The sequence below is a fragment of the Parabacteroides caecihominis genome, from assembly GCF_023656785.1.
In the GTDB taxonomy this organism is placed as follows: Bacteria; Bacteroidota; Bacteroidia; order Bacteroidales; family Tannerellaceae; genus Parabacteroides; species Parabacteroides segnis.
Map to the genome: position 1 here is coordinate 1 of NZ_JAMOKS010000018.1, position 57,671 is coordinate 57,671.

General features: G+C 42.9%; 51 protein-coding genes and 1 pseudogene. 11 read left to right on the plus strand and 41 right to left on the minus strand.

What is annotated here, in order from left to right; all coding sequences use genetic code 11:
- Positions 1-316 precede the first annotated feature (316 nt).
- The 24 genes and pseudogenes from secG to NBH14_RS15955 all read right to left on the minus strand — a co-directional run bounded on the left by secG (position 317) and on the right by NBH14_RS15955 (position 23,496).
- Positions 317-697: a preprotein translocase subunit SecG gene (secG, locus tag NBH14_RS15840; protein WP_186960061.1), complete on the minus strand. Its 381-nt coding sequence runs from the start codon at positions 695-697 to the stop codon at positions 317-319.
- A 7-nt stretch (positions 698-704) separates the two neighbouring features.
- Positions 705-1,472 (minus strand): DUF8458 domain-containing protein, encoded by a 768-nt coding sequence (locus NBH14_RS15845; protein WP_186960060.1) that lies wholly within the window; start codon positions 1,470-1,472, stop codon positions 705-707.
- A gap of 3 nt (positions 1,473-1,475) precedes the next feature.
- Positions 1,476-1,988 carry an LptE family protein gene (locus NBH14_RS15850; RefSeq protein ID WP_007658893.1) on the minus strand — a complete coding sequence of 171 codons (513 nt, stop codon included), beginning with the start codon at positions 1,986-1,988 and terminating at the stop codon, positions 1,476-1,478.
- 1 nt (position 1,989) lies between these two features.
- Positions 1,990-3,174: a sigma-54 interaction domain-containing protein gene (locus NBH14_RS15855; RefSeq protein WP_007658895.1), complete on the minus strand. Its 1,185-nt coding sequence runs from the start codon at positions 3,172-3,174 to the stop codon at positions 1,990-1,992.
- 103 nt (positions 3,175-3,277) lie between these two features.
- Positions 3,278-4,105, minus strand: a complete 828-nt coding sequence (locus NBH14_RS15860) for a lysophospholipid acyltransferase family protein (protein ID WP_186960059.1) — start codon at positions 4,103-4,105, stop codon at positions 3,278-3,280.
- A 9-nt stretch (positions 4,106-4,114) separates the two neighbouring features.
- Positions 4,115-5,002, minus strand: coding sequence for a CDP-alcohol phosphatidyltransferase family protein (locus NBH14_RS15865; protein ID WP_128134209.1), 888 nt, complete (start codon positions 5,000-5,002; stop codon positions 4,115-4,117).
- Between the two features lie 6 nt (positions 5,003-5,008).
- Positions 5,009-5,737 (minus strand): SDR family NAD(P)-dependent oxidoreductase, encoded by a 729-nt coding sequence (locus tag NBH14_RS15870; RefSeq protein WP_186960058.1) that lies wholly within the window; start codon positions 5,735-5,737, stop codon positions 5,009-5,011.
- Positions 5,738-5,746: 9 nt separating this feature from the next.
- Entirely contained in the window at positions 5,747-6,214 is a 468-nt protein-coding gene (locus tag NBH14_RS15875; RefSeq protein WP_007658908.1) for an FAD synthase family protein, read from the minus strand.
- 179 nt (positions 6,215-6,393) lie between these two features.
- On the minus strand, positions 6,394-7,509 hold the full coding sequence (pdxA, locus tag NBH14_RS15880; protein ID WP_007658914.1) for a 4-hydroxythreonine-4-phosphate dehydrogenase PdxA: 1,116 nt from the start codon (positions 7,507-7,509) through the stop codon (positions 6,394-6,396).
- Between the two features lie 13 nt (positions 7,510-7,522).
- The gene (locus tag NBH14_RS15885) at positions 7,523-8,560 is read right to left on the minus strand and encodes a DUF4837 family protein (protein WP_186960057.1); all 1,038 of its coding nucleotides are present in this window, start codon (positions 8,558-8,560) and stop codon (positions 7,523-7,525) included.
- 55 nt (positions 8,561-8,615) lie between these two features.
- A complete protein-coding gene (gene rlmN, locus NBH14_RS15890; RefSeq protein WP_046144999.1) occupies positions 8,616-9,647 on the minus strand; it encodes a dual-specificity RNA methyltransferase RlmN in 1,032 nt (343 codons plus the stop codon).
- Positions 9,648-9,768: 121 nt separating this feature from the next.
- The gene (locus NBH14_RS15895; RefSeq protein WP_128134207.1) at positions 9,769-11,904 is read right to left on the minus strand and encodes a peptidylprolyl isomerase; all 2,136 of its coding nucleotides are present in this window, start codon (positions 11,902-11,904) and stop codon (positions 9,769-9,771) included.
- Between the two features lie 97 nt (positions 11,905-12,001).
- On the minus strand, positions 12,002-13,258 hold the full coding sequence (locus tag NBH14_RS15900) for a hemolysin family protein (protein ID WP_186960056.1): 1,257 nt from the start codon (positions 13,256-13,258) through the stop codon (positions 12,002-12,004).
- A 7-nt stretch (positions 13,259-13,265) separates the two neighbouring features.
- A complete protein-coding gene (gene lptC, locus NBH14_RS15905) occupies positions 13,266-13,931 on the minus strand; it encodes an LPS export ABC transporter periplasmic protein LptC (protein WP_186960055.1) in 666 nt (221 codons plus the stop codon).
- Between the two features lie 2 nt (positions 13,932-13,933).
- A complete protein-coding gene (locus NBH14_RS15910) occupies positions 13,934-15,298 on the minus strand; it encodes a tetratricopeptide repeat protein (protein WP_186960054.1) in 1,365 nt (454 codons plus the stop codon).
- 30 nt (positions 15,299-15,328) lie between these two features.
- Positions 15,329-16,612 (minus strand): BamG family beta-barrel-assembly machinery protein, encoded by a 1,284-nt coding sequence (bamG, locus tag NBH14_RS15915; RefSeq protein ID WP_186960053.1) that lies wholly within the window; start codon positions 16,610-16,612, stop codon positions 15,329-15,331.
- Complete coding sequence (locus NBH14_RS15920; protein ID WP_233567238.1) at positions 16,599-17,318, minus strand: type III pantothenate kinase; 720 nt, start codon at positions 17,316-17,318, stop codon at positions 16,599-16,601. The genes bamG and NBH14_RS15920 overlap by 14 nt, the downstream gene beginning before the upstream one ends.
- Before the next feature lie 205 nt (positions 17,319-17,523).
- Positions 17,524-17,952 (minus strand): annotated as a pseudogene (gene lepB, locus NBH14_RS15925) (signal peptidase I); the annotation flags it as partial.
- Between the two features lie 4 nt (positions 17,953-17,956).
- Positions 17,957-19,456: a transglutaminase-like domain-containing protein gene (locus tag NBH14_RS15930; RefSeq protein ID WP_250817648.1), complete on the minus strand. Its 1,500-nt coding sequence runs from the start codon at positions 19,454-19,456 to the stop codon at positions 17,957-17,959.
- Positions 19,457-19,480: 24 nt separating this feature from the next.
- Positions 19,481-20,659 carry a 6-bladed beta-propeller gene (locus NBH14_RS15935; RefSeq protein ID WP_048315047.1) on the minus strand — a complete coding sequence of 393 codons (1,179 nt, stop codon included), beginning with the start codon at positions 20,657-20,659 and terminating at the stop codon, positions 19,481-19,483.
- A gap of 162 nt (positions 20,660-20,821) precedes the next feature.
- A complete protein-coding gene (locus NBH14_RS15940; RefSeq protein ID WP_048315046.1) occupies positions 20,822-21,097 on the minus strand; it encodes an NVEALA domain-containing protein in 276 nt (91 codons plus the stop codon).
- Positions 21,098-21,304: 207 nt separating this feature from the next.
- Positions 21,305-22,186 (minus strand): DUF1573 domain-containing protein, encoded by an 882-nt coding sequence (locus NBH14_RS15945; RefSeq protein ID WP_186960050.1) that lies wholly within the window; start codon positions 22,184-22,186, stop codon positions 21,305-21,307.
- Positions 22,187-22,194: 8 nt separating this feature from the next.
- The gene (locus tag NBH14_RS15950) at positions 22,195-23,253 is read right to left on the minus strand and encodes a BF3164 family lipoprotein (protein ID WP_186960049.1); all 1,059 of its coding nucleotides are present in this window, start codon (positions 23,251-23,253) and stop codon (positions 22,195-22,197) included.
- 3 nt (positions 23,254-23,256) lie between these two features.
- A complete protein-coding gene (locus tag NBH14_RS15955) occupies positions 23,257-23,496 on the minus strand; it encodes an NVEALA domain-containing protein (RefSeq protein WP_048315042.1) in 240 nt (79 codons plus the stop codon).
- 306 nt (positions 23,497-23,802) lie between these two features.
- Here NBH14_RS15955 and NBH14_RS15960 point away from each other — a divergent pair, with 306 nt between their 5' ends.
- From NBH14_RS15960 to NBH14_RS15995, 8 genes are all read left to right on the plus strand, one after another.
- Positions 23,803-24,897, plus strand: coding sequence for a DNA-binding response regulator (locus tag NBH14_RS15960; protein WP_186960048.1), 1,095 nt, complete (start codon positions 23,803-23,805; stop codon positions 24,895-24,897).
- A gap of 242 nt (positions 24,898-25,139) precedes the next feature.
- Positions 25,140-25,382, plus strand: coding sequence for a GlsB/YeaQ/YmgE family stress response membrane protein (locus tag NBH14_RS15965; protein ID WP_007658943.1), 243 nt, complete (start codon positions 25,140-25,142; stop codon positions 25,380-25,382).
- Between the two features lie 138 nt (positions 25,383-25,520).
- On the plus strand, positions 25,521-26,711 hold the full coding sequence (locus NBH14_RS15970) for a lipoprotein N-acyltransferase Lnb domain-containing protein (RefSeq protein ID WP_186960047.1): 1,191 nt from the start codon (positions 25,521-25,523) through the stop codon (positions 26,709-26,711).
- Between the two features lie 33 nt (positions 26,712-26,744).
- A complete protein-coding gene (locus NBH14_RS15975; protein ID WP_186960046.1) occupies positions 26,745-28,334 on the plus strand; it encodes an alkaline phosphatase family protein in 1,590 nt (529 codons plus the stop codon).
- 172 nt (positions 28,335-28,506) lie between these two features.
- Positions 28,507-31,884 carry a preprotein translocase subunit SecA gene (secA, locus tag NBH14_RS15980; protein ID WP_186960045.1) on the plus strand — a complete coding sequence of 1,126 codons (3,378 nt, stop codon included), beginning with the start codon at positions 28,507-28,509 and terminating at the stop codon, positions 31,882-31,884.
- Positions 31,885-31,969: 85 nt separating this feature from the next.
- Positions 31,970-33,121, plus strand: coding sequence for a glycerate kinase family protein (locus tag NBH14_RS15985; RefSeq protein ID WP_186960044.1), 1,152 nt, complete (start codon positions 31,970-31,972; stop codon positions 33,119-33,121).
- A gap of 532 nt (positions 33,122-33,653) precedes the next feature.
- On the plus strand, positions 33,654-34,760 hold the full coding sequence (ald, locus tag NBH14_RS15990) for an alanine dehydrogenase (protein ID WP_186960042.1): 1,107 nt from the start codon (positions 33,654-33,656) through the stop codon (positions 34,758-34,760).
- Between the two features lie 282 nt (positions 34,761-35,042).
- Complete coding sequence (locus NBH14_RS15995) at positions 35,043-35,762, plus strand: tetratricopeptide repeat protein (protein ID WP_186960041.1); 720 nt, start codon at positions 35,043-35,045, stop codon at positions 35,760-35,762.
- Between the two features lie 76 nt (positions 35,763-35,838).
- Here the strand turns inward: NBH14_RS15995 and NBH14_RS16000 are convergent, their stop codons facing one another.
- From NBH14_RS16000 to NBH14_RS16035, 8 genes are all read right to left on the minus strand, one after another.
- Positions 35,839-36,264 (minus strand): HU family DNA-binding protein, encoded by a 426-nt coding sequence (locus NBH14_RS16000; protein WP_186960040.1) that lies wholly within the window; start codon positions 36,262-36,264, stop codon positions 35,839-35,841.
- A 242-nt stretch (positions 36,265-36,506) separates the two neighbouring features.
- Positions 36,507-37,838 carry an RIP metalloprotease RseP gene (gene rseP / locus NBH14_RS16005; RefSeq protein WP_186960039.1) on the minus strand — a complete coding sequence of 444 codons (1,332 nt, stop codon included), beginning with the start codon at positions 37,836-37,838 and terminating at the stop codon, positions 36,507-36,509.
- 55 nt (positions 37,839-37,893) lie between these two features.
- On the minus strand, positions 37,894-39,060 hold the full coding sequence (locus NBH14_RS16010) for a 1-deoxy-D-xylulose-5-phosphate reductoisomerase (RefSeq protein ID WP_186960038.1): 1,167 nt from the start codon (positions 39,058-39,060) through the stop codon (positions 37,894-37,896).
- 4 nt (positions 39,061-39,064) lie between these two features.
- A complete protein-coding gene (locus NBH14_RS16015; RefSeq protein WP_046145012.1) occupies positions 39,065-39,937 on the minus strand; it encodes a M23 family metallopeptidase in 873 nt (290 codons plus the stop codon).
- A 71-nt stretch (positions 39,938-40,008) separates the two neighbouring features.
- On the minus strand, positions 40,009-40,530 hold the full coding sequence (gene rimM / locus NBH14_RS16020) for a ribosome maturation factor RimM (RefSeq protein WP_128134223.1): 522 nt from the start codon (positions 40,528-40,530) through the stop codon (positions 40,009-40,011).
- An 11-nt stretch (positions 40,531-40,541) separates the two neighbouring features.
- On the minus strand, positions 40,542-41,846 hold the full coding sequence (gene murA, locus NBH14_RS16025) for a UDP-N-acetylglucosamine 1-carboxyvinyltransferase (protein ID WP_186960037.1): 1,305 nt from the start codon (positions 41,844-41,846) through the stop codon (positions 40,542-40,544).
- On the minus strand, positions 41,843-42,442 hold the full coding sequence (locus tag NBH14_RS16030) for a DUF4290 domain-containing protein (RefSeq protein WP_007658975.1): 600 nt from the start codon (positions 42,440-42,442) through the stop codon (positions 41,843-41,845). Before NBH14_RS16030 ends, murA begins: the two co-directional genes overlap by 4 nt.
- Positions 42,443-42,573: 131 nt before the next feature.
- A complete protein-coding gene (locus NBH14_RS16035; protein ID WP_186960036.1) occupies positions 42,574-44,385 on the minus strand; it encodes a glycoside hydrolase family 2 protein in 1,812 nt (603 codons plus the stop codon).
- Positions 44,386-44,563: 178 nt separating this feature from the next.
- On the opposite strand from NBH14_RS16035, the gene NBH14_RS16040 reads away from it, so the two are divergent.
- Positions 44,564-48,508, plus strand: coding sequence for a hybrid sensor histidine kinase/response regulator transcription factor (locus NBH14_RS16040; protein ID WP_186960035.1), 3,945 nt, complete (start codon positions 44,564-44,566; stop codon positions 48,506-48,508).
- Here NBH14_RS16040 and NBH14_RS16045 read toward each other — a convergent pair.
- Together NBH14_RS16045 and NBH14_RS16050 are read right to left on the minus strand one after the other, a co-directional pair.
- Positions 48,492-50,345 carry a PAS domain-containing sensor histidine kinase gene (locus NBH14_RS16045; protein ID WP_186960034.1) on the minus strand — a complete coding sequence of 618 codons (1,854 nt, stop codon included), beginning with the start codon at positions 50,343-50,345 and terminating at the stop codon, positions 48,492-48,494. The genes NBH14_RS16040 and NBH14_RS16045 overlap by 17 nt on opposite strands.
- 341 nt (positions 50,346-50,686) lie before the next feature.
- The gene (locus NBH14_RS16050) at positions 50,687-51,163 is read right to left on the minus strand and encodes a pyridoxamine 5'-phosphate oxidase family protein (protein ID WP_186960033.1); all 477 of its coding nucleotides are present in this window, start codon (positions 51,161-51,163) and stop codon (positions 50,687-50,689) included.
- A gap of 80 nt (positions 51,164-51,243) precedes the next feature.
- Here NBH14_RS16050 and NBH14_RS16055 point away from each other — a divergent pair, with 80 nt between their 5' ends.
- On the plus strand, positions 51,244-52,530 hold the full coding sequence (locus tag NBH14_RS16055) for a M64 family metallopeptidase (RefSeq protein ID WP_186960032.1): 1,287 nt from the start codon (positions 51,244-51,246) through the stop codon (positions 52,528-52,530).
- 82 nt (positions 52,531-52,612) lie between these two features.
- Here the strand turns inward: NBH14_RS16055 and NBH14_RS16060 are convergent, their stop codons facing one another.
- Complete coding sequence (locus tag NBH14_RS16060; protein WP_186960031.1) at positions 52,613-53,320, minus strand: pirin family protein; 708 nt, start codon at positions 53,318-53,320, stop codon at positions 52,613-52,615.
- Positions 53,321-53,498: 178 nt separating this feature from the next.
- On the opposite strand from NBH14_RS16060, the gene NBH14_RS16065 reads away from it, so the two are divergent.
- Positions 53,499-54,992, plus strand: coding sequence for an IMP dehydrogenase (locus NBH14_RS16065; protein ID WP_007658983.1), 1,494 nt, complete (start codon positions 53,499-53,501; stop codon positions 54,990-54,992).
- Between the two features lie 91 nt (positions 54,993-55,083).
- Here the strand turns inward: NBH14_RS16065 and NBH14_RS16070 are convergent, their stop codons facing one another.
- The 6 genes from NBH14_RS16070 to NBH14_RS16095 form a co-directional block, all read right to left on the minus strand.
- Positions 55,084-55,395 (minus strand): HigA family addiction module antitoxin, encoded by a 312-nt coding sequence (locus NBH14_RS16070; RefSeq protein ID WP_186960030.1) that lies wholly within the window; start codon positions 55,393-55,395, stop codon positions 55,084-55,086.
- Between the two features lie 9 nt (positions 55,396-55,404).
- Positions 55,405-55,722 (minus strand): type II toxin-antitoxin system RelE/ParE family toxin, encoded by a 318-nt coding sequence (locus NBH14_RS16075; protein WP_186960029.1) that lies wholly within the window; start codon positions 55,720-55,722, stop codon positions 55,405-55,407.
- A gap of 71 nt (positions 55,723-55,793) precedes the next feature.
- Positions 55,794-56,282 (minus strand): hypothetical protein, encoded by a 489-nt coding sequence (locus tag NBH14_RS16080; protein ID WP_186960028.1) that lies wholly within the window; start codon positions 56,280-56,282, stop codon positions 55,794-55,796.
- A 6-nt stretch (positions 56,283-56,288) separates the two neighbouring features.
- A complete protein-coding gene (locus NBH14_RS16085; RefSeq protein WP_186960027.1) occupies positions 56,289-56,657 on the minus strand; it encodes a D-Ala-D-Ala carboxypeptidase family metallohydrolase in 369 nt (122 codons plus the stop codon).
- Positions 56,658-56,679: 22 nt separating this feature from the next.
- Entirely contained in the window at positions 56,680-56,892 is a 213-nt protein-coding gene (locus tag NBH14_RS16090) for a hypothetical protein (RefSeq protein ID WP_186960026.1), read from the minus strand.
- Between the two features lie 43 nt (positions 56,893-56,935).
- A complete protein-coding gene (locus tag NBH14_RS16095) occupies positions 56,936-57,376 on the minus strand; it encodes an HU family DNA-binding protein (protein WP_186960025.1) in 441 nt (146 codons plus the stop codon).
- Positions 57,377-57,671: the final 295 nt, after the last annotated feature.

Genomic DNA, 57,671 nt, shown 5'->3' on the forward strand with positions numbered 1-57,671 from the left:
ACCGATAAAACAAGTCTTACGGTGAACATATTAGACAATACTTGCCCTATTTTCCGTTAGAGGAAGTCTATACTTTGCCATGCTAAAATGCGTTTTTGAGAACACTTTACTGAACACCCTACCCTTCGGGGCTCACCGATGAGACCTGCAATATTCCCCCGGCTTCACCGGGGGCTATTCACAATTGAACCCTTCGGGTCCACATCAGCACTATAAACGGATAGCTCAAATCTTTCTAAATTTAATCATGAAGCCTAATATAAAAAAAGGCATCCCGAAATGGAATGCCTTTAGTATATGCTATAAAATCTAAATCTTATTCAGCCTGAGCTGGAGCTTCTGCCGGCGTTTCTTCTTCAACCGGAGCATTTGCTGACGGCTGAGCAGTTCCAAAGTTAGGAGCTACCGTATTCGGGTCGATTGTTACAGCTTCGTTTACCTGTTTTTTGATTTCAGATTGTGTAGTAGTTGTTGCTCTTGGGATAAATGCTGTAATAACGATACTACAAAGAATAACAAAACCAGCCAGGCCCCATGTTGCTTTTTCCAAAAAGTCTGTGGTTTTACGTACACCCATAATTTGGTTAGATGAAGAGAATCCCGAAGCCAGACCTCCCCCCTTTGAGTTCTGGATCAATACTATCAAGATCAGAAGTATTGAAGCGATCAGGATTAGAATAGAAATAAATACGTACATTTTAGTTTTATTTTTTAGTGTTAATAATCAATTTTTCCAAAAATCTAATTTGGTCTGCAAAGTAAGCATTTTTTTCTGGATAATTCAAATATAAGTTTTTAATAATTTGCAATGCCTTCTCATACCGTTTCTGTTTAACATAAATATGAGCCAATGTCTCGGTAAAATAAGAATCATCGTCCAACGATCGGGGTTGTTCGTTCTCCCCTTCTTTCAATGGTCCCTGGGAAGCTGGCTCATCCGGTTGCAGGGATAAGACCAATCCGCTGCCCGGTGCCCGCTGTTCGTCATTTTTAATGAAAGAATCGATCAGGTCATGATGCTGAAGCTTAGCTTCCGGCTCCTCTTCCGCCGATATATCATCCTTTGACAACGACCAATATATATAATCAGATGAAACAGAAGGCTGAAACAATATGGTAGGATCAGCCGTCTGTTGTTCTCCTTCACTTTCACGATCAGCCAAAAAAGCATCGATCAGGGAGAAAGAGTCTGCTGCCGGTTCATTTTCTTCCGCAGATGCCGCAAACGGCATCCCGTAACGTTCTCCCTCGATCAGTGCAAATAATTTTCTTCTGTCCGGTATGTAAACTGCCATTCTTTTCAGTTCTGCGGCAAAGCGTATATCATTCAATACAGCCAGATTCTTCAAATAAAGCATCCGGGCTATATGGAAATACGGATATTCAGCCACTACCTGCTGTAACGGGGAAAGTGTTTCCTTCGTCAGCAAAGAGGGGTCTTCCATCAGTAGATATAAGTCTGCAGCTTTCATATATTACCAATTGGCTACGGTTGCATTATAAATCTGATCCGTCAACTCGTCAATGATCTCCGTACAGAGTTCGGCCTGTACGTCCTGCAACATCCGGGTAGCATCAAACTCACGATACGCAGAGAAACTCTGTTCGAAATCTTCATCCGGATTCGTACGATTGGAATAACGTACACGCACAGTAATCGTCAGCTTTGTCTGCGAAGACCAGGCATCTTCCTTTACGGCCATTGGTGTCAGTTCATATCCGGTAATCTCGCCTTCCAGTTCCAGGTCACCATTATTGTTGACCATCTGAAGGCGTGTCTGACGGATATAAATATCCTTCAATGCTTCGGTAAACTCCTGTGATAGCGGAGGATAAACCAAAGGTGCCTGATTAGGAAAATCCTTGATAGATATTGTTTTTACCTTTGTATAGTCAATCGAAGCTCCGTTGAACTTGTAGGAAATGGAACAGGCCGTCACCATGACTCCTATCAGTAAACAAAACCAGATTATATTCTTTCTCAACATATTATTCCAAATTATATTCTTTAATCTTTCTATAAAGAGTACGTTCTGATATTTTCAGATCAGCCGCCGCATTTTTCCTCCGTCCGTTATGTTTCTCCAATGCTTTACGGATCATTTCTTTCTCCACTTCTTCCAAAGAAAGAGTTTCTTCTTCCTCTACGGCTTCCGCTTCCTGAATCGGAGCAGAATGTACCGGACGGATCGGATGGGCATAGGGTGTCTCATCGGCAACCGGCATAGGCATCTTACCTCCCATTATATCATGAACCAGCTTTTTCAGATCATTGACATCTTTCTTCATATCGAAAAGAACCTGGTAAAGTATCTCGCGTTCACTATTGAAAAACTTCTGGTCGTTATCCTGCTTTTTGACCAACACCGGATATTTTTCCACATTCAGATCGGGAAGATACAAACGCAGAACGTCTGCTGTAATATCACGGTTCTCTTCGATAACCGAGATACGCTCCGTTATATTCTTCAACTCACGGACGTTGCCCGGCCAACGGTAGGAGGTCAGCAGCTGGCGTGCTTCATCATCCAAACGAACCGGCGGCATACGATATTTCTCCGCACAGTCTCCGGCAAATTTACGAAACAACAAGATGATATCATCCGGACGTTCACGCAACGGAGGGATCTGGATAGGTACGGTATTCAAACGATAATACAGATCTTCACGGAATTTTCCGTCGGCTACCGCCTGTATCAGATTAACGTTGGTTGCAGCAACAATCCTCACGTTCGTTTTCAGCACCTTTGAAGAACCGACTTTTATAAACTCACCGGTCTCAAGCACACGCAGCAAACGGGCTTGTGTCGGAATAGGCAGTTCCCCTACTTCATCCAGAAAAATAGTTCCGCCATCGGCTACTTCAAAATATCCTTTACGGTCGGCCAAAGCTCCGGTAAAGGAACCTTTTTCATGTCCGAATAACTCTGAGTCAATCGTTCCTTCCGGAATGGCACCACAGTTTACGGCTATATACTGTCCGTGTTTACGCGGACTGTTCTGATGTATAATCTGTGGAAAAGTTTCTTTACCGACACCACTCTCCCCGGTAATAAGCACAGACAAATCTGTCGGAGCCACCTGCAGAGCGACATCGATTGCCCTGTTCAGGCCAGGGCTATTTCCTATAATTCCAAAACGCTGTTTTATTTGCTGGACATCAACCTTAATCATCATATCTTCTATTGAATATCTGTAATTATTTCAGTTTGTCTGCCAAAATTACAAATCTTAATTCAAATTCCAGCTATCAGGAGTAGAATCTATCAGCGGTTTCTTATTTTTTTGCACCATAGGTACGATTAAATAAGAATTCAGCCAATGCCGTATCATCCGTAAAATCCTTCATTTCTTCCGGAGAGATAGGATTCCCCACATACACATCGACTGTTTTACCGCGTTTGTTGAAGGCTTCGGCTGGAATACGCAAGGTACGTATTTTCCAACTGATACTTCCCAACCAGTAAAAGAAACGGGAATTAAGGAAATCAAAGTAAACAGGATATACCGGCACATTCGCCTTCCGAATCAGACGGATCACGCTATGGGTCCAAGGCAAATCATGGATCTCTTTATCATCCTTATTATAAAAGGAGATCGCCCCTGCCGGAAAGAATCCCATCGGATGCCCTTCTTTCAGTCGCTGCAAAGAATAACGCACCCCGTTTATGTTGGCCGGATTCGGACCATTACCGGTTGAATCGGGCAACACCGAAACAAAATTATCCTTCATGGCACCGATCTTTACCAGAATCTCGTTCACCATCACTTTAAAGTCCGGACGACGAGCAGCCATAATGTCGATCAGTATAATACCGTCGATCGAACCGATCGGATGATTGGATATGGTTATAAATGCCCCTTCGGGCAGGTTATCCAGTATTTCCGCATGATGCAGATTATACTTGATATCGATCAGTGGATCACTCAGTAATGCTGTAGTAAACGCTGAACCGCGCAGATGGCAGTTATTGGCATGCACTTTGTTTACTTTGTCAACACTCAACCACTTAATCAATAATTTGCCAAGGAAGGTGCCTATACGGCTTTTGAAGAACGGGGCAGCTTCCTGCAAATCATTAATGTCTACTACGCTCTTTTTCATACTTTTTACTTATTCTATAAACGATGCGCACATTTTTTCGTGCTTGCGCATCGACAATAGCAGCACGATATTCAATACGATTATTTCATACAGGAAATAAACCCATACTTCTCCGATCAATACAACTATAAACATAACGATTGTACGTCCGTTAAATGTCAGGAGATCAATATAACGCATTAACTCACGACTTTGTTTACGAAAAGCAATACGCACATTTTCCGGAATATCATCTCCGTATTTGGCATGGAGGCTCTGCAACATACGCTGCAAGGCAGGAGTGGCTTTCACCTGAAGTAATGTGTACCCCCTATAAAGGAAATAAAAAGTTTTATTGATACCCAGCTTCATCTCCTTATGACGGGCAATGACCTGTTCCAGCGACTGGAACTCAGCTCCTTTGTCCTTACTGATAAAATAGAGATGCAATGTTTTATAATAATCGGTTATATTAGCCTGCACCAGATGGGATAAACCGGACACAACGGCCAAAGCAAAAAACCAATAAGTACCATACTCATGAGACAGACGAAGGGCAAAACCTACATAGATAGAGGCAAACCAGATATCACCGGCAAATCCGTCCAATATACGTCCGATAGCGGACTTGATACCTGTCAGACGAGCCAGCTGTCCGTCTACGCAATCCAGTATATTGGCAAAAACCAACAATAAAATACCACAAATATTATAAACCAGATTATCATGATAAAACATGAAGCCGACAGCAGCTCCCACAAATATAGAAATAACCGTTACCATATTCGGGGTAATCCCCGTGCCGCGCAACATACGAGCGATACGAAAACCTATCGGACGGTAAAACGCCCGGTCGACAACATTTTCTGTTTCTATTGATTTTAGTGATGCTTCGTATTCTTTATCCAAATTACTCATGATCTATTATTTATACGAATATCCGCCGTCTACAACGACCACTTCGCCATTAAAATAACTATTTTCTATTAACATCTTATACACTTCGGCCAACTCTTCCGGATCACAGAAACGGCCTAAAGAAACTTTATTTTCTATATTCCGCCGTATTTCTGCCGGTTTAGTCTTCTGCCATTCGGTGTCGACAAACCCGGGAGCAACTGCGTTCACACGCAATTCATAAGGAACCAGGAATTTAACCATATTCTTCACTAAGGCATGTACAGCACTCTTAGTCACTCCGTAAGCCAGAGATACCGAATGAGGCTGGATCCCCATCAGGGAACCGGTAAAGACCAGACTACCACCTTTATTTATCCGTCCGACAATACGTTGCAATAAGAACACCGGAAAATGAACATTGGCAAAGAATACACGTTCCCAATCAGTAAGTGACAAGTCCTCGAACGAATCGCGGCAAGTCAACCCCGCATTAAAGATCAGTGCATCTAAAAGCAAATTCTTCTCCTGCAAATAAGCATCTATTTTATCAATGGACTCTTTCTTTGTAATATCAGCCTGTAGCACAGACACATTGATTCCGAATTGCTGTTGCAAACCTTCGCGGGTTTGTTCTGCCATCCCGGGATCGGAAGCATAAGTAAGCACAAGGTTATACCCGGCTTTCCCCAAACAGAGAGCCACCGCTTTACCTATACCCTTTGTACCACCGGTAATTAAAGCACACTTTTCCATGAGTAATCTTTATTCCTCCCCTTTTCCCTTTACAGTGGCAGGTTTAGCATGTCGTTGATATTTCAGATTTTCTTCGTAAGAATCATGAATCGTTTTCTTCAGATTAGAGGAAGAAACACCGGTTCCATAAGGGAAATAAAAAACCTGTACGCCTAAATCTTTTAAATAATCATATTTACCAAACCAGTCATCCCCCACAACAAAAGCATCGATATTCAGTTTCTTTACGATCTCCGTATGATCCAATGTATGCTGCGGTATTACAATATCCGGAGTTTTCAACGCTTCAATAATTTGAAGGCGTTCATTGAACGGGATAATAGGATTCGCTTTATAAGAAGAAACCAGTTCGTCCGTGCTCACTCCTACAATCAGGATATCAGCCAGGCTACGGGCATAATTGATCATCCGGAGATGATTATAATGAAACATATCAAATGTTCCGGAGGTATATACGATCGTTTTATCTTTAAACATAATTCATGTTGCAATTTTGAACCACAAACTTACGCAAACTTTTCCTATCAAAAAAAGTTTGAAGTCAAAAAGCGCAATACAGACCATATTATTATAAAATACAACAGATATGGACTGTTAGTCTTTATAACAAATATCCCCTGAAAAAGTGTATTTCCAGGGGATCTGTTTTTTATTATTTACTGAGGACAAACCTCTGCATCGTCATCTTTGGTAAGATCCAGCTTTTCATTATCGCCTCCCTTATCAAAATATTGCTTGCGGAGAGGGTTTGCAGTAGCTTCCCGATAATTCAACCTGTTCCGGTAAATATCCAGCGCAGTATATAACGCCTGGCGGAACGACTCTTCGGAAGCCACATTCTGTCCGGCTATATCGTAAGCTGTTCCGTGAGCCGGCGAAGTACGGACAATCGACAAACCAGCCGTATAGTTAACCCCGTCATCCATGGCCAGCGTTTTAAACGGCGCCAAACCCTGATCATGGTACATCGCTAATACGCCATCAAATTTGTCGTACATCTGAGAGCCGAAAAATCCGTCTGCCGCATAAGGGCCAAAAGACATGACACCTCTTTTTTCCGCCTCTTCCATGGCCGGAATAATGATCGTTTCCTCTTCTTTTCCCAGTAAGCCATCATCACCTGCATGAGGATTCAATGAAAGCACGGCAATACGTGGTTTTACAATCCCGAAGTCCTGTTTGAGCGACTGATTGAATATGCGCAATTTCGACACGATATCCTCTACGGTTATTCTGGAAGGAACTTCTGCCAATGGGATATGTCCGGTCACCAAAGCAACACGCAGACCATCCTTCATCAAAATCATCAATGCCTTCCGGCCCACTCCGCCAAAACGCTCTTCCAGGTATTCGGTATGTCCCGGAAAATGGAACTGGTCATTCTGGATATTGTGCTTATTGATCGGTGCTGTCAGCAATACATCTACAGCACCCCGTTTCAGGTCTGTAACAGCAGCTTCCAAAGCTAAAAATGCAGCTTCTCCGGCTATCGATGTCGACTGCGATAATTCTACTTTTGTTTCATCGTCCACACAGTTGATGATATTCACCCGGTTTATACCGGCATCTTCTGCCTGGGAAATGATGTTCATATTCACAGGAGGCAATTCCAACGCTTTCCGGTGATAAGCTGCTATTTTTGATGATCCGTATATAACCGGAGTACAAAGTTCGGCAACTCTGGCATCCGAGAATGTTTTCAGTATCACCTCATATCCGATGCCATTTATATCTCCGTGGGTAATGCCCACCTTAATCAATCGTTCTTCCATGTATTATGTTTGTTTATTTCTTACTTTCCGGTATGTCCAGCTTCCCTTCCACCGATTTATCAAATTCACCCGGCAAGCGAAGTGTATATAAAGCAGCTTCGATACGACGGATAAAGTTACGTTTATCTGTTTCAGGAGCAAAAACAAAGCCTTCGGCTACAACGACCCGGTTATTCTTTTCATCCAGACGGACATGGCTGACAAACGGTCCGCCCATCATATCACCGACCATTTTCCACAAACCGCGCAGCACACCGCAATACTGCCCGTTTACAGTAATCGGCGTATAATCAACCCCAAAACGGGACTCAGTCGTCATATACGATTCAGGGAAAGCTCCCGGCAGATTTTCCTTCAACACCGAGTCGCGCTTTGCTACCAGATATTCTGCCGTGAAGGTATTCGGATCGGTATAAGGGAAAGTATATACAATCAGATCCGTACGACCAGTATTTGCATTATTAGATGCCCAGAAGAAATCTGTCGTATCACGATAATAGGTCATATTAGACGGAGCATTCAGCATCAGGTCATGATTATTTTTCAGGTTATCCATGACAACAGTACTGTAATCTTTCTCCAACTGGCCAATCGCCCGGTTCATTTCGACTTTCACAAAGAAATCAACCAGCGCTTTCGGATGAGCCTGTGAATATTCAATAATAGCTTCAGGAGAAGGAGCATTCAGTGTCACAACTACCTGCCCTTTAGCCCAACGGTCGTTCTCATAACTTACCGAAGCCTTCGTGTAAATAGACGGATCGATATTTACAATGAGAATATTGCGAACAAAAGTCAATAATCCGTCGAATTGTGAAGGATCTACATAAGTAATCTTCAATGCAGGTTCAGATTGAGGAAGACCAGGGACATCAGATGTCAGCTCTTGTTTAATAGCCTTTCCCGAAGGGCCATCCCAATCAGCTTTTTTCATTACAACTACAACCTCATAAGCAAGGCCTGTGGCGCGTTTTCCAACCGGTCCTGAGCTACATGCTCCCAGCAATACCAGAAACATGAGTAAGCTAATCTGTAAAGAAATCTTTTTCATACCCATTCGTTTTTATAACACAAATATAATTCTTTTCTATCAAATGACTTGTCTTCTATCCGTTTTGTTGTTTTTTTGCTGTCGACAGCATTCCACAGGCGGCAAATATATCCTCTCCTCTCGAAGCACGGATTGTACAAACAATCCCTGCATTGTTCAATGTATCACGAAAGACTTCCATCTTCGCCAAATCCGAACTTTCCAACGGGACGTTAGGGATAGCATGAAAACGAATCAAGTTAACCCTGCAATCTACATCATTTAATAAACAAATCAGGGCTTTAGCATGTTTCAGACTATCATTTAAATTTTTAAAAACTATATATTCAAAAGAAACACGACGTTGATGGGAGAAATCATATTGCCTGATGAGATCAATGACGCCCTGCGCCGGATAAGCTTTTTCTACAGGCATTAAAGACAAACGTTCTTCATGAAAAGGTGAATGCAGACTGACTGCCAGATGGCAGTCGCTTTCTTCTAGAAAACGCTTCAAGCCTTTTGCCACCCCGATAGTGGAAACTGTTATCCGCTTGGGACTCCACCCATATCCATAGGTAGAAGTAAGGATTTCAAGCACCTTAAACAACTCATCCACATTATCCAAAGGTTCCCCCATTCCCATAAAAACCAGATTTGTCAATGATTCTGATTCCGGAACAGACTGGATCTGGTTCAATATTTGATTTGCCGTAAGATTGGCAGTAAAACCTTGTTTACCCGTCATACAAAACAGGCAGTTCATCTTGCATCCGACCTGCGAAGACACACATAATGTAGCCCTGTCGTCGGTCGGGATATAAACAGCCTCCACAAAATTGCCGTTCCCTGCAGCAAATAAATATTTAATCGTTCCATCGACCGATTTCATACAATCAACCGGAGGGAGTGCCCCTACCTCAAAAGACTCTTCCAAAAGAGTACGTTTGGCAACAGCAATATTAGTCATTTCCGCAATAGAGGTAACTTTCTTCTTATACAGCCAATCGGCCATCTGTTTTGCAGCGTATCCCGGTAAACCGACCTGTGCCGCCACTTCCTTCAGTTCGTCCAGCGTCATGCCTAACAATTGTCTCTTTTCTTGCATTGTATATTGTTATATAACGATTAATCCGGCACAAAGATAAAAAAAGCTGCCGGACTTTTCTGAATAAGTCCGGCAGCTTTCCTTAAAAAGGATTATGTAATACCTTCTGAGCTTTATTTGTTTAGAAGAAACGTATACGGTTGTCTTCTACATCTGCTTTGTTAACCAGTGACTGGATAGCCTGGAATCCGAAGCGATATGCGTTTGATGCATCCAACGTTTTAATTTCTTCTGCTTCGTTGTATTCTTTTGCATCCTTGTTTCTGTCGTATACTTTAAATACATATACGCCATTGTTACCGGCAACCGGAGCACTTACCTGACCAACCTCAGCAAGAGAAACCATTGCATTCAGTTTCGGTTCTACACCGATACCGGAGATACGACGTGTTCCGAAGTTGATAAACTTCACTGAATCAACTTTTGAACCCATTGCATCAGCATAAGCTTCAACTGATGTCAGATTTTTAGCCTTCAGATCAGCAGCGATCTTCTCACCTTTCTTCTGAGCAGCGATTTCAGCTTTCAAAGCAGGAGTTAAAGAGGCAACCGAGCGGTAACCTTCTTTTATAGTACCTTCTACGCCTGCAATTACAAACTTATCGTCACATTCAAAGATTTCAGAGATTTTACCCTTATCATTCTGGAATGCCCAACGGATTACCGGACGAGAATTTTTAATGCTACCCAACGTCTGGTTATCAGCAGTAACATTTACACCTGCAATCAGATTATATCCAGCTTCTTTAGCAGCTTCATCCAACTTAGCTAAATCGTTGTTCTGTGAAATGAACTGGTTCAACTCGTTATAGATATTGCTATAAGTTTTAGAACTCGGAGATACTGTCATGTCAATATCCGCTACTTTATACTTATTCACATTAGCTGTTTTTTCTGTTACTTTCACCAGGTGAGTTCCATACAAAGATTTTACTTTTGCAATTTCGTTTACCGGAGTAGAGAAAACAGCATTCTTAAAGTCTTCATTTACACCTCTCAGTGCAGTAATTTCAGTGAACCATCCCAGTTCACCGCCATTTTCAGCAGCCTGGTCAGCAGAGAATTCTTTTGCCAATGCAGCAAAGTCCCCACCGTTCTTCAATACATTCATCAAGCTGTCAGCCAAAGCCGTCGTACGGGCTTCGTCTCCATTTGCCAACATAATATGGCTTACCTTAACAGAGTCCGGAGCAACTTTCTTGTCCACCAACTTGAACATTCTGTATTTGTTGTTATCGAATACCGGGCCATACACAGAACCAACTTCCGAAGTCGTTGCGAATTGTTTCATTTCCGGATCAAAGGCATTTTCTGTAAAGAAAGCATCCATGTAAGGAACTTCTGAATTTTCATTTACAATATCAGCCACCTTTTCAGAAGTAGTGAATTCCTCTTTCAAAGATTCGATATCAGCACTTGCTTTGTCATAATCTTCCTGGCTGGGACGAATGTCAACAGCGATATACTTGATCACTTTACCTTCTTTTTGTTTGTAAAGTTCCTTACGCTGGTTGTACAGCTTTTCGATTTCACTCTTGCTTACTTCGATTGTTGAGTCAGGAATGCTTGCATATGACTGCATAGCATAAACAATGTCAGAGTTTTCAGCTGCGTCATTGAATGCTTCTTTTGCATCCAGCACGTTTGCTGAAACAGCCTTACTTAACAATGTTGTATATTTTTGTTCCAGACGCTGACGTTTAATGTTCTTTTCCCAGAACAACCAGAAATTGCGAGCCTGGAGCAACTGAGCCTGCTGATCTGCAGGGTAGCTTGCGATATTGTCGTCGTCAATTGTTTTCAGGAAATTCAACAGAGCTGTTTTGTCGAACTGTCCGGTCTGCGGATTAACAAACATCTGCATCTGCTGGATCATCGGTGAAATATTCTCACCCTGAACCATGTCAAACAATTCTTCCGGACTTACAGCCATACCTAATTTATCAGTTGCTTCGTCAAGTACAATTTCCTGTACCATAGCATCGAATACCGACTGACGGATCTGATTCATGTATTCTTCGGGCAGATTGGTCTGACCGGATTGCATCTTGTACATCTCAGTCATTTCATCAATACGTCCTTGATAATCCTGAATTTTAATTACTTCCCCGTCAACCTTAGCAACTCTCTCCTGAGTTTGTCTGAAATAAGTAGAACCGGAGTTCAAAAAGTCTCCAATGATAAAAGCGAACAATGCCAAACCCACAACGAGTACGAGCAGTCCTGCTTTGCTTCTGATTTTTTCCAGCGTAGCCATTTATCGTTATTTATTTTTAAAGTTTATATTTTACAGTTTAAGGGCACGAAGATACGAAAAAAAGAATTTGTTACATCTTTTATTCCACTTTTTTTCATCAATTGCCTACTTTCATTCGCACAAGTTCTATTTTCGTTGCCGTTACTTTTATGATTTTAAAAGTATATTTATCAATTACGATTGATTCATTCAATTTAGGAAATTTTTGGTAGAAATGCAGGATATATCCGGCAATCGTTACGTAATCGTCTGATTCCGGGAGCTCAAGGTTGAACTTTTCATTGAGAGTATCGATCTCCATACGGCCGGATATCAGGTATTCATCGTCCGAAACTTTCCGGGCTACGTATGATTTCATATCATGCTCATCCTCTATCTCTCCAAAGATCTCCTCTACCAGATCCTCCAGCGTCACAATCCCCGCTGTACCGCCAAATTCATCCACAACCACAGCCAGACTCTTTTTGTCCTGCATCAGCACCTTCATCAGCTTATTGGCCGCCATCGTTTCCGGGACAATGGAAACAGTCTTTATACTCTGTGTCCAATCCTCCGGATTTTTAAATAATTCCGATGAATGGATATATCCGATAATATCATCTATATTTTCGTTATAGATCAATATCTTCGACAACCCCGTTTCAATAAACTTAGAACGAAGTTCTTCCATGCTGACAGTCTTATCACAGGCGACAATCTCCGTACGGGGAACAATACAATCGCGCAAACGGACATTGGAAAAATCAAGCGCATTCTGAAATATTTTCACTTCCGTATCCATATCTGAATTCAGAGGAGCATCTTCGATACTTTGCTGAATAAAAAAGTCAAGATCCACTTTACCTAAAGTACGCCTGCTCGATTGAGTAATATTCTTTACTCCCACCAATTTCAGTATCAGATAAGAAATCAGTGCTGAAAACTTCGAGATAGGATATAATATAATGTATATGATCAACAAAGGGACCGAAAACAAATTCAAGGAAAAGTTAGGATTCAATTTGAAAATCGTCTTCGGGATAAACTCGCCTGTAAACAATATCAGGAGTGTCGAGATAACAGACTGAATAAGAACAATCAGAGCCTCATTATCAATGAAACGGGCGATAAACGGTTCCAGGACAATTGCCATCTGTAAACCATAGACAACCAGTGCGATATTATTACCCACCAGCATCGTTGAAATAAACTGGTTTGGATTCCGGTAAAAAATATCCAATATTTTACCGGCTATATTCTTATTCTTTTTATCCAGTTCATGCCGCAACTTATTAGAAGAAATAAATGCGATCTCCATGCCGGAAAAAAAAGCGGAAAAGGCTAATGAAATCAATATGTACGTTAATGCATTCACATCAGTTCTATTTTATTGAATCCGGCTTTGCTATATTCACAACCACAGAATCGCCGGTTGCAGTATTCACACGCGAAGTATCACGTGCTGTATCGCTGACAGGGAATGTTCCCTGCGAATTAAATATCTTATATTTCGTCATGTTCTGGTTCGACTTAAATCCGATGCCGGTGATAATCTTATCCCCTTCTTCCAGCTCAAAGTATTCATCTGTGTAAATCTGGTCTTCTTTCTGGTCGAAATACAGTATTGAAGTATCCAACTTTTTACCTTCCTGGCTCAAAATACCCACATGACCAATCAGCTTATACAGTCCTTTCTTATCCCAATAATAAGCGGTATCCGCTTTTACACTTGCTTCTACATTAAACAAAGAATCAAATTTCTCCACGTAAACACCTTGGGGAAAATAGCTGTAAGGCTCTTTGGCTTTTCCGAACACCAACCACTCTTTCGCGTTCATCCGGTAACGGGTGATACCGGAATCGGAGATCAAGCTGGAAACATCGGTCGTTCTCAGTGTATAGGTATTTTCCGGATCGAAGGTTACTTCTACCACTTCTTTATTCTCCTTGCCACAGGAAGCCATAAATAAAAGAAGCATAACAACTACCGCGAAAGTAGTTGTTATGCCATATTTGTTCGTTTTACAAAGAAAACGCGTTTCCGTCATAATTATCTGATTCTTGTTGTCTCACCGATCCAACCACCTACAGTAAATGATTTACCCTTTTCCAGATCCGGATGCATAAAAATTTCCTCTGTAGAAGGTAAATGAGCACGGTAAGTACCGATCAATTTATTAGCTTCCTCTACACAGCTTTCATCAACCTGTTTTGCTTTTTCCCACTGGTCGATTGCCACATTGTAGGCAGCTCTTGCCAAAACACCGTCATTCGGAAATACATTCTTAACTGTAGCAGCATACATCTGGCCAATCAGGATGTACGGCTGACCATAGCTAGTATTTGTAGCTGCTGCTTTCTTTGCATATTCCCTTGCTTTTGAATAATTTTTCTGATCCAGATTAATCACTGCGATCATATAATAATCTTCAGCTTTTGAAGAAGGGTCTGTTTCCATATTGGCAGCTTCTTCAAAATATTTGACAGCTGTGTCATATTCTTTATTCTTTACAGCACGTTTAGCAATACCAATAGCGGCATCTGCACTCGGCTCAAGTTCATAAGCATATGCTGCTGCAGCAAAGAATGCATCGATTTCCTGGCAACGAACACGTCTCAGCAGAGAAACGATTTCTTTTAAAGCAGCCAGATCACTCTTGCTTTCTTCAACTTTCGGAGCATACAGGTTCTGCAATGTTTCGCAATCGGCAGCACCACTGTTTGCAAATGCACCGTTCACACTGGTTTTGAATGTTGTCAGGTTGTTAACTTCTTTTTCGTTGTTGGCAGCCTGTGCAGCCTGCAACTGAGTATCCAGGATTTTAGATGCTTTCAGATAATCTTCAACATATTGTCCTTTGTGATTAGGATCATCAGCCATCTTCTGATAAGAAGCAAACATATACAAAGAAACACCTAATGCTTCCGTTTTGTCTCCATATTCGTTGATGATTTCACCCAACCAGTTATACAGTTTATTATAATCGGCTTTATCTCCCATCTGCTGGATATAATCCTGTGCTTTACGGGAAACGATCCAGTCTTTGCCGTAACGTCTGTCATCACCGAAATATTTCACACGTTTGTCATACACTCCCATCAGATCATCGATCAAAGCATTTTTCTTTGCCGGATCTTTTTCATTGGCAATCTTCCATGCCATGATCTTTACACCATGCAGATAAATATCCTTTGTTGCAGCAGGACATTCATCGTAAACAATTTTCCAAAAATCATATGCATCCTTAAAATTCCCTGCCTTAGCATAAGGAACGAACAAGCTGATATTGGTTATACAACGGATACTGTCCTCACCAGATCCAAATTGTGTTCCATTATCTACTCCTTTCTGTGCATACGCGCCTAGTGCTCCCATAGAGCATGCAGCCGCAATTAATAATACCTTTATTTTCATATCTGTTTTAATTTAAGTTAGCAATTTAAATTAATCTACCTTTTTCTTCCAGAACCACATTTCATTAAATGTGTAATTAACAGTAAAACGGAAATACTGTTCATCAATCATGTTTTTACCACTTGGGTTAATCTTCGTGTATTCAAAAGACACATTTACCAACGAACGGTTATCAACCAACGGTAATCCGAAACCGACACTCACACCATATTCATTATAGCCATTTCCTTTATATGCTGCATCATCTGTATTATTTATCATCAGATAGGAATTACTATAATGGGCACCTGCACGGTATCTTACCCGGCCGAAAAAATTACGATTCTGATAATTTGGAATAAACTCGCCTCCGGCTGCAACCCGAACACGGTTCTTAAAACTATCTTTTGAATCATCATAATACGCTTTATCCCATGTTTCATACAGTACATCCGCAGCTAATGTCATCTTATTATTTTTCACATATGATGCACCAAAACCGATCGAGTTCGGTATATCAAATGCTTTACTCTTTGTCGTATCCGAAGCTACGATCTCGGCAGAACCGGAACTGGTTGCCGCATAAGTCATATTAATATAAGTCGCATTCAAACGGTTTTTTGGAGAAAAGGCCAACCCGAATGTAACATTTTCTGTTTTACTGATCGGGTGGGTATATTGAACACCAAAGTCCAGTTTTATATCCCGTACTTCCAGATTCTGATTACGAATCGTGTTCCGTTCTGAACCCTGTCCTACAATAGAACTCTGCTCATGCTTGATGTTTCCAAAAAGATATCCGACATTCGCTCCGACTGAAAGACGCTTCTTCCATATATCTATAGACAAACCTGCATACAAATCGTTTAATCCGCCGGAACCATTAAATGTTTCCACATAATTAAATCCACCTTCAGATGTTCTCCGGGCACCAAAACTATATCCGACATACGAGTAAGGTAAAATACCCACACTCATCGCAATACGTTTATGTATCGGGAACTGCATTGCAATATACTCCACATTCCCATTAATATTGTGCTGTTTATTGACTCCGTCATCAAACCACGAAAGCTGGCCCGATGCTCCAAAATCAAAAAGGAATGTCAATGAATCCATGCTTGTATACGATGCCGGGTTCATCGGGTTGATCTGTTTCGACGATCTTAATCCGAAACCAACGCCCCCCATTGCCCGTCCGGCTCCGAATGAACGATCCGCTAATTCACCATACCCAAAACGGGTATAGGGCGAGTTAGTGTTATTTTGTGCCGCTAGCGACAACTGTGTCAATATAAGAATGCTTGCTATTAGTAGCTTATTAATCTTCAACATTATACTCTAAGATTCTGTTTAATCCTGTCAACACTAAATTAATGTCTGCAAAGATGGAGTTTTTTAGTCGGCTTTCAAAATAAAACGAATGACCGCCTGTTAAAAAAACCAAAAGGTTAGGATATTTTATCCGTAACTTCTCGATATACCCATCCATCTCGTAGACAATCCCATTCACTACTCCTGCCTGGATAGCACTCTCGGTATTGGTACCCAATAAAGGGACTTCCTCCTGTTCCGTCACCAAAGGTAGTTTTTTTGTATAAAAGTTCAAAGCCTTGAAACGGGTAGTCATTCCCGGAGAGATATTCCCTCCCAGATAAGAACCCGAGGCCTCAATCAATTCGTAAGTAATTGCTGTGCCAGCATCAATGACAAGCAGGTCTTTTCCCGGTTCCAGGTAATTGGCACCGACAGCCGCAGCCAACCGGTCTTTTCCCAAAGTTTCGGGCGTTTCATATTGAACCGTTATAGGCAACTTTACAGTTTCATCCAAAAAGATAAAGCGCCGGAGCCTACCACGCAGGTAATCATTCAGCACTTCATTTTTGCCTATCACAGTCGACAATATTCCATGTTTAAAATCGTATTTCCCAAAGAGAGACTCCAATTCATCAACATCGAATTTCTTATATACAAAAGAGGCTTCCATGTGCTTCTTATTGTATACTGCAACTTTTGAAGAGGTGTTTCCTTGTTCTATAATTAAATTCACGTGACTGAAATTTTCCGCAAAGAAAAGCAAAATTGGTGAAATAATACCTATACAGGCAGCATAAACTGAAAAAAAGAGTTATCCAAGCAATTGTATTTCTACCTGTGACTAAAACGATGCACAGCCGAAAAATCCCGCTAACAGCGAGTTGTGACCAGTTTGTATCAGAAATCTGTCCCATCTGAATATAACCGGAAGTTTGTACGCCTTCCACATGAAAGAATCCGTTTCGGATGGATAAGGTATCTCCCGGTATTCCGACACACCGTTTGATGTAATATTTGAGTATATGCATTTCAATTTTATCCCAACTGTTTGGATGCGGGAAATTGAAAACCAGAATATCATTGCGTTTTATCTTTTTGAAACCGGGAATGCGATAAATCTCTGTTTGTTCGTTTCTCATGGAGGCAAACAGGTTGAATATGCGAGGTCCAATAGTCGGTTTCCAGACAAGTATATTGTCTCCTGTAATTAATCCCGGTTCCATCGAATCGCTGGGGATTTTGAAAGAAGCAAAGATAAATACCTGTAAAACAAACCATAGAGTAACTGTCATACATAGCCAGAAGACTATATTGATGGCTTTGTTGATCAGGTTGTGTATTTTTCTATTCTCTTTCATCGAATTAATAGCTTTTTATACTGTCGTTTTCAATAAAAAATATCCGTTGGTTAACGATCCTTTCCGGAATAGTGAACCATAATAATGCATTTGTCGGTATTTGATCGTATGTTTGTGTTGTATCAGTTGAACTTGCATATTCTAACGGAATAAAACGTTCTTTCTCTGTATCCCAAAAGTGTAGTGTATGTTCCTGATCCAGTTTTTTCTTACGCTTATTCAATGTGAATGTTTGTTTATGTTCTTTTTGAGGGATAAATTTACGAATGTTTCCATCTTTATCCGTATAAAAGGGGGCAGTAATATTTCGTAATTTATTCCCATCCGGTGAATCGGCAACCATAAATATATTATCTCCAACAACGTTTTCGAAATAACAAACAGTATCTTTTCTATGTCCGATCGCTATCGGGCACCATTCATAATAGTTATAAGTACATAAATAAACTTGATTTGATTTTCCTTTTTTTCTGTTGTTTTTGTCGACATAAACCTTTATTGATGTCGTTTTATCTAGATATTCATTGGTAACATCATAGATTAGAGGACTTTTTAGAGTCGTAACATATCCGTCGTCTTTTTTATCCATTATAGAAAAGTCCGGATCAAAACGTGAACGATATACTTTAGCCGGTCGTCGATGTCTGACTTCTGAGAAAGAGCGGGCATGTGTGTCAGGTTGATCTTCTCCCGGTCCGAAGCTGTAGAATTTTCCATTGTCTAAAACTACGCACCAGCTATGGCCCAAGTCCATTTTAGTCCAGGTCGTTTGTTCTACTGTAACCGGAATGCCGCAAGCTCTCATTATAAAAGTACCCAGATTGCATAAACCCTCGCATTGGCTGATTCCGGAACGGTAGGTTTCGTCAATGGTCGGATAGAGTGGAAGACCGGTATGTCCATATTTCATAATGTCTTTCAGGTGCTCATTAAGTACGAAGCATGCCTCTAAAGGAGTTTTTACTTTAGCAGAATCCAGTATGGGAACGAAACGTTCCATAATTTCTCTTCTCAAATGAGATACCTCTTCACATTGTGCGCGGTAGGGGAGGATGTATTTACAGAAATCATTGAATGAAACATTTTTTGCCCATGGCTTTTGCCAGACAGTAAAAGCCAGTTCTATATTGTCAATAAGAAAGCGGCTGTCAAGTGTCAATATATCATCTACTTTTTGTTCTTTTATTCTGTAACCCAATTTAAATAAAAAATCACAATGCATTTTGATTGCTTTTTCTCCGTTGAATTGACTTATGTCTGGCCTGTATTTTTCTTTTTTAGTAGACATGAAGTATGCCTCTCGTGAAAAATGATAGGGCATGTTTTCAATAAGGAATTTAGTTGCTTTTAATTTTTGAGGATTTTTTTTGAAATGATTCAGTACGGTTTTTAATTCAGTTTCGTTTTCTCCGGCTACTTGAAGAGCATAATCGAGTGGTTTGTTCCGGTTACAGGAACAAACCATGATAATTATCATAAACCAACTATAAATCCTACGTTTCATATGTTTTTAGATAAGATTCGACTATCATATTTTTAATTCATAGAACGCTAAAATTGGATTATCAAATTCATCTTTATTTTTATAACTTTCTAAATCCAATTTCTTGATATATTCTGGAGATATTCTGTTTAATTCAGTTTGTAACCAACTGGCATCAATCGGCATTATAAGTGTCTCTCCCTTTACGTATAAGGCACCCCAGAATCGAAATTCATTGGGTGACAAATTAGGACTGGCAGGACTTAACAAATATACCTTATTTTTCTTTTTTGAGTAAAAAGCACTATGAGCAGTTTGTTTATAAGCAAAGTCTATATGTATCCAGTTATTTGTCTCTAAAAAGTTGTTTATTTCAAGTACATAATTATTTAGTTCTTCATTAATTTGAAAGGCATTACTTCTATCAGGAATAGGAATTTCTTTTGTGTAGGCATTTTTACCAAAATTAAAATAATAACGTGAAGAGATATTTCCTTGCTTATTGATTTGATATACATTGTAATTACCATAAGAAGGATCAATAATAGTCAGATCCTCAAAGTTTGTATATCTATAAAAACATGATCCGGAACCATGTGTAATAAGAAATTCTCCTTTTTTAATTTTCATATCATCACTAACATGATACATTAGGTATCTTTTTTTCTCTGCACTAAAATCTTTTATACCAGATGTTCCACCCCAAAAATAATAACCACCAGTGGGAGCTTGTGTGAAATAGTCTGCATTACAGTATTGATTTTGATCTAAAAAATCAAAGTGTTTTGTTTCTATGTAATCACCTGTTAAGGAATAAGTAATTATTTTTTTGAAATCTAAGATCTCGATATGATCTTTATATACGAGGTAGTCTCGCATTTCCAAGTATTCTCCTGGTCCATTACCTTTGGAACCAATTTGATATTTGTATTTTCCTTTGGAATCAAAAACAAGGAGTCTTTTTAATCCATCATTGATATAAATAAGAGAATCTACTATTTTTAAGTTCATAACAAAAGATATCATGCAGTCCGGTTTAGTCTCTAATGGTAAAAAAGTAACTTTCGAAAAGATAGAGTCCGAATGTGATGTGATATCTAGTTTGTCGGGAACATTAATAACTTTTGTAGATGTATTAGAATAGTCATTCTCCTTTATACTTTTTTCATTACATGAAAAAAAGGTGCATAATAAAACTGTAAATATGGATAGTGTTGTTTTCATTATGATGGTACTAAATATTAACTGAATCTTTTTGTTTGAATATAATAAGTGCAATAAATTAAATTATTGCACTTATACGCTGTTATTATAGACTTTAGAAAGATCTTTTAATCAAACTAGGTCTATTATGGTCGTATTAGTCTATAGGAATTTTCTAAAATCTTAAAGACCTCCACAAGAACCCGCTATACACGTGCTATCATAGCATCCTCCTGTTCCATATTTACAGTAGAATCTAACACCTCTATATCCTTCAGGACTAATGCATGCAATACATGCTTGATCTGTTCCTGAACCACCAGATTCATCACGTGCTAACGCTTCCACGTTGGCCAGTGCTAAATCTGAAAGTTCCAGCTCATTCTGACTCTGGATGAAATTCCAGCTAGCTGCAGCTGCTATCGCAGCTAGAGCCATGATACCAAATAACTTTTTCATATCCGTATATGTTTAATTATTTATTAAAATTATTATTTAATCAGGCTATTTTCTATCTTTGCCTACTCTATTCGGATTAGATAGTCGAATGACACCTGTATCATTCTGTTTTGTCGGTTATATTACCATCATACACCTCCTTTTCGGGGTCTCCGGGAGTTTGCTTGTACTATTTTGAGGTCGTGCAGCAAACTCCCTTTCGTTCGATCACCGAACATTCCCCTTTATCCTTCCTTTGACAGATTGATTGTTAATACTATTGTACTTGATCGTAACGACTTCATCGAAGAAACCTGTGTCTTTCGGTGTCATCTTAATTCCTACCCAAAGAGATTCTCCGGGTTTCGCAGGTCGTTTGTCGTATGTGGCTGCTGTGCAGCCGCAGGTGGTACTTACGTCCACTATCACAAGGGGATTGTCCCCGGTGTTTTTTATTTCTATGGTTGTCTCCTTTACTTCTGATTTGTCGAAAGTACCGAAGTTGATTTCTGTCTTTGTTGCTTCGGCTGTTGTTTTCGGTATATTTTTGTTCGGACTGTCCTTACCTGTAATCTGTTTCAGATACAGTTCTTTCACTGCCGTGTTATGTACTGGATTTCCTAATACAGCAACTTTATTGTCCTTATCCAACAAGAATGTCTGGAAAGTTATGTCTGCCGGGAATTTGTTCAGTTTGTTTAGTCGATCGTCTATGTCAATACAGATAGGGCGATCGAATGCGTCTCGTTTTAGGAGGTAACGTATTTCCTTCGCTTCTTTTGGATGCATGAAGAAGAGGAAAGGAACTTTTCCTTGTGTTACTGAATCAGTGTATTCGATCAGTTCCTTCCATTTATGAAGTTGCAGTTTGCAGCTGGTGCAACCGATAGAGTCTACATATATTAATACCTTGTATTCGGATTGCGGAATCCGAAAATCCGTAGTATCTGTCAGATAGCGTGTGAAGGTCAGGTTTTCAGGGAACTGTATTTGTTTCCCTTGCCATTCGCTGACCAGATACGCAATCTTATTTTCCTTCTCTTTCTGTTCGTTGTGGCAGGAAAAGAAGGTGGTTGCTATTAATAATATGTAAAGATAAAAGGCTTTCATATCGTTTGCTAAATCTTAAATTCTATAATCGGATCATCGCTTTTCACCTCGGTGGCGACAATCGTATTTGTTTCTTCGTTTACATCAATGCCATGTATTGCGTGGTCAAGAGTGTATTTTTGTACCGGATTTCCTTTCAGGTCGAAAACATAAATAAATCTGCCTCCGTCTTCCAGTTCTTTTCCCTGTTTATAGGCTGCCAAATCATCTTTTAACTTGATTCCCTGAAATACGGCATAAATGTATTTGTCGGTAACTTTTATGTCATTGAATCCCATAATTCCGTCCGGAACACCTGAACCGTCACGTGCCGTTTTGAACTCGGGTTCTCCGTTAGGGCCATACAATACTTTATGTGTACTGTCTTTTAAATTGTAAATTTCCAGTGTTTCTCCCAATTGGGTGACCATTGCCAATATACCATTACCGGGATTATAGTCCATGAAGGGACGCCAAGCTTGTGCCAATGCCGGACGCGATGTCTCTTCTTCTGCTGCTTCGCTGGGAATAGTGCCGTGGTTTTGGATTGCTTTACCATTGCCATCTACTTCCCAAAAACGGTGCTCCCCCATGTAGTCGGGAACTAAAAATCCCGATTTCATCGTATGAAAGTCGAGCGAACGGACTAATTTCTTATCTAATTTGATCTCTTCGACCCGTTCCGCTGAACCGTTAGTCGAAGAGATTTTCCAACGTGTAATCTCCATCTTATTGGCATCGAGTGCCCATAAAGAGTCTAAGGAGTTGAATTGGATGCTGATAGCCGAAAGCATTTCCTGTGGGGCCTCTCCACGTTTTCCGAATGAAGCTATATGTTTCCATCCAGGATAGGTAAATGCATGTAAATAATGGTCCATATTATGTAGGTCCATGACAACAGCGATACTGTCCCTGACCGCTACCCGGAAGGGGTAGCGGAACAGGATAGTATCCAGGTTAATCACCCGGGCACTGAGCGCCTTGGTTTTGGGAAAATCCGAGTATCTTGGAAAGTGCGAATCCGGAGAACTCGAACAGGCAGTCAGATAACTAATACCTATTAATAATATGGATAAAGGATACTTCATTGATTATTTTAAACTGAAGTTGATAACTTTTGTTTTCACCCAGTCTCCATAACAATCGACAGAACCCCACCCTAAGCATAGAACATCCATATAATCGTCATCATCTTCCGGATTTGCCAGGGCTTCGATGTTTGCATAAACCAAATCTGTCATGTTATTTTCACTGCTTTGTTTTGTGTATAAATAACCGGCAGCAATAATGGTTGCTAATCCTAATACTAATTTAAATGTCTTTTTTTTCATTGTTTATAAAATTGATTCACTAGCAAATTTAGAATTTATATTTTGAATTACAAACTTTCTGACAAGTTTAAAATCTTGAATATCAAGCTTTGTGTGAAAGTTCGCTATCGACAAGGGCATGTTTTGTTGAAAATTTGTATGTAAAATATATGCAAAAAGTATGCATCTAATATGCAGATATATTTTATCTGTTTGATAATGCCGTATTTAAAGTTTTATATAAATTGCATATATTGATTATGATCGAATTAGGCTTATTGTCTTGAAAATTATTCTTATTTTTGTAAAGACAAATAGGATCTCTTTATGAAAAAAACTTGGAAAGTGGCAATGTATTGGGGACTTTTTATTTTATTCATTCTCGTAGGAGAAGGTATAGTCTGCTATGAAGTGTATGATAAAATAAAAATAAAGGCCTATTCTCTTTTTGAAGAGGTGGTTGAAGTGGATATCGATATGCGGATAAAAGAGGAAAGAGTTATTATTAAGAGGGTAAAGCGTGAAAAACATCCTGTAGATACTACCTCTGTTTGTACATCGGAAGGAAAGTATACCCAAAAGAAAGAATTTGGTTCGAAAGCATCCTCTAAATATAATTTGCTGCAGTATTATCTTGGTGATTCTGTTCCGATACAGGTATCGGTTATCGATAGTCTGTTTCAAGCGGTTTTGCAACAAGCCGATATCCCGGCAGAAGTGGCTGTAAAATCTGTAGGAAAAGACTTTTACAGTAATTCTAAAAATGTGGTTATGTATAGCAAGGATATTTCCCGGGATTTTTTATATGTGGCTTTACCTGTTAAAAAAATGGAAATCCCAGCTTGTGATTATGCTGTCTGTTTGCAAGGGTTCATTAAATGTCCATTCGATTATTTGTTGAAGGAGTCGGTGAGTTTAGTTTATTTTAGGATTTTTATATTGATCTCTCTAGGTGTTTTATGTTGGCTTATATCCTATACAATAAGATTATGCGTAAAGAAAGAGGCTCTTATATCTCCTGTTGAAAATGTGGGATTGGTTGATCAGTCGGAACCTGAAAGGGTAGTAGAAAGCGAGACGATAGACGTTATCAAACCTCTACAACCGACTACAAGAGAATGGCTGAGTGTTACGGATAAGATTCTTCTGGATGAAACAACCGGAGATATTAAATTTGACGGTGAAATAGTATTACGTTTAAAAGGATTGAACTTAAAACTGTTTGTGTGTTTTGTTAAAAACATAAATGTAGGTGTCGGATTTGTTCAGCTGAAAAACGATGTATGGAATAACAGCGATACAAACAATAGTACAATAAGTATACAAGTCAAAAAGTTGGAAAAAAAATTACAAGAAAAAATTCCGGTTATATCAATAGAAAATATTCATGGAGAAGGGTATTGTTTAACAGTCTCCGAATAGTTATTCTCCAACTATCAAAATGACACTACTCTACCGGGTAAATCGGATTAATATACCGGGTAAAACAAAATACCCCACCGGGTAATATTTTTTAACATATCAAAGCGATTTTGAAAATCGCTATTCACTATCAAAATGTAAATTACAACACCTTTCTGATCGAGTAATACCTAACCATCAATTCGTTTAAACATAAACTCCCTATCCCTTGTTTATTAATCAGAACACTAAATTAAGTTATTATGGGAATTATCGGTTCGATTATTATTGGTATCCTGGCAGGCTTCCTGGCCGGGAAAATATTGAAAGGGAGTGGATTCGGGTTGATTGTAAACCTGATAGTCGGTATTATCGGTGGCGTATTGGGTGGATGGCTATTCGGCCTGCTGGGACTAAGTGTAAACGGAGTGATCGGCAGCCTGGTGATGTCAACCATCGGTGCAATCGTTTTACTATGGATCGTTTCACTATTCAAAAGAGAATAAGCAGCTTTGAGAATTGAAAAAAGTATACCTTTATTATATATACAACTATATATATTACAGTTAATACTTAATTTTCAATTCTCAATTTTAATTTTCAAAGCAAAACCCCTACCTTTGTACGGTAAAAACAAATATCGTATGAAAAAGAACCTGCTTCTGCTTTTCCTGTTCCTTTGCCTGATTCCGGCAAAGGCACAAACCGGATTAAGCGACAAAGCGCAGATAAGCATATTGACGGCAGCTCCATCCGACGATGAAGTGTATACCGTGTACGGACATACGGCCATACGGGTAAAAGATACTTTACGTAAACTCGATACAGTTTTCAATTATGGTATCTTCGATTTCTCAAAACCCAACTTCATCTATCGTTTTACAAAAGGAGAAACCGATTATAAACTGGCTGCCTATAATTTTTCACATTATATAATAGAATATCAGATGCGGGGAAGTGAAGTAACCGAACAGGTACTCAACCTCACACCCGAAGAGACCCATAAGATATGGAATGCCCTGATAACGAATGTACAACCGGAAAACGCCGTTTACCGATACAATTTCTTTTTCGACAATTGCGCGACTCGTCCGGTAGCCATTGTGGAGGAACAGGTAGACGGGAAAGTGCAATATAACAACCCGCCCGAACCTCAAACATTCCGCGACCTTATAAATTATTGCACGCGTAATCATCCCTGGCTGACATTCGGATGCGACCTGGCACTCGGAAGCCCGACCGACCGGATCGCCACCCCGCATGAAATGATGTTCCTGCCGCTTTACCTGAAAGATGAATTCGAAAAAGCTACAATCGTGAACCCCGACGGAAGCGAAAGGAAACTGATAAAACAGACAAACCGGCTGGCTGAACAGCTGACAGACGACAATAATGGCAGTAAGATATGGTTTACGCCTATGTTATGCAGCATGATTTTTTTCCTGCTGATAGCAGCAATCACATTCATTGAATGGAAGAAAAAAACATATTTCCGACTGGTGGATTGTATCCTCTTTTTCCTTGCAGGACTGGCAGGTACGGTATTGTTCTTCCTTTGTTTTATATCGACTCATCCTTGCATTTGGCCGAACTGGTCGATTGTGTGGTTACAACCTTTCGCCCTTATCGCTGTTATTTTGTTTGCAGTAAAAAAGTTCGGAAAGGCTGCATATTATTATCATTTTATTAACTTTGCGGCGCTTACGCTGCTGTTGGCGGGTTGGTATTTCATTCCGCAACACTTAAATATAGCTTTTATCCCGCTTGTTGCCACGCTTTGGCTACGTTCCGGATACGGTATATACAGGGGAAATATGGCAATTAAAGAAAAATGAAGCGTATAGCTTGAATATATGATGGAAAATCGGATGAGAAAAATAATAACGTCGCTTATTGCAATCTTGGTAGTCACTAACCTGGAGGCACAACAACGTACCCCCAAACTTGTGGTTTGCATCACCGTGGATCAACTGAGAGGCGATTATATAGAATACTTCTACAATACATTCGGTGAACGCGGTTTCAAACGGTTGATGAACGAAGGACTGGTTTACAACAATATCAAATTCGAATTTTCCGACATCGACCAGGCAAGCGCCTTCGCAACGCTGTTTACCGGAAGCAACCCTTGCTTCCATGGGGTTACAGGGAGTAAATACTACGACTTCGAGAATGATAAAGAAGTCTCTATCCTTTACGACAAAGATTATATCGGTAATTATACCCGCGAAAATTATTCTCCTAAAAAGATGTTCAGCTCCACAATCGGAGACGAACTGAAGATTGCATCCAAAGGCAGAAGCGACGTATATGCCATTGCCCCCGATGCGGAGAGTGCAATCCTTTCTGCCGGTCATGCGGCAAACGGAGCATTCTGGATGGACGACATGAACGGGAAATGGGCGACAACCACCTATTATAAAGGTCTTCCCTGGTATGTGGACCGTTATAATAATGGAGTGGAATCTTTGTCGGCACGCCTGGAGCAGATGGTGTGGACTCCTACACTTCCATTGGACAAATACAATGCTTTCCCTTACGTATTGGATGATATTCCTTTCAAATACACATTTAATGAAAAGACAAACGATTGTTTTCCGAAGCTGAAGACGACCCCTTTCATTAATAAAGAGATTAACCGGCTGGCCCTGCAATTCCTTGAATACGGTGCATTCGGCACACGAAGTTGTCCGGATATGCTGTCGGTTACCTATTATGCGGGTAACTACAAAGGAATCATGAACAAGGACTACACCCGGGAGATTCAGGATACGTATTATCAGCTGGATAAAGACCTGGAACAGTTTTTGGATGCCATCGATAAAAAGGTCGGCCTGGCTAATACCCTCGTCGTATTCACCGGCTCCGGTTATTATACCAGCGAAGAAGAATATGCGGACGGACTGCTGATAAACGGCGGAGAATTCCATCCGAAACGTTGCGTCGCCCTGCTTAACATGTATCTGATGGCGATATACGGGCAGCAAAGCAGTTGGGTGAAAGGTTTCTATAATAACCAGATTTACCTGAACCGCAAAGCCATCGAAGACGCCAAACTCGACCTGAGAACGATACAGGATAAAGCAGCCGAATTCCTGATGGAATTCAGCGGTGTACAACATGTTACCACCGACCATGCCCTGCTTGCCGGTGAATGGAACGAAGGAACGGTTAAATTCCGTCAGGGAACGCACCATCTGAAACGCGGTGACCTGATCATCGAACTGCAACCCGGCTGGATCATCAACAACGACAACCCGAAAGAAAAGGTAAAAATAATTCGTAATAACGCAGTAATTACCCCGTTGGTATTTATGGGTAACGGCATCAAACCGGAACATATCTACCGCGAAGTAAAAGCCACAGAGGTAGCCCCCACGGTAACCCATGTGCTGAGGATACGGCCACCGAATGCATCCCAGAGTTTGCCTCTTGGGGAGTTGACGATCAAAAAATGAGATCTTGACCGGTCACTGGTATTATTGTTAACCTCCCATCCCTGGAATAAACAGAATTTGACAAGTATTTACTTTGGCACGGAATTTGATAATGATATATCATTCCGGTGATCAATTAAATCCGATCGTCAGCAAATAATCACTTTACGAAATAAATAAATTAATATATATCATGGGATTTAATGAATTTATGACGAAGCTGTTCGGCAACAAGTCGCAGCGAGACCTGAAAGAGATCACTCCATACGTGGATAAGATCAAGGCCGTATATCCGTCAATCCAGAAGCTTTCAAACGATGAGTTGAGAGCAAAAACAGATGAAATCAAACAACGTATTCAGGACTATGTAGCCGATGAACGGAAACAGGTGGAAGACCTCCGTAAAGGCATCGATGATAAAGAACTGGAAGAACGTGAAGCCATCTGGGCAGAAGTAGATAAAATTGAAAAGGCTATCACCGACAAGATGGAAGTGGTCCTGGAAGAATCTCTTCCGGAAGTATTCTCTATCATGAAGGAAACAGCCCGCCGCTTCACGGAAAACGAAGAAGTAGTGGTTACCGCTACCGATTTCGACCGCGACCTGGCAACCAAACACGATTTTGTCCGTATCGAAGGCGACAAGGCTATCTTCCTGAACCACTGGAAGGCCGGCGGTAACGAAATTACCTGGGACATGGTACACTACGACGTTCAGTTGTTCGGTGGTGTCGTTCTTCATAAAGGTAAAATCGCCGAAATGGCAACCGGTGAAGGTAAAACATTGGTAGCAACCCTACCGGTATTCCTGAACGCCTTGACCCGTAACGGCGTACACGTTGTAACCGTGAACGACTACCTGTCAAAACGTGACTCGGAATGGATGGGACCGCTTTATATGTTCCACGGACTTTCCGTAGACTGTATCGATAAGCACCAGCCTAACTCGGATGCCCGCCGCGCAGCTTATAATGCAGACATCACCTTCGGTACAAACAACGAATTCGGTTTCGACTACCTGCGTGATAACATGGCGATCAGTCCGAACGATCTGGTACAGCGCAAACACAACTATGCCATCGTCGATGAGGTCGACTCCGTATTGATCGATGATGCCCGTACACCATTGATCATTTCCGGTCCGATACCCCGTGGCGAAGAACAGTTGTTCGAACAGTTCCGCCCGAATGTGGAAGTCGTTGTAAACGCACAGAAAGACCTTTGCTCCAAGTTACTGATCGAAGCCAAAAAGAAAATGGCCAGCAGCGACCCGAAAGAAGTAGAAGAAGGTTCTATCCAATTATATCGTTCATTCAAGGGATATCCACGTAACAAAGCGTTGATTAAATTCCTGAGCGAACAGGGTATCAAGGCACAAATGTTGAAGACGGAAGAATACTTCATGTCCGAAAATATGCGCCACATGCACGAAGCGACTGACGAACTGTACTTCGTGATCGACGAAAAGAATAACAGTATCGAACTTTCCGATAAGGGTATCGACCTGCTGACCGGCCGTTCCGACGACCCGACATTCTTCGTATTGCCAGATATCACTTCCGAACTTTCCCAGTTGGAAAACTTCAAGGGAACGGAAGAAGAAAAGCAAGCTAAAAAAGACGAAATCCTGGCTAACTATTCTGTCAAGAGCGAACGTGTACATACAATCAACCAGTTGCTGAAAGCCTACACATTGTTTGAAAAGGACGATGAATATGTAGTGATGGACAACAAGGTAATGATCGTCGACGAACAGACCGGACGTATCATGGACGGCCGCCGTTACTCCGACGGTCTGCACCAGGCTATCGAAGCCAAAGAAGGCGTAAAAGTGGAAGCTGCCACACAGACATTCGCAACTATCACTTTGCAGAACTACTTCCGTATGTACCACAAACTGTCAGGTATGACAGGTACGGCAGAAACGGAAGCCGGTGAATTCTGGGACATCTATAAACTGGATGTCGTAGTGATCCCGACCAACCGTCCGATTGCCCGTAACGATATGAACGACCGTATCTACAAGACCAAACGCGAAAAGTACGCTGCTGTTATCGAAGAAATCAGTGCATTGGTTGAAGCCGGACGCCCGGTACTGGTGGGTACGACTTCCGTAGAAATTTCGGAATTATTGAGCCGTATGCTTACCCTGCGTAAGATCAAACATAATGTATTGAATGCGAAGTTACACCAGAAAGAAGCCGAGATCGTTGCCCTGGCAGGTCAGAGCGGAACGGTAACTATCGCAACCAACATGGCCGGTCGTGGTACCGACATCAAGCTGTCGGCCGAAGTAAAGGCAGCAGGCGGTTTGGCTATCATCGGTACGGAACGTCACGAGAGCCGTCGTGTAGACCGCCAGTTGCGTGGTCGTGCAGGACGTCAGGGTGACCCGGGTTCTTCCGTATTCTATGTATCACTCGAAGATAACCTGATGCGTCTGTTCGCTTCCGACAAGATTGCCGGACTGATGGACAAGCTGGGTTTCAAAGAAGGTGAAGTACTGGAACACAATATGCTGAGCAAGTCAGTGGAACGTGCACAGAAGAAGGTGGAAGAAAACAACTTCGGTATCCGTAAACGTTTGCTGGAATATGATGACGTAATGAACTCACAGCGTAACGTAATCTATACCCGCCGCCGTCATGCCCTGATGGGAGAACGTATCGGACTGGACGTATTGAATACGATTTACGATACATCTACCGCTATCGCCGAAGAGCATTCCGACGGTCTGGACTATGAAGGTTTCAAGCTGGAACTATTCAAGACATTCGCAATGGAAAGTCCGTTCACCGAAGAAGAGTTCAAGAGCATGAAGGCGACCCAGCTGGGAGACAAATTGTTCGAGAATGCTTTGCAGACATTCAAACGCCGTATGGAACGTATGACGCAGGTAGCCAATCCGGTTATCAAGCAGGTTTACGAACACCAGGGTGCGATGTACGAAAATATCATGATCCCGGTTACCGACGGAAAACGCATGTACAATGTTTCATGCAACCTGAAAGAAGCCTACGAAACTGAAAGCAAGATAATCGCTAAATCCTTCCAGAAGTCAATCGTGCTGCATACGATCGACGAAGCCTGGAAAGAACACTTGCGTGAAATGGACGAACTGCGCCACTCGGTACAGAATGCCAGCTACGAAAACAAAGACCCGTTGCTGATCTACAAGCTGGAATCATATAACCTGTTCAAGACAATGGTCGACACCATGAACCGTAAGACAGCCGCCGTCCTGATGCGCGGACAGATCCCGGTACGTGAGGAACCGACAGAAGAAGAAAAACAGGCAATGGCTCAGCGCCAGGCTGCTGCACAAGCCGCTCAGCAAGCTGCCGAACGCCAGCGTATCGAAGTAAAGCAGGCCGGTCCGGAACAACGCCAGGACATGAGCCGCTACCGTACGGAGAAAACCGATATCAGCGGAAACAATGATCCGGAAGAACGTGCACCGCAACAGCCCAAACAGGAACCGGTTCGCGCCGAAAAACGCGTAGGCCGTAACGATCTTTGTCCTTGCGGAAGCGGAAAGAAGTACAAAAACTGTCACGGACAAGGTTTATAATACCTGACAGAATAACAGATAAGAAAAGGGTGGCTTGTAAAAGCTGCCCTTTTTTGTATCTTTACCCACCTAATCATAATATATAATGAAAAAAGTTGTCATTGCCGTCGACTCTTTTAAAGGCTGTCTTTCTTCTTCCGATATAGCGAAAGCTGTAGCGGAAGGAATTCACCATGTCATCCCCGGATGCGAAGTAATAAAGGTGCCCATTGCCGACGGTGGCGAAGGTACTGTTGAAGCACTGACACAGGCTACTCACGGGCAAATTATTACGATTCCTGTACATAATCCATTCATGCAACCCATCCAGGCCAGCTATGGCATAACCGGTGACGGACAAACCGCTGTCATCGAAATGTCGGCAGCCAGCGGACTGGACCTGATTCCCCGGAAAGAAGGAAACGTGATGCACACCACCACTTACGGAACCGGCGAACTGATAGCCGATGCCGTCGATCGCAGTTGCCGTAACTTCATCATCGGTGTAGGCGGCAGCGCCACAAACGATGCGGGTGTCGGCATGATGCAAGCCTTAGGAGTCCGTTTCACCGACGATAACGGCAACGAAGTGGAAAAGGGTGGAAAGGTGCTCTCTGCTATCTGCCATATCGACACCCGGAGCCAGCTTCCCGAGTTATCCGCCTGTACCTTCCATATAGCGACAGACGTGACCAACCCCTTCTTTGGTCCGCAAGGAGCCGCCCACATCTTCGGTCCTCAGAAAGGAGGCAATGAAACACAAGTCGAAGCACTCGACAAAGGGATGAAACACCTGGCCGGCCTGATCCTTGAAACAACCGGCAGAGACATCAGCAACCTGCCCGGAGCAGGAGCCGGAGGAGGCATGGGAGGCGGCTGCGCAGCTTTCCTTCAGGCAAAGATTTCATCCGGTATCGAACTGATAACAGAATATATCCGTTTCAAAGAAATAATCAGGGAGGCTGACCTTGTCATCACCGGCGAAGGAAGAATAGACAGGCAAACCCTGTTCGGAAAAGTCCCGGTCGGCATCGCCCGCATAGCAGCATCACAACATATACCTGTTATCGCCATCACCGGACAAGTGGAAACAGATGCAGAAACGGACAAACAATTACGACAGGCCGGATTATCCGCAATCTTTCCTATACACCCCGCTCCGGTTAGTCTGGAAGAAGCTATGCACCCCGATTATGCTTTCCGGAATATCCGGAGGACAATAGAACAAACCTGTTTTCTCTTTACTGTTTCACGATAGCACCATGATAATTAGGTTGTTATCCGTTTTGAGCTAATTATAGTGACTGGTTGTAACTGGCTCCCCTCTTGAGAGGGGGAAGGGGGTGTGTCATATTCCCGCCTATACAACCACCATAGTCAGAGTCACTTGACTATTGCAGGTTCATTTGCCGTCTGCTTCAGCTGACGGTTTAAAAGCTGTTTCTCTTTTTTGGCTTCAGCCACATTTCTCTTAGATAGAAAACTGTAAGAAATGGAACTAAAGTCCAATGAGATAGATTCTTTACTAATCCGTCAGCTGAAGCAGACGGCAAATGAACCTGTAACAAAGCCTGTTTTATTGACTGGCTTTAACACACCCCCTACCCCCTCTCAAGAGGGGAGACAGGTACAACCTGTCACTATAAACAGACAGTTCAATTATTTCTATACTTCAGCCATCTCTTACCATCTTATTATTTTTGTCAATAAGTAATAAAAAGAGATTTATAACAGCATAATGTCAGCCTTTTTCGTACATTGCAGCATAATAACTATTAAAGACTAACATTATGATCATCGGAATTCCTAAAGAAATCAAGAACAATGAGAACCGGGTAGCGCTTACGCCTGCCGGAGCAAAAGAGTTGGTAAAAAGAGGACACACCGTATATGTGCAGCATACTGCGGGTGAGAACAGCGGTTTTCCAGATTCAGCCTATGAGACAGTCGGAGCAAAGATTCTCCCGTCAATCAACGACGTCTACCAGACTGCTGAAATGATCGTGAAAGTAAAAGAGCCGATTGCCGTAGAATATCCTTTAGTACGGAAAGGACAACTGGTCTTTACTTATTTTCATTTTGCCTCGGACGAAAAGCTGACGCTTGCCATGATGGACAGCGGCTCCGTCTGCCTGGCCTACGAAACGGTAGAAAATCCGGACGGTACACTTCCTTTATTAATCCCTATGAGCGAAGTCGCCGGCCGCATGTCGATACAGGAAGGCGCACGTTTCCTTGAGAAACCCCAGGGAGGTAAAGGCATCCTGTTGGGTGGCGTACCGGGAGTGAAACCTGCCCGCGTACTGGTACTCGGCGGCGGTATCGTTGGCTATAATGCCGCGCTGATGGCAGCCGGAATGGGTGCCGACGTGACAATAGCCGATATCTCACTTCCACGCCTGCGCCATCTGGAAGAGGTCATGCCCGCCAATGTCAGGACTTTATATTCTTCTACGCATAACATCGAAACGGAACTTCCGGCGACCGACTTGGTGATCGGTGCCGTCCTGATTCCCGGAGCCAAGGCACCTCATCTGATCACAAAAGAGATGCTGGGACTGATGAAACCCGGCAGTGTATTGGTAGACGTAGCGATCGACCAGGGCGGTTGTTTCGAAACTTCGCATCCGACAACCCATGCCGATCCCGTTTACACAGTCGACGGTATCGTACATTATTGCGTAGCCAATATCCCGGGTGCCGTGCCCCAGACTTCCACGCTGGCATTGACCAACGCTACCCTCCCCTACGTGCTGGAACTGGCAGACAAAGGTTGGAAAGAAGCCTGCAAAGAAGATAAGACACTCTATCCCGGATTGAACATCATTGAGGGACAGATTGTCTATCCCGCCGTTGCCGAAGCGTTCGGATTACCTTGTTATCCGGTGGTATTATAATCTACAAATAGCACGCAGATGACACTGATTGAGCAGATGACCGCAGATAAAGATTAAATTAAAATATAAAATCTGTGGTTATCTGCTCAATCAGTGTCATCTGTGTCCCATTTACAGACATTTTCCACAACCTCTTCTCCCCAGGTTTCATCCAACTTTGATAAATCAATTACTCCCTCTCTTTCCTTTATAATTACAAAAAAATGTAAAATCGCTTTGATACTTTTATTGAGGTTACTACCTTAGCGCAACTAATAATAAAAATTAAATCGTTTAACAACCATGAAGAAAATTGTTTTGTTATTGGCTTTTTGCCTGAGTATTGGAAACGTATTTGCACAAGACGCTGATAAACTGCGTGATGAAGGTGATGCTGCCTTGAAAGCAAAGAACTATGCAGAAGCTTTTACAAAGTATGACGGGTTCCTGAAACAAACAAACAATGAAGATGCAGACCGTGTTTTCAACTGTGCATTTGCCGCTTTCCAGGCAAAAAAGTATGAAGATGCTGTAAAGTACTACGATCTGGCTATTCAAAAGAACAAAAACATTGATGACGCTTATACAGGTAAAGCAATGGCATTGCGCAACCTGAATAAAGCTCCCGAATTTACTGCAACCGTTGAAGCCGGCCTCAAAGCTAAACCGGGTGATGCAGATCTGGAAAAACTGCTTTATGTATATTGCATGAAACAGGGCCAGGCTGTACAAAAAAGCGGAAAGATTGCTGATGCTGAAGAATTATACAAAGACGTACTGATCGTAAGCAATCCCAAATACAAAGAAAATGCTTTGTATAGCTTAGGTGCCATGTATTACAATGAAGGAGCCAAGATTCTGGCTGCTGCTACCGACCCGGCTAAATATGAAGCTGAAAAAGATAAGGCAGACGTTCAGATGAAAAAGGCAAAAGAATATATGGAACAGGCAGTAGCTCTCAATGCAGCGAATGCTAACGCCAAGAAAATCCTTGATTCTATCAACGAAACATTGGCGAAGTAATTTCGAAACAAATCACAGTCAAGTCTGTAAAACTATAAAAAGGAAACCCCGGGCCAAACAGTCCGGGGTTTCCTTTTTACTTTTCATGCTCCTTCGGTAAACCCTCGTTTTCATCCCAGCACACCCACTCCAGATTTTTGCTGATCAATGTCTGGCTGGTAATCTGCCCGCGTTGTCCACGGGTATATTCAGGAATGAATCCCACCTTGGCAGCGGTGATTTGCTCAGGCGACACTTCCTCGGGAGTCTCCACCCCCTGCCCGCTGGCCTGGCAAGTCAGATAGAAAGTTCCGACCCCCATCAGGCGCACCGATTGCCCCGTGCTCAACATATCGGCCAGCACTTCGCCCAGATTAGCCAACACGGCATATGTATCTCCCCGGCTCACGGTGGAGATCTCGGACAAACGGCGGGCTACATCATCCGTCGTAAACGGACGCTTTCCTGTCACCGCTCTCGGATACCACTTTCCTTTCTGCTTTTGTTTCCTGTAAAACGCCATATTCATTACTATTAGTTATCGGTGAGCGAGGAATCATGTAAGATGATTGTATGAATCATGTGGGATGATTATGGCAATCATGTAGGATGATTCCTACCCTTTCCACAAAAGTAATATAAACAAGTCATAACATCGGAAGAATCAAGGTATTTATTTTTCATCGGAATTTATAAGCAACCAACAAAACGAAAAAGGGGAGTGCTACTTTAAACACTCCCCCTATCGAATATCTTTACTTATCTTCAGGACTTGAAGAAGAAGCGGAATATATCATTACCGTTTGCATAGATCAGCAAAGCGAAAAGCAGGAACATACCAGTTATCTGGGCATATTCGAGGAACTTGTCGCTTGGCTTGCGACGGGCAATCACCTCATACAAGAGGAACATCACATGACCGCCATCCAATGCCGGAATAGGCAATATATTCATAAAGGCCAGGATGATTGACAGGAAGGCTGTCTGCATCCAGAACACCTGCCAGTCCCAAACTGTCGGGAAAATGCTGCCGATCGTACCGAAACCGCCCAGGCTCGAAGCGCCTTCCTTGGTGAATACATACTTCATGTCGTTCACATAGCCTTTCAAGGTATTGATACCCAGTCTGACACCGGCAGGGAATGATTCGAAAAAGCCGTAAGTACGGGTTACCGTCGGGTATAAATCCGTTTTGCTCATCAAATAAACACCGATCTTACCCGCCGTATCCGGTTGGATAACGACCGACTGTTCCATTCCGTTGCGATAAAATCCCAGTGTAATATCCTTTCCTTTATTCTGATCCAACATTTCAGCCACATCTTCAAACAGAGGGGTTGCCTGGCCGTTAATCGAGACAATACTGTCTCCCGGTTGCAAACCGGCAGTAGCAGCAGGCGAATCTTTCTCGGAAAGTTTCTTTACAACCATCGGTACACGATCCGGACTGGCAAATCCTTTTCCTTCGCGCATAAAACGCTGCATCATATCTTCCGGTATAGGAATAACCGTTTCCACACCATCACGCAAGACTGTTACATTACTTGCTTCCACTACCTTACGGAAGCTGGCCTGATCCAGGCGATCCAATTCCTCATTGTTGGCCTTCAACAGAATATCACCGTCACGGAAACCTACCTCCTGAAATGCTTCGCTGTAATACATGCCATGCTTCATATTTTTCAGAGGCAGATAAGTTTCGCCCCAGGTATAAAGCACCATCGAATAAATAAACAACGCCAACAGGAAGTTAAACAAAACCCCTGCGATCATGATCATCAAACGCTGACCGGCCGGCTTGGAACGGAACTCATACGGTTTGGCAGGTTGTGCCATCGCTTCCTTGTCCATACTTTCGTCGATCATACCGGATATCTTACAATAACCGCCTAGAGGCAACCAACCGATGCCATATTCCGTATCACTGTTCTTCGGCTTGAATTTGAACAATGAGAACCAGGCATCAAAGAAAAGATAAAACTTCTCTACCCGCACCTTAAAAATACGGGCAAAAAGAAAATGTCCGAACTCATGTACAAGGACCAATATCGATAAGCTCAGGATGAGCTGTAACGCCCTAATTAAAAATGTCTCCATCTATTTGTTTGTCTGTATTAATTTATTTCTTTTTACTCATATAACCTTCCCCTGTTTATTTCCCGGCTATCGTGTTCATGACCGAAGCCGCTACCCTACGTGCCTCGGCATCTGTCGCAACATAATCTTCATAGGTAGGCGTTGCGATAAAAGAAGAGGTCGCCATCGTCTTTTCAATCACATCGCTCATTTGAAGGAAACCTATTTCGTCGCGCAGGAAAGCAGCTACCACTACTTCGTTGGCAGCATTCAGGATACACGGCATATTTCCTCCCGTACGAATGGCATCGAACGCAAAAGCCAGGTTACGGAAACGTGTCGTATCGGGTTCCTCGAACGTCAACGTGGAATAGAGGTTAAAATCCAACCGGGGAGCCTTACTCGTCAGGCGCTTCGGATAAGAAAACGCATAACTGATCGGCAACTTCATATCCGGAATACCCAACTGAGCCATCACAGCACCGTCTTCAAACTGAACCATCGAATGAATGACCGACTGCGGATGCACTACGATCTGTATCTGTTCAGGTGTTACGCCGAACAGCCATTTCGCTTCGATCATCTCAAAGCCTTTGTTCATCATAGAAGCCGAATCGATCGTGATCTTTGCTCCCATGCTCCAGTTCGGATGTTTCAACGCCTGTGCCTTGGTGACCACTGCCAGTTCCTCCATCGTCTTCGTGCGGAACGGACCACCGGATGCGGTAAGCAGAATCTTTTCCACCTGATTCTCCCATTCTCCCGCTAAACACTGGAAAATGGCGGAATGTTCAGAATCGACCGGCAACACCGGCACTTTATGTTCCGTGGCAAGCGAGGTAATCAGTTCACCGGCCACCACCAATGTTTCCTTATTTGCCAACGCTATGGCTTTGCCTGCCTTGATAGCGGCAATCGTCGGTTTCAGGCCGGAATATCCGACCATGGCTGTCAGCACCATATCGATTGGTTCCGACTGTACCACCTGGGCGATAGCGTCCGAACCAGCCCACACCTTGATCGGCAGATCTTCCAAAGCCTCTTTCAATTCGGGATATTTCTGTTCGTTGGCAATAACGACCACTTCGGGCATATATTTTCGTGCCTGGTTAATCAGTAAATCTACCTGGTTGTTAGCGGTCAGAGCATATACTTCAAACAGGTCGGCATGTTCGCTGACCACCTCCAAAGCCTGTGTCCCGATTGAACCGGTAGAACCTAATATGGCTAAACTTCTTTTCATCGATTTAAAAAGCTATGTATTCTTCAGGATTGACCGGAATACCTTTATACCACAACTCGAAATGGAGATGCGGACCGGTAGACAGTTTCCCCGTGTTTCCCACCAAAGCAATCGCTTCGCCGGCAACAACGTGGTCGCCAATCTCTTTCAGCAATAATTCATTATGTTTATAAACGGACAGGAATCCGTTCTTGTGTTGCAACTGGATCACATTTCCGAAATTGGGATCAAAGCCGGTGAATACCACCGTTCCGTCCAGAGTTGCCAGCACGCTTTCTTTCGGAGCTGCCACCAGGTCTACCCCGAAATGACGGGCATCCGCCTCGTAATGCGAAGAGACCACGCCGTTTACCGGCTTATAGAAAAAGATACCGTCGGTAGGAACCGGATTCGGATTCAGCACCGTCAGGTTATACTTTTCTTCTTCCTCAAAACTCTTTACAAACTTCTCTTCCGATTTACTGCGGGGAATCTCATAATTGGCATCCACATGGGCTAGGGAGTCTATCTGACGGATAGAATCGAGTTCGATCGTACCCGACAGGATACCGGCTACATTTTCCAGATAAAGCGACTGAATAGAGATCATTCTCTCCAGCGAATCGGCACGCAACGCATTGTCCACAATCTCCTTACGTATTTCTACGTCCAGATAACCCGGCAAATAATTTCGTATCGGTGTCTTAATGATAATCAACGCAGTGAAAGCGATCAGCATGAAAGCAAACAAAGCAAGGGTAAGAAATGCCGTCAATTGCGACAAACGGAAAGACCATACTTCTTCGAGCGTCGTTTCATTGAAAAAAGACAGCTTGTATTTAAACCTTATCCGGTGCCAGAATGATTTCTTATTGTTCTTTCGTTGTTTTCGTGCCATGTTTTTATGTTAAAACGCAAAAGTAACAAAAACCGTATCTACACGGGCATTGTTTACTCTAATTAACGTTATTATAAATCAAGCAGACCTTCGGGAACGGATACCCGCAGTGTTTTGTTTTCATGATCCGCAGCCGTTATCAACTCTTCGGCAGCCGGAAGCAGCAGGTCATTGCCGTGATGGTCGATCTGCAAAAGTACATTGATCGTCGTTTCATCCACGTCGGTGATCTTGCCCAGTTCCCCGTGACGCTCGTCGATCACAGTATATCCGATAAAGCTGTCCCATGACATGTCGCCCACCAAATCTTCTTCATTTGCATCTTCCAACGGGAAAAAGACTTCACGGTTCGTAAACTCACGGGCGGCTTTCTCGTCGTCTACATTCTCCAGCTTCACCAGCATGACGGTATCGGTCTTGTAACGGTATTCCTCAATAAAAAAGGGCACCAGGATACCATCCATTTCACAGATAATACAAGGATCTTCGACATCATCAAACAGGTCGCAGTTGGTCACCAGCGAGATTTCTCCCTTTATCCCGTGAGGCTTGGCAAACTGCCCTATCTTAAAAACTTCTTCTTTTCTTATCATAACAGGGAATGTCAGAGCCGGGTAATACGGGCTCCTATGTTATTCAAACGTTTATCGATATTCTGATATCCACGGTCGATCTGGTCGATGTTATGGATATGGCTGGTTCCTTCGGCACTCATCGCTGCAATCAGCAGGGCGATACCGGCACGGATATCCGGAGATACCATATTGGAACCGCGTAGTTTGAAACGGTTACCCAAACCGATCACCGTAGCCCGATGCGGGTCACAAAGGATAATCTGCGCTCCCATGTCGATCAGCTTATCCACAAAGAACAGGCGGCTCTCGAACATCTTCTGATGGATCAGCACGCTACCGACAGCCTGGGTGGCAACCACCAGGAAGACACTCAACAAGTCAGGCGTAAGTCCTGGCCAGGGAGCATCGGCTATCGTCATGATAGAACCGTCGATAAAAGTATCTATTTCGTAAGAATCATGTGTAGGAATATGGATATCATCGCCTATCTGTTCGACAGTGATACCTAAGCGGCGGAACGACTCGGGGATTATTCCCAGCTTGTCATATCCGGTATTTTTTATGGTGATGTCCGATGCGGTCATGGCTGCCATACCGATAAAGCTGCCGACTTCGATCATATCCGGCAAAATGGTATGGGTAGTTCCTCCCAGGGACTCGACACCTTCGATGGTGAGCAGATTAGAACCGACCCCCGATATGCGGGCACCCATCTGGTTGAGCATAGACGATAATTGCTGCAAATAGGGTTCGCAGGCTGCGTTATAAATGGTAGTTTTCCCCTCGGCCAGCACAGCTGCCATCAGGATATTGGCAGTACCGGTCACTGAAGCCTCATCCAGGAGCATATAAGCACCTTTCAAACGTTTGGCTTCGATTTCATACAGTTGGCGTTCGGCATCATAGCTGAAACAAGCGCCCAACTTCTGGATACCGACAAAGTGAGTATCCAGCCGGCGGCGTCCGATCTTGTCGCCTCCCGGTTTCGGTATCAAAGCCTTTCCGAAACGGGCTACCAGCGGACCGACGATCATCACCGAACCGCGCAACGACCCGCTTTTACGCAGGAAGTCTTCCGTATTCAGATAATCCAGGTCGATGGCATCTGCCTGAAAGGTATAGGTGTCGGCAGCAGGATGTTCCACTTTTACCTGCATGTCACGAAATAGCTGGATAAGATTGTTCACGTCCAGGATATCGGGGACATTGTGGATCGTTACTTTCTCCGAAGTCAATAATACGGCACAGATTACTTCCAGCGCCTCGTTCTTGGCTCCTTGCGGAGTGATCTCACCGGATAATTTATAACCACCTTCTATAACAAACGAACTCATCGGCTTTTACGGGGATAATTCTTTTTGTTAGTATTATTCCGAGCCAGGATATCGCGGCTTTCTGCTAATTTATGAACTTCTTCATCCAAAACGATCTTACCGCTTGACAGTTCGTCAAGGTCTTTGAATATTTTACGGTCGTCGACCGATTCTTTATTCCAGGTAAGGAAAGATTTCTTCATCTGGGTAGCCAACAGTTTAATAAGCTGGTCTTTCTCCACTCCCGCTTCCAGTTCCGTTGCTTTACGGATCATCAGTTCCAATGTCTTTCCGTAATGGCGGTAGCGGATACGGTTGTTATTGTAAGGGATACGGGGAGGACGGGCATATAAATTTTCCTTCTTCACTATTTCGTAAGGATAGTCGATATCCAGCTTGAAATCTGCCATAATAGCCAGGTGATCCCACAAAATGTGTTTGAAATCGTTTACATCACGCAGGTGGGGAAACATATTTCCCATGATGTTGATTATCGTATTGGCACAACGTTTACGTTCTTCTCTGTCCTCTATTGCAACGCAATAATCAACCATGTTCTGGATATTGCGTCCGTATTCGGGCATAACCAATTTCTTTTCTTCTGTATTATATTTCATTATCATATTCATTTATCCGGCAAATGTACTTATTTTAATTGATTTACACAAGAAGTCCCTATACCTGCAAAAAAGGTATAGGGACAACTATTTCAACAATGTAAATTTTCTTACTTGGTATAGAATGAAATCTACTTTGACAATTGGTTAATCACCGCCTGGTTGGCTTTCTTCACGGCAGCTTCGTTTATCTTGATTTCTTTACGGTCGTATGTCATCAGGCCGTTCACTTCGCCTTCCACATCTGTCGTTTGGGTGTAAACGGCTGCGGAGAAACCACGGTCAACCAACTCTTTCAGTTCGTTGGCATATTTTACATATTCGGCTGTTACTTCGTCGCTGTTCTTGAACTGGACATATCCCCAGTTGCGTTTATTCCACCACAAATGGTTTTCCAATGGCAGACCGATTCCACCGTACTCACCCAGCACAGTTACCCGTTGCGGGTCAAACAGGAACATGCTCGGCCCCGGATAATTATGCAGGTCGAGAATGTCGCCGCAAGCCCGGTGGTTTCCTCCGCTGGCCGGATTTACCAGGCGGGAAGGATCATAGTTCTTTGTCCATTCAGCCACTTTTTCGGTATCAAACTGTCCCCATGCCTCATTGAAAGGAACCCATACGACTACTGACGGATGGGATACACATAAGTCCATAATTTCTTTCCATTCCTGATAGTAGTTCGCAATCGATGCGGAAGAACGTTCTTTATCCGTTCCGCCATTATAAGTATGAGGTGCCCACTGATTCCCCATATCACCGCTCGGCATATCCTGCCAAACCAGGATACCCTCCTTATCGCAATGATAATACCAACGGGCCGGCTCCACTTTCACATGCTTACGGATCATATTGAAACCCCAGTCTTTTGTTTTAACGATATCATACAGCAAAGCCTCATCCGTCGGAGCCGTATATAATCCGTCCGGCCACCAGCCCTGATCCAGCGGACCATACTGGAAAAGATTTTTATTATTCAACTGCATACGCATAATCCCGTTCGCATCCCTTTTGGATGATATTTTACGGAAAGCCGTATAGGATTTCACGTCATCCACTACTTTTCCATCTTTCGTCAACGATACTTTCATATCATACAGATACGGATTGGAAGTATCCCAAAGAGTCGGGTTCTGCACAGCCAGGCGAAGTTCTTTTCCCTGGACGCCTTTTGCCGAAGCAACGACCTGCCCTTTATCCAACAACTTGACTTCGACAACAGCCGTATTGCAGGGCTGCGAAGTACCTACCGTTACATTCATCGTCCCGTTATCAATATTCGGGATCGACTTTACCGAAGTAATATGATTGGTGGCTACCGGCTCCAACCACACAGTCTGCCAGATTCCGGTAACAGGGGTATACCAAATGCCTTCCGGATTAGAGGTCTGTTTCCCGCGTGGCTGATAGCCTCTATCGCTCGGATCCCACACACGTACAACCAGTTTCTGATTACTTTTTCCGGTCAGATAAGGAGTGATATTAAATGAGAAAGGAGTAAACCCACCCTGATGAGAGCCTATCAGAATGTCATTGACAAACACATCTGCTTTCCAGTCTACGGCACCGAAATTAAGTACCACATCTTTATTCTTCCAGTTCGCAGGAACAGCGAATGAACGCTTATACCACAATTCATTATTTTCTCCTACTTCTTTCTGAACACCGGACAAGGAAGATTCCACAGCAAAGGGAACCAGGATATTCCCGTCAAACGAGTTCGGTTCCACCTCCCCTTTCGGTTTAATGGCATATTCCCATTCACCGTTCAGATTTACCCAGTCCGTACGTTCCAGTTGCGGACGGGGATATTCCGGTAATACGTTTTGGGGGTTGATCTGTTCCGCCCATTTAGTTTTGATCTTATCACCTGCCGGCTTCCACTGAGCCTGCGCACATACAGTAAGTGCCAAAGCACAACATACCAATACTGCTTTCTTCATGTTCTCGGATATTAAAGTTACCATTCGTTATTTTTGAGCAAAGAAACTCTTTCTCAAGCATAAAGGCTTTCAATTTTCGGGCATATGCTTTCAAATATCATTCAGAACAACCATAATTGGCTTATTTTTCTTATTTATTTATTAGCTTTGCCTTCGAGAAACACTATTATCAATCGATATGAAGAAAATACCGCTGCTGGCCGCCTGTTTATTTATATTGTTGCTCTGCCTGCCCGGATATGCCAACGATCCGCATTTCAGGCATTACAACAATAAGCAGGGATTATCGCATAACACGGTTTATTGCTCCCTACAGGACCAGCGGGGATTCATGTGGTTTGGTACCGAAGACGGATTGAACCGTTTCGACGGACATACATTTAAAATATACAGGCACAATTCATACAACCCGAACAGCCTGCCCAACGATTGTATCGTCAACATTTTTGAAAGTTCCGACGAAAAGATATGGATTTTTACAGCCAGAGGAACCTGTTACTACGATTACAGGACGGATACATTCCATCCGTTCCGGTTATCGTCCGGACAAAATGAGTCCGAATCATTTTTTGCCGGTATGGAAGACAAAGACCGGAATCTCTGGTTTATCGACTATAACCGGATTGTCCGCTATAATCCGGCAGACAGCAGTTCACGAACTTATCCGGCAGAAGAATTTTTCCATCCGGCTATTATTACCCTGACAAATAACGGGAAACCTCTTTTTTCTGACAGGCAATCTATATATACCTACAAGGCCGAGACAGATAACTTTCAGAAGATTCCATTCCTGAATGAAACACAGATCAACAAGCAGATCGCCCTGCAAGCGGTATGCCAGATTCCCGACCTGGGTATTCTGGGCGGCACCAACCAAGCCGGACTTCTGCTTTACAAATATCAGGATCAGCGTGTCGTGACAATAATCCCGGAAATACAGGTCCGTGCCATCATCCCATACAATACTACCATCTACTGGATTGCTTCGGAATCTGGCATCTACATTTACAACACACAGGACCAAACAATTACAAACCTACGAAAATCTCTGACAAACGAATACGCCATTGCCGACAACGCCGTTTATTCGCTCACCAAAGACCGTGAGGGAGGTGTATGGGCCGGCTCTTTTTTCGGAGGGATCAGTTACCTGCCCAAGGAGTATACCCGGTTCAGTTATTTTATCGGAGGCAAAACACATCCCCAGCTACTCGGAAACGCAATCCGCGAAATCACGCCCGACCGGTACGGCAACCTATGGCTGGGAACAGAGGATAACGGGATCAACTGCTACAATCCCCGGACCGGAGAGATCACCAATTATTCATATAATAATCCCGGCCATCCGCTATCGGCAACCAATATTCACGGGTTACTGGCTGTCGATAACCAGCTATGGGTCGGGACATTCAACAAAGGGATCGATGTGCTGGACATTCCCTCCGGCAGGATCATCAAACATTATTCACGGGAAAACAGCCAAACAAACCTCAACAGTAATTTTATCCTTTGTTTCTATAAGACACGCGAAAATGAGTTTTTGGTGGGTACATCCAACGGCTTAATGATTTACAATAAACAAACGGAAAGTTTCAGCCCCTGGAATAATATTTATGCTCTTATCAGGCAAATATACCAGGACAGCCGGGGCGATATATGGGTGGCAACCTCCAACGGTATTTACCATTACCTCCGCAAAGAAAACAAAGTAGAGCAATACCGGTCCGACAGTAATAAATCCGAAAGCATCGGCAATAACAATACGACCTCCGTATTCGAAGATTCAAAAGGCCGGATTTGGGTTACCACAGTAAGCGGCCTCTCCCTTTTCAACGAAGAGACACAGTCTTTTAACCGGATCACCACTGACAACGGATTGCCCAGCAATATCGTTTACAGGATCGTTGAAGACGATTCACATAATTTCTGGTTATCTACGGCAAACGGTCTGGTCAGATTCAATCCGGAAACCTATGCGATGCGGACTTATACGTATACCGACGGGCTGCATGAAACACAGTTCAACTACAGTTCTTCCTATCAGGCACCCGACGGGACAATCTATATGGGAACCATCAACGGAATGCTGTCATTCAACCCGTCCCAATTTAAAGAAGACACATTTATGCCTCCCATGTATATCACCGGGATCAATCTCCCGGACAATGAAGAAAACAAATATAACCTTCCTACTTCCTCCATCGAAGACACGAAAGTTTTAAAGTTGCCCTATAATGCCTCCACATTTACTCTGTCGTATGTAGCTCTCAGCTATACCTCTCCGGATGCCATCCGGTATGCGTACAAGCTGGAAGGGGTGGATAAAGACTGGAACTATATGGACCAGAATAAAAATGTAACTTTTGCCAATCTTTCCCCAGGTGAATACACATTCAAAGTGAAATCTACCAACAGCAGCGGCTTATGGCAGGACAACGAACAATCGTTACAGATCATTATCACACCTCCCTTCTGGGCTACCGGATGGGCATTTTTTGTCTATATCGTGATTATTTGTATTTGCATAGTCCTCTTCTACAATTATAAAAAGGCCAAACTGGAGGAAAAACACCGTATAAACCAGGACTTGTTTGAAAGCAAAAAAGAAAAAGAACTATATGATGCAAAAATACAGTTCTTCACCTTTATCACCCATGAGATACGTACCCCGCTTACCCTTATCAAGGCCCCTTTGGAAAAGATCATCAAATCGAAAGACGGCAATCCGTCTACCAGGGAGAACCTGCAAATCATAGAGAAAAACACACAGCAGTTATTGAACCTGAGTAACCAGTTGCTCGATTTCCGGAAAACGGAAAGCCGGGGATTCAGACTGAATTATGTACACACAGACGTAACGCTCTGGCTCCATACTATTCTGCAACCGTTCCTGCCAGTCATAGAACAGGAGAATAAAAGATTCACCTGTGATATTCCCGACGAATCATTCTATGCTTTCATCGACCGGGAGGCTTTTTCCAAGATCATGAACAACTTGCTGACCAATGCTATAAAATACTCGGACAAATATATCTCCCTGCAATTACAGAGACAGGAAGACGGGAATGAATTTATCATATCCGTTACCAACGACGGTATGCTGATCCCTGACAGCGAAATAGAAAACATCTTCACCCCTTTCTACCGCCTGAAAGAGACAGAACACCAGCAGGGAAGCGGCATCGGCCTCTCTCTGGCACGTTCGTTAGCCGAATTTCATAAAGGTTCCCTGAACTACACACAGACTCCGGAAATAATGAACCGGTTTATCCTGACTCTGCCCAAAGAACAGGAAGACTGCTACCTGCTGACAACCGGAAAGAATACGGAAGACGCCATTACGGAAAGCAACGACGATCAGAATGATGATAAGCCTATGATCCTGATCGTAGAAGACCAGGAAGATATGCGGCGATTTATCGCCAGGGAACTGGCAGAAACATACCGCATCCGGGAAGCCGCCAACGGAAAAGAGGCAATCTGTATCCTGAAAGACCAGTCGGTAAGCCTGATCCTCAGCGATGTCATGATGCCTGTTATGGATGGTTTCGAACTATGCAACGTAGTAAAGAATGATGTCAATTACAGCCATATTCCTTTTATCCTGCTGACAGCCCAGCATAATCTGCAATCCAGGTTAAAAGGACTGAACAACGGAGCCGATGCTTATATGGAAAAGCCGTTTTCGATAGAGTTGCTTGTTGCCCAGGTCGCAAACCTGCTGAAAAGCCGGGAAATACTGACCAGAACATACAAGGAAACACCTTCCACGCCGGCAACCAGCCTGGCCGTTTCTACAGTCGATGATCTTTTCCTCCGGAAACTCAACGCATACCTGGAAGAACACATCACCAACGATGCGCTGAACGTTGAAATGCTGGCAACAGAAATGGGCATGAGTACCTCCAGCCTGTACAGGAAAGTAAAAGGTCTGTCAGGTTTATCTCCGGTCGAATTCATTAAGATCGCACGGCTGAAACAAGCAGTCCTGCTAATGAAAAACGGGGAAAACCGAATCAATGAAATTGCATTCCGGACAGGTTTTTCCTCTCCGGCCTATTTCTCCACCTGCTTCCAGAAACAGTACGGAAAAACACCGACGGAGTTTATGAAAGAATGTTAGCCAAAGGCAGTGTGAAACGGAAAGTAGATCCTTCCCCGACTTTGGATGAAACGGAAATTTCGCCCCCCATCTTATTCACCAGTCCTTTACTGATAGCCAGTCCCAATCCTATACCGTTATAAGCCCCTTTCAGTTGTACGAAACGGCCGAAAATATGATCCAGCTCCTTCTCCGGAATACCTTTGCCGGTATCTGATACATAAAAATGAACACGATCCCCTTCCAAGGTATACCCAAAACGGATAGAGCCGCAAGAGGTATGCTTTATAGCATTCGTCAGTAAATTACTAAGAATCTGCACCATTCTGTTATTATCCGTCCGGATCATAATATCAGGACACGGATCCAGGACCAATTCCACATTTTCCGGCATTCTGAGTTGCATGACATTGTACATATCTCGCATAGCAGAAGGCAGATACACGTCTGTATAAGCGAAAGACACCATGCCTGATTCTATCTTTGAAATATCCAGCACATCGTTTATCAGCCGCAGCAACAACTCATTGTTCGATTTTATAAGGCTTATGTACGTTTCTCTCAGTTCCGGGTCCGTCTCTATAGATAACAGGTCCGAAAAACCGACTATGGCATTCAGCGGAGTGCGGATTTCATGTGTCATATTTGCCAGAAAGGCAGATTTCAGCTGATCGGCATTCTCTGCCTTCTCCTTTGCATCTATCAGGGTACGCTCATATTCTATATATTTCTGGTTATCCACTATGCATCCCACAATAAGATTAACCTGACCGTCATCATTATACTCCAGGGCCCTCCCTATTACCTCATAGCTCCGATATTCGCCCTCATCGTTTTTCAAACGGAAATTAACAGCAAACTCAGGCAGCTTTTTATTCCTTATCTCATTGAATAACAAGAAAAAGTCTTCCCTGTCATCCGGATGACGCAGATTAGACAAGGCCCGGCAGATGTATTTGTTTCTTTCCAACAGGTAGTTGTTGGCTCCGTAAAACTGGAAACAATGGTTACAATGCTCCTTGTCGCAAGTCTGGAAACGGTGAAAGTTAAATGAATAAGTCGTGATATGGCTATTCTTCAAAGCCAGTTCCATCATGGTCCGGCTCTCTGACAATTTACCGCTCAATGTTTTGTTCTCCTTTTCCCGTTCCACTTCTTCGGATACGTTACGGATATAAATCACCACATATTTATGATGCAACGGTACCATCCGTATCTTAAAATAGACAATAGGAGCATTGTGACCGGGTATCGACATATCCAGATTAATAACTTCCGATGTATCCAGGCATTTCTTTACAACTATCGCCATATTCCTCTTTGTTTCATCCGGATAGATAAAACCGGGTAAATCGTCAATCCGTCGATTGACAGCTTCGGGGGTAATGCAGGTTTCGGCAGCATAGGCGATGATCCGCTCTACAATGAGTTTGTCATTTACCAACAGGATGGTGTCGGGAACAGCTTCTGCGACCTTCTCTGAAATATCGGTCAACTCCCGCATCTTCTGGTCATACATCGTAACATCCCATTCTTTAGGACTCGGATCGGTCAGCAATAAGGTGTAACCTATGATCTTTCCATCCTCACTGAATCCGGGAATAATAGAAAACCCGACCGGCAAGTTATGGCTGACCACACTCCCATTCCGCAAATAAGTCTTTTGCATATCTGAAAGAAAAGTCGTTTCAAACAAATTACTCAAAAGGAAGTCTGATAAATCTGTTATAGCAAACTTTTCACACATTGCCTTATTTAAAGCAATCAACAAACCATCACTATCGTATAAGGCTCCTCCCTTGGGATAGTAAACAAAGAAATTTGTTATCAGCAGCTGTTCGACTAATGAGTTTCCCATCACAATTTAGATTTGAATCAATCTACAAAGAAAAACAAACTTTATAAATCAAAGACTATATTAAACCAAAATAATTTATTAAAAACAAAATACCACCTGTCATAAACAAAGTCTATCAGCTCATAAATATTATCCATCAGATAAGTTTGGCAAGGTAAAACGAATAAACGAACTTTGTTACATGATCATGGTAATGTTATAAAATATAGGGATATAATTAGTCAAAAGGAAAAAGGCGATAAGGGATCTGCCAAGAGAGATGGCACAAGAAAGTCCCGTCATAACTAAGAGAGGGTTAATCCCGGGATTTTTTCCCGGGATTAATTATTTATATACGTTTCTTATTTAATCCGTTTACATTTTCCGGAAATATGTTCAATATCCAACCGCAGGATGTTGGTCCGGTGAAAAGACTTTGCAATATATTTCTCTCCTAATTCTTCAAAATCGGGAGAATATTTCTTTGCCAGCAGGCGCAAAGCCAACAACCTCTCCTCTTCCGGCAGATCCATCCGGATTGTACCGAAAGCTATCGCCGACTCATAGGCTGTAGAGAATTGCTGCGGAATAACCCGCGTTTCCCCCACCACGCAAAAGCTCACTTTCGGATTCAGTTTCAAACATTCCAGTTTATATCCTTCCTGCGCACAATGAAAATAGATATGCCCGTCGTTATCCAGCACATAACTGATCGGTATGCCGTAACCGAACCCATTCACACCTGCCATAGCAAGAAATCCATACTCTCCGCCTTCCAGCAACCGGACGGCGGGTTCGTTCTCGAGTATTCTGTCTTTTCTTCTTATTTCCGTAAACATATCTTTCACATTTTAGAGTGGCAAATCTACAAAAATAGTATATTTGCGCGTATAAATCACACCGAATAAAGCACCAAAAGATGAAAACAAAAATTTCCTTGCTTCTGATAACATGCCTTTGCAGCCTTGCTTGCCTGGCGCAAAGTGACTTTGACAAACACTTCACCAAAAAAAGTTTACGGATCGACTTTGCTTTAAGCGGCAATTCCCAATTTCAGGCAGCCGCTATCCAACAGTTGCGGGAAGAACCCGTATGGGGAGGCCCGGTAAAAAACCTGATTGACAAATTCAATTACGGAGGTTACTACGTCAACATATACGACAAATCAAATAACGAACTAATCTATTCACGCGGATTCAATACGCTTTTTGAAGAGTGGCGCAGCACAGAACAAGCCAAGACCGAAACACAGGCATGGACAAACAGCATCTCGGTTCCCTATCCGAAAACAACCGTAACAGTTGAGATCACAGCCCGCGACAAGGCGGACATGCAATTCCATCCCCTGTTGAAAATGGATATCGACCCGGCCAGCATTTTTATCGATCGCGGAAAACTCAAGGACAACAAAGTCACACAAATCCAATACAAGGGAGACTCCAGTGAGAAAGTCGACCTGGTTTTTATTGCAGAAGGATATACGGCTGACGATCAGGAAAAATTCGTTGCCGATGCTAAAAAATTCACGGAATCGTTGTTCCAGACACCTCCGTACACAACACAACGGGAAAATTTCAATGTATGGGCCGTTAACCTGATTTCGGAAGACCGCGGAACAGACATCTCCGGAAAAGGCATCTATAAGAACACCGCCTTAAATTCAGGATATTATACGTTCGGCGTAGACCGTTACCTGACAACACCGGATATGAAATCCATCCGCGACGCAGTCTGGAATGTTCCCTGCGATGCTATATTCCTGTTGGTCAACACCGACACCTACGGAGGGGGCGGCATGTACAACTTCTACGCCATGGGAACAGCCGATAATGAGCGGACACAGCATGTTTTCGTTCATGAATTCGGACACAGCTTTGCCGGACTGGCCGACGAGTATTTTTCCTCCGAAGTCGCCTATCAGGATTTCTACAATCTGAAATACGAACCCTGGGAGCCCAATATCACCACATTGGTCGATTTCGACAGCAAATGGAAAGACCTTTTGCCTGCCAAAACTCCGGTACCCACCCCACTGGACAATGCGCATAAAGACAACCCCGGTGTATTTGAAGGAGGCGGTTACATATCCAAAGGTATCTATCGCCCGATGGACCATTGTATGATGCGTGATTATGCCCCCTTCTGTCCGGCCTGTAGCCGGGCCATCCTGCGGATGATCGATTTCCTGTCTGACAGGGACTACTAAAAAATAGAAGGAGGTGTGCCATTCCTGACATACCTCCTTCAGACTCTTTCAGATTCATATTCACCCAAAAGATCAGATACTATCAATTCATCGGAACTTCCATCAATAAGATCCGGGAATTTTTCAGCACTTCTATCGTAATACTGTCAGTTTCATAAAAACCGGCACCATCCCGTTTGGAAAGCACTGTGTTATTCACTTCCACTTCTCCTTCGATAACGAAAAGATAAACGCCTGTACCCTTCTTATGAAGTTTATACTCCTTGATCTGCCCCGCATCCAGTTCACCTATCGAGAACCAGGCATCCTGGTTGATCGCAGCCGGTGTTTCACCGTCAGGCGAAAGGATCAACGACAACTCATTCTTCTTCAGTAAAGAACGTACATCATAATTATTATACTTCGGTTTCGTATTTTCCTCACGAGGGAATACCCATATCTGCAAAAATTCAAGCTGCTGTTCGGCACTGTCATTAAATTCACTGTGGAAAATACCTGTACCGGCACTCATCACCTGGATATCACCCGGGGTAATGGTTTCACTGTTCTGTATACTGTCGCCATGACGCAGATAGCCATTCAGCGGTATGGATATCACTTCCATATTCTTATGCGGATGTGTGTCAAAGCCTTCGCTCGGAGCAACCGTGTCATCGTTCAACACACGCAACATCCCGAAATGTACCCTTTTGGGATTGTAATAATTTGCAAAACTAAATGTATGATATGTTTTAAGCCAACCATGATTTGCATGTCCACGAGAGTTCGCCTTATCTACTACCATTTTCATAAAATATTCCTCCTCTTTAATTCACATATATAACATTCCATCCGCTGAAAAAGTTCCGATGCCTCCCTTCCTCAGACAATAGTCCTTTAATTAGTATGAAAAATGCACCTAAATGAAAACATATCTGAACAGAATTCAGTACTTTTGCACAAAAATTCATCCTGTAAATATTAATCATATGGCAGTTTACTTAAACGATGTATCTAGAACCTTCGGAGAATACCTGCTTATTCCCGGTTTGACCACCAAACAATGTGTGCCCACAAACGTTTCACTGAAAACATCACTTGTCAAACACAATGTCGGCGAGAAGTCTCCTATTGAATTAAATATCCCGTTTGTTTCGGCAATCATGCAATCGGTATCCGGTCCTGAGCTGGCTATCGAACTGGCCCGTAACGGTGGTCTTTCATTCATTTTCGGTTCACAGCCAATCGCCAGCCAGGCAGAGATGGTCAGAAGAGTGAAAAAGTTCAAAGCAGGTTTTGTCACCAGCGACTCTAACCTGACTCCCGAAAACACGTTGGCCGACGTTATCGACCTGGTTAATCAGACAGAACATTCCACAATCGGTATTACCGACGACGGAACTCCTAACGGTAAACTGCTCGGATTGGTTACCAGCCGCGACTATCGGGCCGAAAAAGACGATCTTTCCACAAAAGTAAAAGAGTTCATGACTCCTTTCTCCAAACTGATCGTCGGCGAAGTCGGCATCTCGTTGAAAGAAGCCAACCAGATCATCTGGGATCATAAACTGAATACACTTCCTATCATAGACAAGGATCAGAATCTGGCTTATTTCGTATTCCGCAAGGATTATGACAACCACCGCGAAAACCCGAACGAACTTTCCGGTGCAGATAAGAAGTTGCTGGTTGGTGCCGGTATCAATACCCGCGACTATATGGAGCGTGTTCCCGCATTGGTCGAAGCCGGTGTAGATGTATTATGTATCGACTCTTCCGACGGTTACTCCGAATGGCAATGCGAAACATTGCAATGGATCAAAAAAGAATATGGCGATAAAGTTAAGGTTGGTGCCGGAAACGTGGTAGACAGAGAAGGTTTCTTATATCTGGTAAAAGCCGGAGCCGATTTCATCAAAGTAGGTATCGGTGGCGGTTCTATCTGTATTACCCGTGAACAGAAAGGTATCGGACGCGGACAAGCTACTGCCCTGATCGATGTCGCCCAGGCGCGTGACGAATATAAAGAACAGACCGGTATTTATGTTCCTATCTGTAGCGACGGCGGCCTGGTACATGACTACCATATGGTACTTGCCCTGGCAATGGGTGCCGACTTCCTGATGATGGGACGTTATTTCGCCCGTTTCGACGAGTCTCCTACAAAGAAACTGCGCATCGGCAATAATTTCGTAAAAGAATACTGGGGTGAAGGTTCAAACCGTGCCCAGAACTGGCAACGTTACGATATGGGAGGCACCGCTTCACTGAAGTTTGAAGAAGGAGTAGACAGCTACGTGCCTTATGCCGGAAAGATGAAAGACAACCTCAATCTGACATTAGGTAAAATCAAAGCTACTATGTGTAGCTGCGGAGCCATCACAATTCCTGATTTACAGAAAAATGCCAAGATCACACTGGTATCTTCAACAAGTATCGTAGAAGGTGGTGCACACGATGTGATCCTGAAAGAACAGAATTAATCATTTCTGATCAATATATAAAACAGCCGCAAATCTCTTGTCCTGAAATTTGCGGCTGTTTTATTTATATTTCTCTCATACAAATACCACCTTACAACAAAGCGACAAACTTACGTATTTGGTTTAGACGTTCCATAAACGTTTGATCGTTACTAGCTTGCTGCATATTATATTTCAGTTGCAAGCGCATCAGTGAATCAGCAGGGATGTCCAGCGCCGCTTCTAGCATCATAGCTGTCGCAGTGGTCAACGAACGTCGCCCATTCAACAGGTCATTTAGAGCTTTGTAGGGTATACCTATCTGTTGTGCCAGTTGCCGCTGTGAAATTTTACGGTATTCTATTTCATCCTTAAGCACTTCTCCGGGATGGGTTGGTGTATATCCAAATTTTACTGTAGCCATATCTGCTTCTTATTTATAATGATTAGACAATTCAATGATATTACATACGGTGACCACTACTTCAGAAACCACTTTCGTCGTCTTAAACTCAACACGATATTGATCGTTCACCCTGACCGACTCCAGTCCTGCCTTGTCTCCAACGAGTGACTCGTAATGTAACGAATGATAGCGGAAAAGATCCTCTACAACCGACAACGATTCCAGCAAATCAACCGTCTTACGGTATTTTGCTATAATTTGAGGTTGAAAGCGATGCTTTTTATCGGAAGTCTCCCCTTTTAAATACAACTCCTCCAAATATTTCTTGTCGAACCTTATTTCCATGCTCCAATTATAATCATTCGAATACAAAGGTAAAATAAAAACCTCAAAATCCACAATATTTGAGGACTTTTTCAGAAAATTCTTACACAGTCAGAGTTATTCCTGAATGTTTTTCTCACCAACCATCCCCCTCCAATTACCAGCAATATCACCCCTCCCCACCAAAAAGAAGAGGAGACCTTTGTACTTTTGTTTGTTTCAATTTTTTCCTTTTTATCGATAGATACTTTTTCTTCGTTTTTTACATTCTTCGAAACAGCAGAGGACAACTCCGAACCTTTATCCCCTACTAACCTTGTTACCGAACGAACATATTGCTTTTCCATACTATCCGGTGAAAAAAATTCGATATGTTCAAGATGATACTTTTCCCAACAGGAGGTTTGGATCTGTTGAGACAAATGCAAGCTATCGGAATAAGTAAGCATCCGGGTTGAAGCAGCTTCTCGTTGGACATGTTGCACACTGCTTAGCCGTCCGGTATGACAACCGGACAACAGGTATAAAAGAAACAACAGGACGCTCACCATTCCGAAACAGTTTTTTTGATATCTCATCATACCGGTTCATTTATATAATACCTGACGTCTCTGCTTTCCATTCACCCGGTATGATAAATGCAGGAAATGCTTCTTTCGATAGAGAATTGCCTGGTCGAAGGGCAGGTCGCTCTTTTTAAGAGTATCCAACAGGAAATAAATATCAGGGACATAACAATCTGCCGCCTCCCCTTTCACATGCTGGCTGGAACGGACACCACCGACCAGGCGGTTTACTTCCGGGCTGCGATAGCCGCTGGTGACTACAATCGGTTTGTTGTAAGCAATACGGAGCGGCTGGAGAAGGCATTTTACCAATTCACAAAGAGCACAACGGGCCTCTTCGGGCGGATTATTAGGCAAACCGTTCAGAATCGCGATGCAACTATAAGTCATTTCTTCTCAGGTAAAGTCTCTACTAATGTTCTTTTTCATCTTTTACTTGTTTTATTTTGTATGAATAATCGACACCGAACAAGGCGCCGGCAAAGGTGCTGATCTCTCCGAAAGCGACGAGAACGCTGTTATGGATTTCTCCGGAGGGAGCGATCCAAAAGCCGGAGAAGAGAAGGACAATCCCGCTCAGAACGAGCAGGATTGCCATTACTAACTGGATTGTCAATCGTTTCATAAGGCCTTGTTATTATTCCTTATTACCATTGAAATCCGCCGGATCACTCAATCTCCGGACGATCGCCTCCACCGCCTTCCGAACCGTTCTCTTTCTTCTCCGCTTCTTCTTCAAACTTCGTGATCTGGTTCGACCAGCGCAGGCTTGATCCCGGCGTAAATACGATACGGGCCTTTTTAATTTTAGAAGCATTGAAATCGTCTTCATTTTCCGTACCGGTTGATTTGACCGACAAACGGAAATTACCGAACTCACCAACCTGTACAATGTTTCCCGAACGAAGTTCCAACCCCATCGCCCAGTTCAGCGAGTCGAGGATTGCCTTCACATCGGCACTCGACATCGCCGAACGATTGGAGATCAGTTCACACAACTTTGCCATATCGCAATAGCCGGAGGCTTTCGCCATTGCATAGGTTTTCACTTTGTCCTTGTCTGCCCCGAACATGATCTTTCGCTGTACTTTCTTAAATTTTAAACTCATAACTTTTAAGTTTTAAATGTTAGATACTTGTAATTGACTACAGTGCAAAAGTACGACAGGAAAAAAGAGAGAAATTCCTGAATAACAACAGGCAAAATACTAATATTCAGATAGTTTGAAATAAAATATTAAATTTACACGATCTAATTCAGGAAGGTAAACAGGAACTTTTTTATAGGCTTTTAGTTTTTTCTTTTTTACATTTAAGTCCTCACAACATGCCAAAACAAAACGCCCCGCCTTGCAACTCGTTCTATTGCAAGGCGGGACAGGCAAAATTATGCTATTTGTACTA

What these genes read in the sequence shown, in the direction of transcription:
- secG (WP_186960061.1), bottom strand. Translation starts at nt 697, where the DNA reads ATGTACGTATTTATTTCTATTCTAATCCTGATCGCTTCAATACTTCTG.
- NBH14_RS15845 (WP_186960060.1), bottom strand. Translation starts at nt 1,472, where the DNA reads ATGAAAGCTGCAGACTTATATCTACTGATGGAAGACCCCTCTTTGCTG.
- NBH14_RS15850 (WP_007658893.1), bottom strand. Translation starts at nt 1,988, where the DNA reads ATGTTGAGAAAGAATATAATCTGGTTTTGTTTACTGATAGGAGTCATG.
- NBH14_RS15855 (WP_007658895.1), bottom strand. Translation starts at nt 3,174, where the DNA reads ATGATTAAGGTTGATGTCCAGCAAATAAAACAGCGTTTTGGAATTATA.
- NBH14_RS15860 (WP_186960059.1), bottom strand. Translation starts at nt 4,105, where the DNA reads ATGAAAAAGAGCGTAGTAGACATTAATGATTTGCAGGAAGCTGCCCCG.
- NBH14_RS15865 (WP_128134209.1), bottom strand. Translation starts at nt 5,002, where the DNA reads ATGAGTAATTTGGATAAAGAATACGAAGCATCACTAAAATCAATAGAA.
- NBH14_RS15870 (WP_186960058.1), bottom strand. Translation starts at nt 5,737, where the DNA reads ATGGAAAAGTGTGCTTTAATTACCGGTGGTACAAAGGGTATAGGTAAA.
- NBH14_RS15875 (WP_007658908.1), bottom strand. Translation starts at nt 6,214, where the DNA reads ATGTTTAAAGATAAAACGATCGTATATACCTCCGGAACATTTGATATG.
- pdxA (WP_007658914.1), bottom strand. Translation starts at nt 7,509, where the DNA reads ATGGAAGAACGATTGATTAAGGTGGGCATTACCCACGGAGATATAAAT.
- NBH14_RS15885 (WP_186960057.1), bottom strand. Translation starts at nt 8,560, where the DNA reads ATGAAAAAGATTTCTTTACAGATTAGCTTACTCATGTTTCTGGTATTG.
- rlmN (WP_046144999.1), bottom strand. Translation starts at nt 9,647, where the DNA reads ATGCAAGAAAAGAGACAATTGTTAGGCATGACGCTGGACGAACTGAAG.
- NBH14_RS15895 (WP_128134207.1), bottom strand. Translation starts at nt 11,904, where the DNA reads ATGGCTACGCTGGAAAAAATCAGAAGCAAAGCAGGACTGCTCGTACTC.
- lptC (WP_186960055.1), bottom strand. Translation starts at nt 13,931, where the DNA reads ATGACGGAAACGCGTTTTCTTTGTAAAACGAACAAATATGGCATAACA.
- NBH14_RS15910 (WP_186960054.1), bottom strand. Translation starts at nt 15,298, where the DNA reads ATGAAAATAAAGGTATTATTAATTGCGGCTGCATGCTCTATGGGAGCA.
- bamG (WP_186960053.1), bottom strand. Translation starts at nt 16,612, where the DNA reads ATGTTGAAGATTAATAAGCTACTAATAGCAAGCATTCTTATATTGACA.
- NBH14_RS15930 (WP_250817648.1), bottom strand. Translation starts at nt 19,456, where the DNA reads ATGAAACGTAGGATTTATAGTTGGTTTATGATAATTATCATGGTTTGT.
- NBH14_RS15935 (WP_048315047.1), bottom strand. Translation starts at nt 20,659, where the DNA reads ATGAAAACAACACTATCCATATTTACAGTTTTATTATGCACCTTTTTT.
- NBH14_RS15940 (WP_048315046.1), bottom strand. Translation starts at nt 21,097, where the DNA reads ATGAAAAAGTTATTTGGTATCATGGCTCTAGCTGCGATAGCAGCTGCA.
- NBH14_RS15945 (WP_186960050.1), bottom strand. Translation starts at nt 22,186, where the DNA reads ATGAAAGCCTTTTATCTTTACATATTATTAATAGCAACCACCTTCTTT.
- NBH14_RS15950 (WP_186960049.1), bottom strand. Translation starts at nt 23,253, where the DNA reads ATGAAGTATCCTTTATCCATATTATTAATAGGTATTAGTTATCTGACT.
- NBH14_RS15955 (WP_048315042.1), bottom strand. Translation starts at nt 23,496, where the DNA reads ATGAAAAAAAAGACATTTAAATTAGTATTAGGATTAGCAACCATTATT.
- NBH14_RS15960 (WP_186960048.1), top strand. Translation starts at nt 23,803, where the DNA reads ATGAAAAAAACTTGGAAAGTGGCAATGTATTGGGGACTTTTTATTTTA.
- NBH14_RS15965 (WP_007658943.1), top strand. Translation starts at nt 25,140, where the DNA reads ATGGGAATTATCGGTTCGATTATTATTGGTATCCTGGCAGGCTTCCTG.
- NBH14_RS15970 (WP_186960047.1), top strand. Translation starts at nt 25,521, where the DNA reads ATGAAAAAGAACCTGCTTCTGCTTTTCCTGTTCCTTTGCCTGATTCCG.
- NBH14_RS15975 (WP_186960046.1), top strand. Translation starts at nt 26,745, where the DNA reads ATGAGAAAAATAATAACGTCGCTTATTGCAATCTTGGTAGTCACTAAC.
- secA (WP_186960045.1), top strand. Translation starts at nt 28,507, where the DNA reads ATGGGATTTAATGAATTTATGACGAAGCTGTTCGGCAACAAGTCGCAG.
- NBH14_RS15985 (WP_186960044.1), top strand. Translation starts at nt 31,970, where the DNA reads ATGAAAAAAGTTGTCATTGCCGTCGACTCTTTTAAAGGCTGTCTTTCT.
- ald (WP_186960042.1), top strand. Translation starts at nt 33,654, where the DNA reads ATGATCATCGGAATTCCTAAAGAAATCAAGAACAATGAGAACCGGGTA.
- NBH14_RS15995 (WP_186960041.1), top strand. Translation starts at nt 35,043, where the DNA reads ATGAAGAAAATTGTTTTGTTATTGGCTTTTTGCCTGAGTATTGGAAAC.
- NBH14_RS16000 (WP_186960040.1), bottom strand. Translation starts at nt 36,264, where the DNA reads ATGGCGTTTTACAGGAAACAAAAGCAGAAAGGAAAGTGGTATCCGAGA.
- rseP (WP_186960039.1), bottom strand. Translation starts at nt 37,838, where the DNA reads ATGGAGACATTTTTAATTAGGGCGTTACAGCTCATCCTGAGCTTATCG.
- NBH14_RS16010 (WP_186960038.1), bottom strand. Translation starts at nt 39,060, where the DNA reads ATGAAAAGAAGTTTAGCCATATTAGGTTCTACCGGTTCAATCGGGACA.
- NBH14_RS16015 (WP_046145012.1), bottom strand. Translation starts at nt 39,937, where the DNA reads ATGGCACGAAAACAACGAAAGAACAATAAGAAATCATTCTGGCACCGG.
- rimM (WP_128134223.1), bottom strand. Translation starts at nt 40,530, where the DNA reads ATGATAAGAAAAGAAGAAGTTTTTAAGATAGGGCAGTTTGCCAAGCCT.
- murA (WP_186960037.1), bottom strand. Translation starts at nt 41,846, where the DNA reads ATGAGTTCGTTTGTTATAGAAGGTGGTTATAAATTATCCGGTGAGATC.
- NBH14_RS16030 (WP_007658975.1), bottom strand. Translation starts at nt 42,442, where the DNA reads ATGAAATATAATACAGAAGAAAAGAAATTGGTTATGCCCGAATACGGA.
- NBH14_RS16035 (WP_186960036.1), bottom strand. Translation starts at nt 44,385, where the DNA reads ATGAAGAAAGCAGTATTGGTATGTTGTGCTTTGGCACTTACTGTATGT.
- NBH14_RS16040 (WP_186960035.1), top strand. Translation starts at nt 44,564, where the DNA reads ATGAAGAAAATACCGCTGCTGGCCGCCTGTTTATTTATATTGTTGCTC.
- NBH14_RS16045 (WP_186960034.1), bottom strand. Translation starts at nt 50,345, where the DNA reads ATGGGAAACTCATTAGTCGAACAGCTGCTGATAACAAATTTCTTTGTT.
- NBH14_RS16050 (WP_186960033.1), bottom strand. Translation starts at nt 51,163, where the DNA reads ATGTTTACGGAAATAAGAAGAAAAGACAGAATACTCGAGAACGAACCC.
- NBH14_RS16055 (WP_186960032.1), top strand. Translation starts at nt 51,244, where the DNA reads ATGAAAACAAAAATTTCCTTGCTTCTGATAACATGCCTTTGCAGCCTT.
- NBH14_RS16060 (WP_186960031.1), bottom strand. Translation starts at nt 53,320, where the DNA reads ATGAAAATGGTAGTAGATAAGGCGAACTCTCGTGGACATGCAAATCAT.
- NBH14_RS16065 (WP_007658983.1), top strand. Translation starts at nt 53,499, where the DNA reads ATGGCAGTTTACTTAAACGATGTATCTAGAACCTTCGGAGAATACCTG.
- NBH14_RS16070 (WP_186960030.1), bottom strand. Translation starts at nt 55,395, where the DNA reads ATGGCTACAGTAAAATTTGGATATACACCAACCCATCCCGGAGAAGTG.
- NBH14_RS16075 (WP_186960029.1), bottom strand. Translation starts at nt 55,722, where the DNA reads ATGGAAATAAGGTTCGACAAGAAATATTTGGAGGAGTTGTATTTAAAA.
- NBH14_RS16080 (WP_186960028.1), bottom strand. Translation starts at nt 56,282, where the DNA reads ATGATGAGATATCAAAAAAACTGTTTCGGAATGGTGAGCGTCCTGTTG.
- NBH14_RS16085 (WP_186960027.1), bottom strand. Translation starts at nt 56,657, where the DNA reads ATGACTTATAGTTGCATCGCGATTCTGAACGGTTTGCCTAATAATCCG.
- NBH14_RS16090 (WP_186960026.1), bottom strand. Translation starts at nt 56,892, where the DNA reads ATGAAACGATTGACAATCCAGTTAGTAATGGCAATCCTGCTCGTTCTG.
- NBH14_RS16095 (WP_186960025.1), bottom strand. Translation starts at nt 57,376, where the DNA reads ATGAGTTTAAAATTTAAGAAAGTACAGCGAAAGATCATGTTCGGGGCA.